Origin of the sequence: Amycolatopsis sp. NPDC005232, from assembly GCF_040607795.1 — a bacterium.
Taxonomy (GTDB): domain Bacteria; phylum Actinomycetota; class Actinomycetes; order Mycobacteriales; family Pseudonocardiaceae; genus Amycolatopsis.
Map to the genome: position 1 here is coordinate 223,160 of NZ_JBEXHL010000012.1, position 56,922 is coordinate 280,081.

Genomic DNA, 56,922 nt, shown 5'->3' on the forward strand with positions numbered 1-56,922 from the left:
TGGTGATCTACCACGCCGAGCCGGGCACGCGGTCGGCCGAGGCGCTCCGGAAGTTGTCTGAGGGCCTCAGCGGACCAGGTGGAACGCCCGAGCCGCAGGGGCGAACGTCACCGACTGCCCGCGCGTCACGGTGACCGCGTCGTTCTCGAGGCCGTCGCCGAACGCGCTGAGGTGATCGGACTCGACGTCGATCGTCAGTGCCGACGTCGTGAGCTCGCCCTCGGTGAGCGAGGTCCCGGTCGTGGGGGAGGGCCACGCTTCCCGGACGAACCACACGAGCCGGCGTTCGTCGGCGGCCGGCAGGCGCAGCGGGCTGTGCCGTTCCTGCCAGACCGACCGGCACCAGCCCGTGGCACCGGTGCCGGTGCCGACCAGCAGGCCCGAGGACGCCTGCCGCTCGGGGCCGAGGCGGTAACGCGCGGTCTGGTGGCTCGGGTGGCCGAAGTAGATCTCGTTGAGCGCCAAGAGCTTCTGGCCGTCGTCGGCGGTCAGTTCGACCATCGTGCGGGGATCGACGGAGTCCAGCGAGCGCAGCAGGTCCGCCGTGGCCTCGGCCGGGTGGCGCACCAGGACGCCCGGCTCACCGGGCGTGACGCCGACGACGGGCTGGCCCGCCAGGTACTTCGCGACGTTCGCGACGAGCCCGTCCTGCCCGACGACGAGCACCACGTCCTCCGGTGTGAACAGGAAGCGCGACAGGTCCGCTCGCTCGACGCTGCCGCGGCGCCAGTCGAGGGGGATGGCGGCCGACACCGCAGTCAGCGCCCGCCGCAGCGCCGCGTCCTGCTCCACCAGGTCACCCAGGGAACGGTCGTCGAGCGAACGGTCGCGCGTGGCCAGGAAGAACTTCGCCTGGCCGAGCGTGCCGTGGCGGGCGAGCAGCTCGTCGAGCTCGGTGCGCCGGTGCACCACCACGGCCCGCGGGGCGAGGCTCACGACCCGATCCCCAGCCGGGCCAGCAGCGGGGCGATCAGGTCCGGCGTGAGCACGAGGCTGTCGATCTTCGGCAGGTTGGCGGCCAGCTCCTTCACGGCCAACGCCCGCAGCACCGGCTCCGGCAGGTCGCGGTACGCGGCGAGCCTCGCGGCCTCGCCGGCCGCCTCCGCTTCGCCGAGCGTGCGCGTGGCCTCGGCCTTCACGTGCGCAAGCCGCGTCTCCCGGCTCGCGCGCGCCTCGGTCTCGATGTGGTCGGCCGCCGCGGCTTCTTCGGCCTGACGCCGGGTGTTGGCGCCTCGCTGGGCGAGCAGTTGCTCCTCGCGCCGGGCGAGCTCGATCTTGTTCTGCAGCTCGTTCTCGCCGATCGCGCGCTCGCGTTCCACGGCCAGCGCGCGCCGCTCGTAGGTCGCGCGGTCGGCTTCCTGCTGCACCTTCTCTCGCGCGGTCGTCTGCAGCGCCTTCTCGACCTCCGGCTCGGCTCGGATCGCGACGACACGCACGTCGAGCACGGCAGAACCCGTCTGCGCGAGCCGTGTGTCTTCCTCGGCCAGCCCCGCGCGGATGCGGTCGCGCACGGCGCCGACACCGTCCACAAGCGCCTCCGCGAGCGGCGTGCGGGTGAGCACGTCGAGGGCGTACTGCTGCACGTTTTCCGTGAGCAGCCCGCTGATCTGCGCCAGCGGGTCGCCGCGCCAACGGCCCGTGTCCGGGTCGACGGAGAAGTCGAGGCGCTGGGCGGCGAGCGCAGGGTCGACCACGCGGAACGTGAGCGCGAGCTGCACCGTCACGTCCTGGAAGTCGGCCGTGCGCGCGTGGAAGAGCAGCGGCAGCTCGCGGTCGTCCACCGGGATCTCCGACAGGGCCGCCGCCAGCGGCCGGTACCAGAACGACAGCCCGGTGCCGTCGTGCACGAGCTTGCCGCCGCGCAGGTGCCGGATGTGCGCGGTCGGCACACCCCGCAGGTGCCGGAACCCGAACCGGCGCTTGATGTCCACCATGGGGACTCCTTATCGTCGCTGTGACGATATTGGTTCGGCGGTCTTTTCGTCAAGCTGACGATTACGGTGTAGTGTGCGACACATGGAGGAGTTCCCGCCCAGCGCGGTCACCGTGGACCTCGTCGTGCTCACGATCACGGGGGAGCAGCTCTGCGTGCTGCTGGTGCGGCGGGGGATCGAGCCCTTCCGCGACGCCTGGGCGCTGCCCGGCGGCTTCGTCCTCGCCGACGAGGACCTCGACACCGCGGCGCGGCGCGAGCTGGCGGAGGAGACGGGCCTGGCTGCCGGCACCGTCCACATCGAACAGCTCGCGGGCTATGGCGACCCGGGCCGCGACCCGCGGCTGCGCGTGGTGACCATCGCCTACCTGGCGCTCGCGCCCGACCTGCCGGTGCCGCAGGCCGGCACGGACGCGGCCGAGGCGCGCTGGACCCCCGTCGCGAGCCTCGACCCGGCGACGCTCGCCTTCGACCACGCGAAGATCTTCACCGACGGCCTCGAACGGGCTCGTGCGAAACTCGAGTACACCCCGCTCGCCGCGGCGTTCTGCCCGCCCGAGTTCACGGTCGCCGAGCTGCGCCGCGTCTACGAGCTGGTGTGGGACGCGCGGCTGGACCCGCGCAACTTCCACCGCAAGGTCACGGGCGCCGAAGGACTGCTCGAACCCGTCGGCACCACCACGACCCGCGACGGCGGCCGCCCCGCCCGGCTGTACCGGAGGGGGCCGGCCGAGCTGCTGTCGCCGCCGATGCTGCGTACCCGCGGTTGAGGTTCAGGACAGGTGGAGTGTCGCGATTTCCCACGGTCGCAGGGAAAGCCGCAGCTCTCCGTCGGTCACCGGCACGGTTTCGCCGGGCTTGCCGAGCAGATCCACTCGCTGTGCCGAGGTGAAGGATCCGCGCACCACGGCGGCGGCCGCCTCAGGGGACTGGGCCACCAGTCGCACCTCCAGCGTGCCCTCGCGACGCCGCAAGCTGGTGAGCACCGCGCCCTCGGCCGTGAGCCCGTGCCGGGACGCGGGCGGCGCGTCGACCGGGCCCGTACCGAGGGTGGCGTGCAGAGGATGGCGGTAGCGCTCGGCGGCGTCGAGCAGGCTGCCGGCGCGCCAGTCGCCCTTGTGCGGGAGGACGGCGAGCTGCACGGTGGTGGTGCCGATCTGCTGGGCGAGCGGCGTCGGGATCTGCGGGCCGGCGGGCTCCTCGCGGTACGGGTGGACGTTGCGGCTGAGCCGGCCGCTCGTGCGCAGCACGGTGAGGGCGAGCGCGTCGTCGAGCAGTTCGTACTCGCACGCCTGCGTCAGCAGCAGTCCGGCGCCGCCGGCGTCGGCGAAGCCGTGGGCCGGGAACGTCGGGATCGGGTACTCGCTGAAGCCGCCCTCGGCTGTGCGCCCGCGTTCGACGACGGCGAACTGGCCCTCGGCGTGCGAGGTCTGTGCGGCGCGGGCGAGCGGGACGTGGAATCGCACGCGGTGGTCACGTGAGGCGTTGTCGATCGTGAGGTCGAGGCGGACGAATGGTTCACCCGCGCGCAGTTCGACGGCCATCGTCACCGTGCCACGAGAAGTCGACGGGCTGCGCCGATCGCCCGCCCAGTCCATCTCCGCCGGCCACGAGTACGTCCGCTCGACGGTGAACGTCGTGCGCAGCGGCCCCTCGACGCCCGGTGTCACCCGCACCGAGTCCGGCCGGGTGACCACGGTGTCCGTGCCGGGTGGGGCGTAGTTGTAGGAATCCCCGCGATCACCGCCGTCGACGATCCGGCCGACGCCGTCGAGGACAGTGCCGTCGGCCGCGGCGATCCGCAGTGTGCCGTCGTCGCGCACCTCGACCGTCACGAGGCCGTTGCTCAGCGACGGGCCGGCGACGACCGGCGCGGTGACCGAAACAGAGCCCGGCACCACGCGAGCGGTCGTCCAGCCGAGGGCCGGAACGTCGACCAACGCGGTCACCGTCCGCTGCTCTGCCTGAAGGATGCGGATCGTCCACGCACCCGTCGCGCCGGTCACCGCCGCTCGCACGGCTTCGACGTCGAACGGTTCCTCGCCGCCGTGGCACGCGACGGAGAACTCCAGCAGCCGCGCCGAAGGTTCGCACCGCCAGCCGGTGATCTCCTTGCCGAACAGCTCACGCCCGTGGATGCGCGGCAGGAACAGCGGCAGGTCGAGGCCCGCGGCTGCTTCCTCGTGCAGCAACTGTCCGCTGCGCGCCTCCACCTGCGCGGGCAGGCGCGTGCCGTCGGGCAGCTCCAGCGCGACCTCGGCCCACGGCGCTTCCACGTCCAGCGTCACCAGGTCGCGGCGCGCCGCGGGCGTCGGGTTGAGCACCAGCAGCGAATCCCGCGCCACGGAGCGCGCGAGCCGGCCGGCCACGCGGTCGCGCACGGCCTGCCCGAGGTGGCCCGCCTCGCTGATCCGGGCGAACACCTGCGTCGCCGTCTCGTCGACCCCGCAGCCGGTCACGGAGTCGTGCCCCGACGCGTCGACCAGCCGCCACCACGCCAGGTCCAGGAACCGCTGCGGCCACTCGGCCGAGAACAGTGCGGCGAACGGCTCTGCATAACGCTCCACGAGCCGCTCCGCCCGCGCCATCGCCTGCTTGAGCTGCGGGCGCACCGAAAGGACACCCGGCAGGATGTTGGCCGCCGCGTGGCTGCGCAGCTCACCCTGCACCACGGGCAGCGAAGGGTCCGTGGCGTCGCGCGCGCCGACGTACTCGGCCAGCGTGTTGATCCGCACGTCGACCGACGCCGGGTCGAGCCCGGCGACGAGCTTCACCAGCGAGCCGACGGGCGCGGAGTGGTCGGTGCCGTACATCGCGAGCACGGGGTCGGCGCCGAACGAGGGCCGCAGCCGCCGCCCGAGCTCGGCCATGCGGGAGGCGAAGAAGCCGGGGTCGGAGAACACGTAGGCCGCGTTGCCGTAACCGCCGGCCAGGTACTCCACGCGCACGGAGCTGCCGTCCGGCGCCGTCCAGCGGAACGCGTGACCTTCCACTCCGGACGGAACCCCGCGCCACACGCACGCGTGCTCGAACCCGGCGGCCGCCAGGATCTGCGGCATCTGCGCGCAGTGGCCGAACTCGTCGGGCAGGTAGCCCACCCGCATCGCGCCGCCGAGCTCGGTGGCGCGCGCCCAGCCGAGCTCCAGGTTGCGCACGATGTTCTCGCCCGAGACGAGGAACTCGTCGAGCAGGATCTGCCACGGCCCCACCGCGAGCTGCCCGGACGCGACCAGCGCGGCCACCCGGTCGCGGTTCTCGCCGCGCACCTCCAGGTAGTCGTCGACGGCCGCCATCTGCCCGTCGAGCGTGAACCGGAACCGCGGGTCGGCCTCGGCGCGATCGAGGACTTCGTCGAGCAGGTCGACCAGGCGCAGGCGGAACCGCTGGAACGGCTCGTACCACTCACGGTCCCAGTGCGTGTGCGGGACGAGGCGGACCTCGGGCGCACCGGTCATCGGGCGGCTCCTTCGGGCGTGATCGGGGAGAACGTGAGCGTGAGGCTCGCCTTCCGGGCGTGCAGGCGGTAGCGCGGAAGCACGCCTGGCCCGCAGGAAGCGGTGCCGAGTCCGTGCTGGGCCAAGTCGAGGTTGAGGTGCACGAGCTCACCCGGAACCAGGTCGACGGTGTGGCGAGCGGCGTCGAGGTCCTCCGAAGTCCAGCGCCGCGCGGTGAAGTCGAACACCGGCTCGCCCTCGATCCGGATCCCGGCGCCGCCCGCGGATGTCAGGCGCAGCCAGCGGGCGTCGGCGCGGTTGCCGTTCTCCTGCGGGTACACGTACGGCGTCTGCAAAGCGTCCACAGTGGAGGCGAACCGGCCGATCCGCGCCGCCTGGCGGCTGTCGGCGTAGGCCTCGCCCGGGCCGGCGCCGAACCACTCGACGCCGCCGAACGCGCCCGGCACCGCCATCCGCAGGCCGAGGCGGGGGAGCGTGCAGGGCCACTCGCCGTCCGGCTCCAGCTCGACGCGCAGGCGCAGGCGGTCGCCGTCGGCGGTCCAGTGGTACTCGGCGAGCATGCCGAACCCGAGCCCGGGCGGCGCGACCCGCGTCCGCACGACGAGAGCCGACGCTCGTCCGTCCACTTCGGTCACGCGGTGCTGCAGCCGGTGCAGGCCCGCGGCCCGCCACTGCGTGGCTTCGGGCTCGTCGGAACCCCGGTCGTTGTCGGTCGGCGCGCGCCACAGGTCCAGTCGCGGCCCCTCGACGCGGTGGCCGCCGAACGCGACGAGCCGGCCGGTGGCGGCGTCGAACGCGCCGGGCCCGAGCCGCAGGAGCCCCCGTTCACGCAGCAGCGGCACCCCCACCGCGGGAGGCACGGGGTCGGCCGCGGGTGTCACGGGCAGCTGTCCCCACGCCACGACGTGGCCCGCGGACGCCCAGCCGGTGTCGGCAGCCAGCACCGCTCGCATGGTGAGCACGCCTTCTCCCGAGGCGTCGGGCAGCCGGGGGAGCGGCACGTCGAGGCTCTGCCCGGGGTGGACCTCGGGCACGGCCAGCTCGCCGGCCGCCACCTCGACGCCGTCGTCCTCGAAACTCCAGCGGAACACCAGGTGCGCCGACCCGACCACGTCGTAGTGGTTCGAGATCCGCACCCCCTCGGCGCTCGCGTCGATCCGCACCGGCTCGAAGACCTTCGCGAACTCGGCCAGCGCGGGCGAGGGCGTGCGGTCGGGGCGGACCAGGCCGTCGATCACGAAGTTGCCGTCGTGGATCTGCTCGCCGAAGTCGCCGCCGTACGCGAAGTACTCGCGGCCTCCGGCGTCGCGCTGGGCAAGCCCGTGGTCGAGCCACTCCCACACGAACCCGCCTTGCACGTGCGGGTACCGCTCGAACAGCTCGCGGTACTCCAGCAGCCCGCCCGGCCCGTTGCCCATCGCGTGCGCGAACTCGCACAGCAGGAACGGCAGCGCCCGGCGGCGTTCGTTGGCGTCGTCGCGGCGGCCGATCCGGTCGACCTCCGCGTGGTCGGCGTACATGCGGCTGTATACGTCCACGTACTCGCACTCGAAGTCGCCTTCGTAGTGCACCGGCCGCGACGGATCGCGCTCCCGCGTCCACGCTGCCGTCGCGGCGAGGTTCCGGCCGGTGTGGGCCTCGTTGCCGAGCGACCACAGCACGATCGACGGGTGGTTCTTGTCGCGCTCGACGGTGCGGCGCATGCGGTCGAGGTAGGCCTCGCCCCAGCGCGGGTCGTCACTCGGGTTGCCCGCCCAGCCCAGGTCGCCGAAGCCGTGGGTCTCGAGGTCGCACTCGTCGATCACCCACAGGCCGTGGGTGTCGCACAGCTCGAGGAAGTACGGGTCCGGCGGGTAGTGGCTGGTGCGCACCGCGTTCACGTTGTGGCGCTTCATGAGCAGCACGTCGGCCAGCGCGAACTCGCGCGGCAGCGCGCGGCCGAACCGCGGGTGATGCTCGTGCCGGTTGACTCCGCGGAACAGCACCCGCCGGCCGTTCACCTTGAGCAGGCCGTCCTCGATCACCACGGTGCGGAACCCGATCCGCACCGGCACGCGTTCGGCCGCGGTGTGCACCTCACCGTGGTAGAGCCGCGGCGATTCGGCGCTCCACGGCTCCACGGCGATTTCCACCGGCGAGCCGGCCGGCAGGTTCTCGACGCCGAGCTCGGGCACGCTCAGCAGCACGCCCTCAACCGCGGTGACCGAGAGCGTGCCGAGGCCGCTGACGTGGTCGTAATCGGTGCGCAGTTGGTAGTCCTCGACGCCACCCGCCGGGCGCGAGAGCAGCGTGACCGCGCGGAAGATGCCCGAGAGCCACCACATGTCCTGGTCCTCGAGGTAGCTGCCCGAGGACCACTGGTGCACGCGCACGGCCAGCACGTTTCCGCGCGTACGCAGCAGGTGACTCACCGCGAACTCGGTCGGCAGCCGGCTGCCGCGCGTGACGCCGAGCTCCTCGCCGTTGAGCCACACCTTCGCGCACGAGTCGACGCCGTCGAAGCGCAGCACCGCCGGCTCGTCCGGCCAGCCGGCCGGCAGATCGAACGTGAGGCGGTGATCCCCCGTCGGGTTGCCCGAAGGCACCAGCGGCGGCTGCACCGGGAACGGGTAGTGCACGTTGGTGTAGGCCGGTTTCCCGTGGCCCTGCAGCTGCCAGTGACCCGGCACCGTGAGGGTGTCCCAGCCGCTGTCGTCGAAGTCGTCGCGCGCGATCCCTTCGGGCGCGGCCGCCGCAGAGGGCGAGAGGCGGAACCGCCACGTCCCGGCCAGGCTCACCGACCGCGCGTCCGAAGAGAACGCGGCGCGGGCCGGCAGCGAGCCGTGGCCGGGGGCGGGGTCTTCGACGTACGACGACATGGATTCCTTTCAGCCTTTGAGGGCGCCGGCGGCGATGTTGCGGATGAAGTGCCGGGCGCCGAAGAGGAACACGATGATCAGCGGCACGATCGCCACGAGCGTCCCGGCCATCACGACGCTGTAGTCCTTCACGTACACGCCCTGCAGCTGCGAGAGCGCCACCTGCAGCGTCACGTGGTTGGAGTCGATCAGCACGACCAGCGGCCACAGGTAGTCGTTCCAGGCGTTGACGAAGGTGAAGATGCCGAGGAACGCGAGCGCCGGGCGCAGCACCGGCAGCCCGACCGACAGGTACGTGCGGAAGAACCCCGCGCCGTCCATCCGGGCCGCTTCCAGCAGCTCGTCCGGGATGGCGCCGCGGGCGTACTGGCGCATCCAGAAGATGCCGAACGCGTTGGCGGCGGCCGGGATGATGAGCGCCTTGAGGTCGCCGACCCAGCCGAAGTTCGCCATCAAGGTGAACTGCGGGATCGCCGAGAGCTGCGTGGGCACCACGAACGTCGCGAGCAGGATGCCGAAGAGGACGCTGCTGCCCGGGAAGTCGTACTTGGCGAAGGTGAACGCCGCCAGCGAGTCGAAGAACAGCACGAGCAACGTGGTGACCACGGCGACGATCAGTGTGTTGAGCAGCGAGCCGAAGAAGTCGATCTTCGCGAACACCTCGCCGATGTTGGCGAACAGGTGCCCGCCGAACGTCAGCCGCGGCGGGGTCGCGTAGATGTCGGCCGTGGTGTTGGACGCCATCACGGCGAGCCAGTAGTAGGGGAAGAGGGTGATCAGGGCGCCGACGATCAGCGCCACCAGCGTCAGCACCCGTGCGCGCCTGCTCGTCATCGGCCGGCTCCCTTGGTCTGGACCTGGCCGCGCTCGGGCCGCATCACGAGCCGCCAGTTGAGGATCGAGAAGAGGACGACAACCACGAAGATGCCCCACGCGATCGCCGCGCCGTAACCGAAGTCGTTGTCCGCGAAGGCCGTGTTGTAGAAGTAGAGGACCATCGTCATGCCCGCGCCGCCGGGGCCGCCGCGGTTGCCGAGCAGCACCTGCGACTCGGTGAAGATCTGCAGCCCGTTGATCGCCGACATCACCACGGAGAACAGCAGCACCGGCCGCAGCAGCGGCAGCGTGATGCGGAAGAACGTCTGCACCGGGCCGGCGCCGTCGATGCGGGCGGCCTCGAACACGTCCGGTGGCAGCGCTTGCAGCCCGGCCAGGAAGATGATCGCGTTGTAGCCGGTCCAGCGCCAGATGATCATGATCGAGATCGCGCCGCGGATGGCCCACGGGTCGCTCAGCCAATCGACGTTGCCGATGCCGAACAGGCCCAGGAACCAGTTCAGGATCCCGAACTCGTCGGAGAAGATCGAGCCGAACACCAGCGACATCGCCACGATCGAGGTCACGTTCGGCAGGAAGTACGCGACGCGCAGCACACCCTTGTACCGCACCGAAGAGTTGAGGCCGACCGCGATGAGCAGCGCGAGCGCCGTCATCGGGACCGTCGACATCACCCAGATGATCAGGGTGTTGCCGATCGAGTCCCAGAACGTGGTGTCCGACAGCAGGAACGCGAAGTTCTCCAGCCCGACGAACTTCATCGGGCCGACGCCGTCCCAGCGCTGCAGCGCGAGGTAGAGCGAGTACAGCACCGGGTAGACGCCGAAGATCGCGAACAGCACGAAGAACGGCGCGACGGCGAGATACTGCGGTAAGTAGCGCCAGCGTTTGCGGCGGCCGTTGGCGGTGTGGCGGACCGGGGCACGGCGGGCGCCGGCCGTCTCGGCGGGCAGGATCGCGGTCACGAGAGCACCCCCTGGCGGCGCAGCAGGCGTTCTACCGAAGCGCGGGCGTCGCGCCACGCGTCCTCGGGGTCCTTGCCCGCACTCTCCACATTGGTCAGTTCGTCGGTGAACGTGTCGCTGATCGTGATGTCCCACGGGCTGAAGTACACGGGCTGGACCTCCCGCGCGATCTTCGAGAACACGTCCATCGTCACCTGCCCGCCGAAGAACGGCTCGGGTGCGAGCAGCCGCGGGTCGGTGTAGGCCGACGGACTGGGCGGGAAGAGCCCCAGGTCCAGGAACGTCTGCGGCTGGTTCTGCGGCGACTGCAGCCACTTCACGATCTCGAACGCGGCGTGCGGGTCGGGGCAGTACTTCGTGATCGCCAGGAACGAACCGCCCTGGTTGCCCGCGCCGCCAGGCGGCCGGCACACGCGCCACTTGCCCGAGGTGCCCGGCGCCGACTCCTTGAGCTCGCCGGTGATCCAGGAGGCGTTGACGAAGCTGAGCTCCTTGCCGCTGTTCCAGGCCGCGTGGCGGTCGATCGACTGGCCGTTGACGCTCTGCGAACCCGCGTACCCGGCGGTCAGGCCCATCCGGAACGCCTGCACGGCCCGGTCCCACGCGCGGCGCACCTGCGACTGGTCGTCGAGGTAGTGGTTGGCGCGGTCGAAGTACTTGCGCGGTTCCTGCGCGAGCGAGTACGTGAACACCGTCTTGGTGTCGGTGATCATGTAACGGCCGGGCAGCTTCTTCTGCACCTGGGCGCTGAACGTGAAGTAGTCGTCCCATGTGGACACGGCCGCGGCGACCTCGTCGGGTTCGCTCGGCAGGCCGGCCTGGGTGAACAGGTCGTGGCGGTAGTACAGCGCGGCCGGGCCGACGTCGACGGGAAACCCGAGCTGGAAGCCGTCGGGGCTGGTGCCCGCCTGCCACTTCCAGGGCAGGTACTCGTCGCGCACGCCGCCCGCGCCGAGGCTGTTCAGGTCGACGAAGTGGTCGGTGTCGGCGAAGTAGGTGGCGATGTCGTCGCCGAGCATGGTGATGTCGGGCAGGTAGGCCTCGCCGGCCAGCGCGGCGAGCAGCCGCTGTTTCAGCTCGCCGCTGACCTGCGAAGGGGTCAGCTTGTCGGCGGCGAACCGCTTCACGGCCTCGCCGAGCACGGCGTCGGACAGGCCGTTCGAGGTGTACCAGAGCGTGATCCGCCCTGGGTTGGCGGTCGTGGGACTGGTGCAGGCAACTGCCCCGAACGCCGCGGCGCCGAGTGCCGCCGCGCCGGTCAGGAACCGTCGTCGAGTCAACGTCATCGGGGACCCTCCGGAGAGCTCCGTGAACGCTCCCGTGAACGTTCACGAATTGCCCGGAAGTGTGCGCGAGGTGCCGTGAGGTGTCAAGCGGAGGGACTCAGGCGGATTCGCGGACCAGCAGCTCGGCCTGGATCACGAGCTCGTCGGCCGACAGGGGAGTCGCGCCGGTGAGCAGGCGCGCGGCCTGGTCGATCGCGAGGGCGCCCAGCCGGCGCGTGTCGAGGGCGACGCTGGTCAATGCCGGGTCCACGACGGTGCCGAGCTGGAGCCCGTCGAACCCGACCACGGCGAGGTCGTCCGGCACCCGGCGCCCGAGGCGGCGGGCGGCGCGCAGGGCGCCCATGGCGATGATGTCGTTGAACGTGAACACGGCCGTCACGTCGGGGTGCTCGGCCAGCAGCGCCTCCAGGGCCGCGGCCCCGCCGTCCACCGACTGGGCGGCCCGCTCGACGACCTCGGCTTCGAGCCCGTGCGCGGCGACCGCGGCGGCGAACCAGTCGCGCCGGACGCTCGGCTCGGCGCGACCCGCGTGGTCGAGCATGCCGATGCGCCGGTGACCGGCTCGCACGAGGTGCGTGATCGCGGCCTGCACGCCGTCCGCGCCCTCGACCCGGATCGAGCTGAACCGGGGCGTGTGGTGTTCGCGGCCGATGAGGACCACGGGGATGCCGCGGGTGAAGCGGTCGAGCTCGTCCTCGGGCCGGCTGAAGTAGCCGACGACGGCATCGACCTGCGAACCGATCACCTGCAGCGTGCCGAGCTCTTCCTCGGCGCTGTCGGAGGTGTCGTACACGACCACGTGCCAGCCGCGGGCGCGCGCGGCCTCGAGCGCGGCGGCCGCGACCTCGGTGAAGAACGGGTTGAGCAGATCGGGGATCACGAGCCCGATCGTGGTGGTGTCCTGGCGCACGAGGCCGCGGGCGAACCGGCTCGGCCGGTAGCCGAGCTCACGCGCCGCGTCGAGCACCCGCTGTTTCGTGGTGCCGTCGATCTCGGCCTTGTCGTTGAGCGCCCGCGACACGGTCTGGCGCGACACCCCCGCGCTGCGGGCGACGTCGTGGATCGTCACCTTCCGGGACGTTTCCGACGACACCATCACCGACCTCCCGCCGTGCGACGCGTCCGCGCCGCCGGATCCGAGTATGCCCGCACCGCACACGCCGGGCCGGGAACGGTGCCCGGCCGGGCGTGTGCGGTGCGGCCCGGTGCCGGGCTCAGGCGTTGTCGCCGACGCGTGCGCCGCGCCGGCGCGACACGATCCGCCAGCCGACCGCCAGGACGATCGCGAGCACGGGGATGGAGTAGAACGCGATCTTCTCGGCGCCGTCGGAGAAGCCCATCAGCACGACCACCAGCAGGAGGAATCCGAGCGTGGCCCAGCCGGTGTAGGGCGCGCCCGGCATGCGGTAGCTCGGCCGTTCGACCTCGCCGCGCAGCGCGGCCTGGCGCATCCGGATCTGCGAGTAGATGAGCGTGGCCCACGTGGCCACCACCCCGAGCGACGCCACCGCGATGGCGATGTCGAAGGCCTCCTGCGGCACGATGTAGTTCAGCACCACGCCGAGCACGTAGACGATCGACGTGAACAGGATGCCGCCGTAGGGCACGTGACGGCTGTTCATGCGGCCGACGAACTTCGGCGCCTCGCCGTGGTCGGCCAGCGCCCGCAGGATGCGCCCGGTCGAGTAGAGACCCGAGTTGCACGACGAGAGCGCGGCGGTGAGCACCACGGCGTTCATCACGTCGCCGATGCCGCCGATGCCCAGGCGCGAGAAGACGGTGACGAACGGGCTTTCGTCGCCGCTGTAGAACGACCACGGCATCAGCATCGCCAGCAGCAGCACCGAACCGACGTAGAACACGCCGATGCGCCAGACGACACCGTTGATGGCCTTCGGCAGCACCTTGCGCGCGTCCTTGGTCTCGCCGGCCGCGATGCCGACGACCTCGATCGCGGAGTAGGCGAAGATCACGGCCTGCAGGGTCATGAGCGCGATGCCGATGCCCGCGGGGAAGAAGCCGCCGTGGTCGGTCAGGTTGTGCACACCGGCCGGGGTCCCGCCGATGTCGGCGCCCGCGAACACGAGGCCGATCGCCGTGATGAGGAAGACGACGATCGCGAGCACCTTCACCACGGAGAACCAGAACTCCAGCTCACCGAACAGCTTGACGCTCACCAGGTTCACGCCGAGCAGCACGCCGAGGGCGATGAGCGCGGTGATCCACTGCGGCATGTCGGGCAGCCACTTGTGCACGTAGATCGCGACGGCGGTGATCTCGGCGATGCCGGTCATCGCCCAGTTCACCCAGTACATCCAGCCGGAGACGAAACCGGCCCACGGCCCGATGAACTTGCGGGCGTAGGTGACGAAACTTCCCGAACTCGGCTCGTGCAGGACTAGTTCACCGAGTGCACGCATGACGAAATACGCGGCGATGCCGCAGATGGCGTAGGAGAGCACCAGCGACGGGCCGACCTGCTGGAGCTTGCCGCCGGCCCCGAGGAAGAGGCCGACACCGATCGCGCCGCCGATCGCGATCATCTGCACCTGGCGGTTGCCCAGTGCTTTCGTGTAGCTGTCGCCTTCATTGGCGACCACTGTGGAATCCATGGTTGCGTGACGCTAGCGGTGCGGGCGCGCGTGACCAAGCACACCAAGGAAGACTTAAGGTGTGCGACACCTCACTCGGGCGAAATCCCGTGAAAACGCTCCCTCGATTTGACAGCGGGACCATTCTTCCGGCGACTTGATCATGGCTTGATTCGCGCGGGCCGGCGATTCCGGTGACCGGGATATCGGAATATCTCTCGGGTTCGCGGGGAAGTTCAGGAACACTTCCGTGGCCGGGAGGGTAATGCGGCGGGCGCGCACGCGCGACGGCCGTTACCTTCGCGACATGACCACCGAACTGCCCGCGTCCCAGCTCTCCGTGTCCATCGTGGACGAGATCGAGCAGCTGAAAGGCACCTACCCGGGTTACCGCCGGGCCCACGCCCGCGGCGTCTGCTACGACGCCACTTTCGTCCCGTCCGGCGTCGCCGCCGACCTCACCACGGCGGCGCACCTGCGGGGCGAGCCCGTGCGCGCGACCGTGCGGTTCTCGCACACCGACACCAACCCGCACCTGCCCGACGCCGGCACGGCCGTGCGCGGGCTCGCGGTGAAGTTCCACCTCCCGGGTGGCGGCAACACCGATATCGTCGGCGTGAACCTCGACCGGTTCATCGCCGCGACGCCAGAGGACTTCCTCGCGCTGCTGAAGTCGGCCGAGCCCGACCCGGCCACCGGCGCGCCCGACCTCGGCAAGGTGCAGGCCCACGTCGGCGCACACCCGAGCGCGGGCCCGGGCCTGTTCACCGCCTCGCAGCTGCCCACTCCGGTCAGCTACGGCACCACCACCTACTGGGCGATCCACGCGTTCTTCTGGCGCGCCGCCGACGGTTCCCTGCGCCCGGTGCGTTACCGCTGGGTGCCCGAGGCCGGCGACCACGTGCTCGCCGCCGGCGAGGGCGGCGACTGGTCGGCCGAGCACCTCACCGGTGAGCTCGGCGAGCGGCTGGCGCGCGGCCCGGTCGAGTTCACGCTCAAGGTGCAGCTCGGCGAGCCGGGCGACCCGACGAACGACGCCACGCTGGTCTGGCCCGAGGAACGCACGGAGATCACGGCCGGCCGGCTGGCGATCACCGCCGAGGTCACCGACCAGAAACACTGGAACTCCCAGGTCTTCGACCCCACGCTGCTCACCGAGGGCATCGAGCTGTCCGACGACCCGATCCTGGCCGCCCGCAGCGCGATCTACGCGGTCTCCTACGACCGGCGCAGTCACGACCGCTGACCGGGTGGGGGGTCAGATGAGCGTGCTCATCGTGGTGGCCGCCTTCAGCCCCGAGCCGGTGAGGATGACGGCGGTCCTCTCCCCGGGCGCGAGCACGCCGTCGGCGCGGAAGACGTCGACGGCGGCCGCCGCGGTGGCGCTGGTCGGCTCGGCGTAGAGGCCGATCCGCGGGAGCTCCCGCGCGGCGCGGGCGATCTCGTCCTCGGCGATCGCCACCGTCGCCCCGCCCGAGCGGCGGATCGCGGCGAGCACCTCGGGGAGGCGGACCGGTTCGCGGATGGCGGTGCCCTCGGCGATCGTCGGCGCGAACTGCGTCGGCACGGCACTGTCGGCACCGGCGCGGAAGGCGGCGTCGATCGGCGCGCAGTTCGCGGGCTGCGCGACGAGCAGGCGCGGCCGCTTCGCGATCGCGCCGGAGGCGAGCAGCTCGCCGAACCCCAGGTCGAGGCCGAGGACGATGCTGCCCGCGCCGGCCACGGTCACGACCGTGTCCGGCGCGGTGTACCCGAAGTCCTCCCACAGCTCGTACGCGAGGGTTTTGGTGCCCTGCAGGAAAAACGGGTGCCAGTTGTGGCTCGCGTACGTGGTTTCACCGGATCGGCGCAGGGCTTCGGCGGCGGTGTCGTCGCGGGTGCCCGGCACGAGGTCCACGGTCGCGCCGTACGCGCGGCTCTGCAGGATCTTCGCGGGCGACGTCGACTCCGGCGCGAGGATCGTGGCCGCGATGCCCGCGGCGGCCGCGTAGGCCGACACCGAGGAACCGCCGTTGCCGGAGCTGTCTTCGAGGACCTCGCGCACGCCGGCCTGGGCGAGTGCCGAGAGCATGACGCTGCTGCCGCGGTCCTTGAAGCTCCCCGTGGGGCTGAACCACTCGAGCTTGAACCGCGTGTCGTGCCCGCGCCACGGGCGCTCGACCAGCGGCGTGCAGCCCTCGCCGAGCGAGATCGGCCGCAGATCGCCCGGCAGCGCGGCGCGGTAGCGCCACAGCGACCGCGTGGTGGTGTCCACCTGCTCGCGCGTGATGCCCGGCAGCGCTTCCACGGTGAGCGGCGCGCCGTCGTCCCCGCACCAGCGCAGTGCGTCGAGCGGGTAGCGGCGGCCGGAGCGTTCGTCCACGTAGTCCACGAGGGACACTCTGGTCACGCTCACCCGTCCGGTCAATGTGACGGTCGTCGGAGCCTCGGACCTGCCCGGTGTCACCGGAACGAGTGGCTATCCACAGTGGACACCTCGCCCTACGGTGGACCCGCGGGAACGACCGCCGAGCGGGTGACGAGGAGGGCGCATGACGGCCACCGCCGAGGTGACGCAGGAGGAGCCGACCGCGCTGGGGGCCGGGTTGTCGCGGCGGAAGATCAACGCGGTGTTCGGCGCGGTGCTGCTCGGCATGCTGCTCGCGGCGCTGGACCAGACGATCGTGGGCACCGCGTTGCCCACGATCGTGGGTGACCTCGGCGGGGCGGGGCACCTGTCGTGGGTCGTCACCGCGTACCTGCTGGCCGAGACGATCATGACCGTGGTCGTCGGCAAGCTCGGCGACCTGTTCGGGCGCAAGCTGATGTTCCAGCTGTCCGTCGTCATCTTCGGGGTCGGGTCCTTCTTCTGCGGCTTCGCCGACAGCATGGTGTGGCTCATCGTGTGGCGGGCCGTGCAGGGACTGGGCGGCGGCGGCCTCATGGTGACCTCGACGGCGCTCATCGCCGACGTCGTGCCACTGCGCGAGCGCGGCAAGTACCAAGGCGCGCTCGGCTCGGTGTTCGGCGTGGTGACCGTGGCCGGGCCGATGCTCGGCGGCTTCTTCGTGGACCACCTGTCGTGGCGCTGGGCGTTCTACGTGAACATCCCGCTGGTCGTCGTGGTGCTCATCGTGGCCGCGTCCGCGATGCCCAACGCGCGAGCCGCTCTCAAGCCCGTGATCGACTACCTCGGCATCCTGCTCATCGGCCTCGCCGCCACCGGGCTGACGCTCGTCACGAGCTGGGGCGGCACCACCTACGCGTGGGGCTCACCGACGATCATCGGGATGGCGATCGGCTCGCTCGTGCTGCTCGGGCTCTTCGTGCTGGTGGAGCTCCGGGCGAAAGAACCGATGCTGCCGATGCGGCTGTTCCGGAACCCCGTGTTCACCGTGGCCGGGATCATGAGCTTCGTCGTCGGCTTCGCGATGCTCGGGGCGCTGTCCTACCTGCCCACTTACATGCAATACGTGCAAGGCGTCTCGGCGACCTCGTCCGGGGTGCGGCTGCTGCCGATGGTGCTGGCGCTGCTGTTCGCGTCGATCCTGTCCGGCAACCTCGTGAGCCGCACGGGCCGGTACAAGATCTTCCCGCTGGTGGGCTCCGCCCTGATGACGGCCGGGCTCTACCTGCTCTCGCGCCTCGACCCGGACACCGGGTTCTGGGAGTCGGCGCTGTACATGGCGGTGCTGGGTCTCGGGATCGGCCTCGGCATGCAGGTCCTCACCATCGCGGTGCAGAACACGGTCGACTACCGCGACCTCGGCGTCGCCACGTCCGGCGTCACGTTCCTGCGGTCGATCGGCAGCTCGTTCGGCGCGGCGATCTTCGGCACGGTCTACGCCAACCAGCTCGGCCCGAACCTGGCCGGCGCTCTCGCGGCGCACCCCCTGCCGCCGGGAGTCGATCCGCGGGCGACGCAGGTGCCGCAGGCGTTGCACCAGCTTCCCCCGGCGGTGTCACAGCCCGTGATCGCCGTCTACAGCGATTCACTGCATGTGGTGTTCTTGTCGGCGGCTCCGGTGGGCTTCGTCGCGCTGGCGCTGGCGTTCTTCCTCAAGGAAGTGCCGCTGCGTGACACGTCCAGGGCGGCCGCGCCCGACCTCGGCGACGGGTTCGCGATGCCCGAGGCGCGCGACCACGACCGCGAGCTGGAACGGGCCGTCGCCACGCTCTTCTTCCGCGAGCGGCGCAAGGTCGCGCCCGCAATCGCGGCGCGCTCCGGTTCCGAGCTCGACCACGGCGGCCTGTGGTGCCTCGTGCAGGTTCACCTGCGTGAACGCCGTGGCGAACCGGCGACGCTCACGGCGGTCGGGCAGCACTACGGCGTGCCTCCGCAGGTGCTGGAACCCGCGTTCGCGCGGCTGGAGCTCACCGGGTACCTCAGGTTTTCCGGCGGGAGCTGGGCGCTCACCGCGGCCGGGCGCGAGGAGTTCGGCAAGCTCGTGCGCGCCTGGCGCGACTGGCTGGCCGAGCGGCTCGCCGACTGGGGCACCGGCGACCGCGCCGAGCTCGACGCCGCGATCGGCCGCGTCGCCGCGCGCGTGCTCGACCAGAGCGCTGACGCTGAGCGCACGGGCCGCCACGCTCTGGTCTGAAAAAACGGGGACGTTAAGGGCGGGGCGTTAACATCGCCGGAACGAACACCCCCTACTGTTCCCGGACCATGTCGGTGGATGAGTCAGTGGTCACGATCCCGGAAGACGCGGACAGCCGTGTGGAGCCCCACACCAGCAGTGCCGTACGGTCACGCTCCGTGCGCTTCCGTTGGCTGCCCTGGGCCGCGGCTCTCCTGGGCCTGTTGTCGTTCCTCCTCGTGCGCGGGAGCCTGACCGACGACGGGTACATCACCCTCGCCTACGCGAAGAACCTCGCGCTCCACGGCGAATGGGCGCTGGTGCCGGGCATCACGGCGAACTCGGCGACCTCGCCGCTCGACGTGCTGCTGCTCGGGCTGCTCACGCTCGTCACGCGGGTCAGCGGTGCGGCTCACCCGGTGGTCGCGCTCGGCGCGCTCACCGTGCTCTCGTCCGCCGCCATCGGCTGGGCGTGGCAGCGCCTGGCGCGCTCGTTCGGGCTGGCGACGTGGGTCGGCCTGCTCGGGGTGGTGATCGTGGTCGTGAACCCGTTCCTGCTTTCGGCCACGGGCCTCGAGGTCCTGCTGGTGCCCGCGATCCTCCTGTGGCTCACGGTGTTCGCAGTCGAGGGCCGGCCGGTCCTGTTCGGGGTGTTCGCGGCGCTGACGGTGCTCACCCGCCTCGACCTGGTCGTGTTCGTCCTCATCATCACGTTCAGCACGCGCGCCATCCGGCGGCATTTCTGGCGCGCGTTCGGCACGGCCGTGCTGGTCGCCGCGCCGTGGTTCCTGTTCAGCTGGTTCGCGCTCGGCTCGTTCATCCCCGACACGCTGGTCATCAAGCAGGACCAGGAAGGCCTCTTCGGCGCCTGGGGCTACTTCAGCGGCCCGGTGATGTACTTCCTGTACCAGCCGCTGACGGTGATCTTCACGTTCGCCGCGGCGGTCGCGGGTGCCGTGGTCCTGTTGGCCTGGCTCGGGCTGCGCTTCGCGCGTCGCTGGGACGACTTCCCGGCTCTCGCGCCGGTCGTCGGGCTCGGCCTGGGCGGCGTCGTCTACTACATCGTGTACTCGACGCTCGGCGTCGGCCCGTACCACTGGTACTACGTGACGCCGACGGTGACGATCGGGTCGTTCGCCGTGCTCATGACCGGCATCTGGCTCACGGAGTCCGGCCGCAGGCCGGGGCTGCGCAAAGCCGCGCCGCTCACGGCGCTGGGCCTGGCCTGGGTGACCGCGCTCGGCATGGTGTCGATCGACCTCGCGCAGGGCGTGCCGTGGCCCTCGCCGGTCATCTTCGGCAACTGGGCGAGCTCGACCGACTACGCCCGGGTGGGCCGCGAGCTCGGGCAGCGGCTCAACGGCGCGTCGGTGGCGGGGCCGGGGGAGATCGGCACGCTCGCGTACTACTGCGACTGCCAGATCCTCGACGTGTTCTCCGACCGCAGCCAGGTCGCTTCGATCGTGCGCAAGCGGATCGCGGACGACGGGGCGGTCTCGCGGCTCGGCCTGCGCATCAACTACCACTGGTTCGACCGGAATCAGCCGCCGCGCCAGGTAGACTACCGGCTTCTTTACGGCAAGGGCCCGGCTTCGGGACCGGACTCGTGGACGGTGTACTCGGCCGCCAAGGGCATCGGGCACTTCACGTTGGAGCCCGCGCGCTGAGACCCTGCCCGACCCCTCACGACGAGGAGTCCGCGTGGCATCGACCAGCACCACCGCACCCGGCGACGTCGAGGACGCCGGACCGGCACCGCGCCGCCACGGCGTGCTCGCGCTCGTGGTCGCCGTGCTCTCGGCCGGCGCCTTCGCGTTGTTCCGCAACCACCTGATCGACGACACCTTCATCACGCTCGCCTACGCCCGCAACCTCGCGTTCCACGGGCACTGGGGCCTGATCGAGCTGGGCACGTCGAACACGGCGACCTCACCGTTGAGCGTGCTGGTGCTGGCCGGGCTGACGCTGGTGGTGCGCGACGCCATGGCGGCGGCGGCGATCCTGTACGTGCTGTGCCAGGTCGTGATCGCCGTCGGCCTGGCCCGTCTGGGTGACCGGTCGGGCCTGCCGCGGTGGTTCTCGCCGCTGGCGGTCGCGCTGCTCACCGTGAACCCGCTGCTGATCTCGTCGATCGGGCTCGAGGTCGAGTTCGGCGTGGCGGCGGTGGTGTGCCTGCTGGTGTTCTCGGCCGAGCGGCGGCCGGTACTCGTCGGCGTGGCCACGGGCGTGCTCGTGCTCATCCGGGTGGACCTGGTGCTGATCGCGATCGTGGTGGTCCTCCTGCGGGCGCGGTTCTGGGCCGGGCTCGGCAAGTCGCTGCTGACGGCGGTGGTCGTCGCGCTGCCGTGGTTCGTGTTCAGCTGGTTCGTGCTCGGGTCCGCGGTGCCGGACACGCTGATCATCAAAACGCTGCAGAAATCCTGGGGCGCCTACGGGTTCTCGAACGGCCCGGAGTTGTACGAGAGCGTTTTCCCTGGGGCGACGTGGCTTTCGTTCCTCCCGGCGGCGCTCGGCGTGGTCGCTTTCGCTGTCTGGCTCCTCACGCTGGTGCGGCGCGGCCCCGCGGCGAGGACGCTGCTGCCGTTCGTGGCGCTGGTGCCGGCCGGGGTCGTGCACTACCTGGCGTACTCGCGGCTGCACGTACCGCCTTATCACTGGTACTACGCGCCGAGCATTGCCGTGACCACGCTCTTCTTCGCCGCAGCGGTCGCCGCCGTGGCCGGTCGCGCACCGGCCGTGGCCCGCTGGACGGCCGGGGCGCCCGCGGTGCTGGCGTCGGTCGGGCTCGTGGTCGTGAGCGCGGCGTTCTACGCGTGGGGCGGGCTGCCACCGCCGTTCGCGCCGATCATGTCCAACCACACCACCACCGCCGAGTACGAGCGAATCGGGCCGGAGCTGGGCCGGCTCGTCGGTACCGGCACGGTGCGCAGCGGCGGGGAGATCGGGGTGCTCGCATACAGCTGCGGCTGCTCGATCGTGGACCTGTTCGACGACCGCGGCGCGGTCGGCCCGGCGATCGCGCAGCGCGAGGCGACCATGGGCTCGTTCGGTCGCAAGCTCGTCGACCTCAACTTCCACTACTTCGACTACGGCGCGGTGGCCGTGAAGCCCGAGTACGCGCTGGTCCCGACCTCGGTCGGCGCGACCGCGCCGGCGAACGTGCTGGCGCAGTGGCGGATCGCGTCGCCGTGGGCCGGCGAGCAGGTGCTCTACCTCGTGCGCGGCGACGGGACCTGACATGGGCAGGGCCGTGGCCCCTGGGCGCCTGCCGGCCGAGCCGGGGGAGCCCGCGAGACGCGGCCGTGGCCGGGCAGTGCTGTGGCCGGCCACGGTGGCCGCGGTCTCGGCCGTGGTGTTCCTCGGCGTCAAGGGAAGCCTGATCGACGACTCGTTCATCACGCTCGGGTACGCGCGCAACCTCGCCGAGCACTTCCGCTGGGGACTGGTCGAGGCCGAGACGGCGAACTCGGCGACCTCGCCGTTGAACGTCCTGCTGCTCGCGCTCGGCGGCACGCTCACGCGGGTCGCGGGCGGCCAGGTCCACCCGGTGGCCGGCGCGGGACTCGTGTTCGTGGCGGAGATGACGGCCGTGGGCTGGGGGTTCGCGCGCATCACCCAGGCGTTGCGGCTGCCGTTTTTCACGGCTGTGGCGGGGACGGCGGCGATCCTGGTCAACCCGTTCGTTCTGTCGGCGACGGGGCTGGAGGTGCACCTGATTTCGGCGGTGCTGGTCCTGCTCACGGCGTACGCGCTGGAGGGCCGGGCGATCGGGTTCGGCGTGGTGGCCGGGCTCGCGGTGCTGGTGCGGCTGGATCTGGTGGTCTTCGTGGTGCTGTTCGCGCTGGGGGTCGGCGCGCTGCGGGACCGGCTGCTGCCCGTCGTGGGCGTGGCGCTCGCGGTGTGCCTGCCGTGGTTCGTCTTCAGCTGGTTCGCGCTCGGCTCGGCGATCCCGGACACCTTCCTGATCAAGACGACGCAGGGCGCGTTCGGCGAGTACACCTACGGCAACGGGCCGGATTACTACCTCGATCCGAAGCGCTGGAAGGCGACGCTGGTGGCGTTCGCCCCGGCTGCCGCCGGACTGGTGGCGCTGCTCGGCTGGCTGGGGTGGCTCGTGGTGCGCCGGGAACAGGCCGCGCGGTTCGGGCCGGTGGGTGTGCTGGGTGCGGGAGGGTTGGCGTACTACGGCGCGTACTCGCTGCTCGGCGTGCCGCCCTACCAGTGGTACTACGTGGCGCCGATCGTCGCGCTCACCGTGGTGTTCGTGGTCGCGGTCGGGTGGCTGGCCCGCGGCGGCGCGTTCCGGGTGGGCGTGGCGATCCTGGCGTTGGCGCTCGCGGTGCTGCCGGCCGGATACCTCGACGTGGACCGCGGGGTGCCCTGGACGGCGCCGCCGATCTTCGGCAACTGGGCCACGGCGGCGGACTACGCCCGCGTCGGCCGGGAGATCGGCGCGCGGGTCGGCGACGACGCGACGGTGGCGGCCCCGCCCGAGATCGGCACCCTCGCGTACTTCTGCGAGTGCGCGATGGTGGACACGTTCGCCGACCAGGGCCGCGTCGTCCCGCTGGTGGCGCAGCGCATCGCGCAGGCGGGACCGATCGGCGGATTCCTGCTGCGGGTGGACTACCACTGGCTCGACCGCGCTCGCCGGCCCCGGCCCGTGGACTACCGCCTCGACTGGAGCTGGACGCCGATCTCCGGGCCGGATACGTGGCACCTGTCCTCACCGGCGACGGGCGACGGCTGGGTGCGGCTCGTGCGGATCTGATCGCGCCCGCGCCCCGCAGCGGTTACCGTCACGGCATGGCGAAAGACTCGGCGGTGGAGGTCGCGGTCGGGGACCGCATGGTGCGCATCTCCAACCCGGACCGGGTGTACTTCCCGGCCCGGGGCGAGACGAAGCTGGACCTGGTGAACTACTACCTCTCGGTGGGCGAGGGCATCGTGCGCGCCCTGCGGGAGCGCCCGTGCATGCTGCACCGGTTCCCTTCAGGCGTCGCGGGGGAGAAGGTGCACCAGAAGCGCGTGCCGAACGGTGCGCCGCCGTGGCTGGAGACCGTGCGGGTGCACTTCCCGCGCTACGGCCGCTACGCCGACGAGCTGTGCGTGACGGAGGCGGCGCACGTCGCGTGGGCGGTGCAGATGTCCACTGTGGAGTTCCACCCGTGGAACTCGCGTCGCGCGGACACCGAAAAGCCCGATGAGTGGCGGATCGACCTCGACCCGATGCCCGACTGTCCCTTCGACACGGTCCGCAGCGTCGCGCACGTCGTCCACGAGGTGCTGGACGAGCTCGGCGCCGTCGGCTGGCCGAAGACCTCCGGCGGGAGCGGGCTGCACGTGTACGTGCGCATCGAACCGCGCTGGGGCTTCGCCGACGTGCGCCGCGCGGCGCTGGCCTTCGCGCGCGAGGTGGAGCGGCGCGCGCCCGACGAGGTGACGACCACGTGGTGGCGCAAGGACCGCGATCCGAAGAAGCTTTTCGTGGACTACAACCAGAACGCGCGTGACCACACGATCGCCAGCGCGTACTCCGTGCGCGGCGTGCCGGAGGGCACCGTGTCGACGCCCATCCGCTGGGACGAGGTCGACGACGTCGAGCCGCGCGAGTGCACCATCGCCACGGTGCCCGCGCGCTTCGCCGAGCTGGGCGACCTCCACGCGGGCATCGACGACGCGGTGTTCTCCCTGGAGCCCCTGCTGGAGTGGGCCGACCGCGACGGCTTGGAAGCCGACGACTCTTGATGATCAGGCGATCCGGGCGGCTGCGGCTCCGTTGTGCAGGAAGCGGGCTCGGCCGTGCTCGTCCGAGCCGACCAGGGACAGGACCTGGTGGCCGTCGAACTTCGGCTCGAGCGTGATGATCGTGCTGTCGCCGAGGCGGACGACCTCGACGCGGTTCTCGCGCTTGCCGAGGAGGGACTCGGCGAGCTCGCTTCGAGGGTGGTAGGTGAGAAACGCGCGGTCGTTCTCGGCGGTGAGTGCGATGTCGTACAGCGTGGTGCGGTAGGTGCCGCACATGCGGTCCGCGTCGATCGGAGTGGGGTTCGCGGGCGGCACGGGGAGCGATGCCGTCCCGACGCCGGCGAGCTCCCCGAGCACCGCGCTGAAGATCTCGTGCGCCAGTGGCTCACCGCCCGCACTGTTGGTCAGCACCGCCACCGCGACGCCGGCCGAGGGGACGACGCGCAGGAACCCCTTCTGCCCTTTGGAGACGCCGGTGTGGCCGAGCACGCCGTCCTGGTAGAGCATCCAGCCGAGCCCCCAGCCGAGGATGCCGCCGCCGAAGTCCGGGACGGACTCGAGCTGGGGTTCGCGCAGTGCCGCGAGCGTCTCGTCGGTGAGGTGCAGGCGGACGAACTCCAGCAGGTCGCACGCACTCATCGCGAGGTGCGAGCCGCTGGGCACGCAGTGGTAGCGGACCGCCCACGACGTGGTGGGCACGAGCTCTCCGCGGGCCTCGACGTGGCCGACGGCGGCGCGGTGCAGGATCGCCTCGTACGGGTCGGTGGCGACGGTCCGCAGCCCCAGCGGTGCCACGAGGTGTTCGCGCAATGCGGCGTGGAAGGGCTTGCCGCGCAACACTTCCACGAGCCTGCCGAGGAGTGCGTACCCGCTGTTGGAGTAGGAGAAGAGCGTGCCCGGCGGGAGGAGCTGGTCCGCGTCGGCGAGGGTGGCGACGAACTTCTCGATGGCGTCGTCGTTGCGACCGGCGTCGACGTAGTGGTTGCCGTCGAGGCCGCCGGTGTGGGTGAGCAGGCGGCGGGAAGTCAGCGATGCGGTGGCGGCCGGGTCGCTCAGCCGGAAACCGGGCACGTAGTCGCGAACGGGCCGGTCGAGGTCGAGCACGCCCTCGTTCACCAGTTGCCGGACCAGGGTGGCGGTCCAGATCTTGGTGATCGAGCCGATCTTGAACACCGAGCCGGACGTGGTCTCGACTCCCGTGCCCAGGCTCAGCACACCCGCGGCCTCGTCCCGGATCTCCCCGTCGGCCAGCACAGCCAGCTGCGCACCCGGCACGTCGTACTTCGTGATGAGCTCGCCCAGGTTCCACCCCATCCCGTCAACCTAGCGGCGGTTCTGGGACAGGTGGTGCGGTCCCGGGACGCCGGGGGATGGCAGGCGTCCCGGGACTGGGTCACAACCGCTCGATGATGGTCGCGTTGGCTAGGCCGCCGGCTTCGCACATCGTCTGCAGGCCGTAGCGGCCGCCGGTCTGCTCCAGCACGGACAGCAGCGTCGTCATCAGACGCCCGCCGCTGGCACCGAGGGGGTGGCCGATCGAGATGGCGCCGCCGTTGACGTTGACCTTGGTCAGGTCCGCACCGAGCTCCGCCTGCCACGCCAGCACGACGCTGGCGAACGCTTCGTTGACCTCGAACGCGTCGATGTCCGACAGCTTCAGCCCCGCGCGGTCGAGCACCTTGCGGGTCGCCGGGATCACGCCGGTGAGCATGTAGAGCGGGTCGTCGCCGACTACCGAGAACGAGTGCAGGCGCGCCCTCGGCTTGAGGCCGAGCTTCTTCGCCGTGTCGCTGCTGGTGATGAGCACCGCGGAGGCGCCGTCGTTGATCGGCGAGGAGTTGCCCGCCGTCACGCGCCAGTCGATCTGCGGAAAGCGCTCCGACCACAGGTCGGCCTTGAACGCCGGCTTGAGGCCCGCGAGGACCTCGGGCGTGGTGCCCGGGCGCACCGACTCGTCGGTGGTCACGTCGACGAGCGTGCCGTCGGGGCCCGGCGCCTTGAGCGCGGCGACCTCGCCGGCGAACTTGCCGTCGTCCCAGGCCTGGGCCGCGCGGCGGTGGCTCTCGGCGGAGTACGCGTCGAGCTGCTCGCGCGAGAAGCCCCACTTGGCCACGATGAGCTCCGCGCTGATGCCCTGCGGCACGAGGCCTTCGGGGTAACGGGCGGCGACACCGGCGCCGAACGGGTCCTTGCCGGCCATCTGGCTGCCCATCGGCACGCGGCCCATGGACTCGATGCCCGAGGCGATGGCGATGTCGTAGGCGCCGCTCAGCACACCCTGCGCGGCGAAGTGGATGGCCTGCTGGCTGCTGCCGCACTGGCGGTCGACGGTCACGGCGGGCACCGACTCCGGCAGCCCCGCGGCGAGCGCGGCCCAGCGCGCGGTGTTCATGCTCTGCTCGCCGATCTGCCCGACCGCGCCGCTGATCACGTCGTCGATCAGCGCGGGGTCGATGCCGGTGCGTTCGACCAGCGACCGGATGGCGTGTGCGTGCAGATCGACCGGGTGGACCCCCGCCAGCTGCCCCGCGGGCTTGCCCTTGCCGATCGGTGTCCGCACCGCGTCGACGATGACCGCGTCCCTCATGACCTGCCTCCTTGCATAGCCGCTTGATCCCGTTGTACGCGTTGTGGGTTGGATAAAACAACTCACTCGGCGAGGGTTGTCGGCCACCTCACACCGTCCTGGTGACGTGCTAGGTTGGAAATTCCTGCTGGGGTGTAACGGAGGTGGGACGGATGGCAACGCGAGGCCGGGAGTGCTCGATCGCGGATGCACTCGAGGTGGTCGGCGAGCGGTGGAGCCTGCTCGCCCTGCGGGAGGTCCTGCTGGGCGAGCGGCGGTTCAACCAGATCGCCGAGAACACCGGGGCCAGCCGCGACATCCTGGCGGCGCGGCTGCGCAAGCTGGTTGACGCCGGCGTGCTCGAGAAGCGCCAGTACGAGGACCACCCGCCGCGCTTCGAGTACCTGCCGACGGAGTCCGCGAAGGCGCTCCAGCCGGTGCTGCTCGGCCTGATGCAGTGGGGCGACCGGTTCATCCGCCAGGGCCCGCCGCCGACGGTGTACGAGCACGACTGCGGTGAACAGCTGCACGTGAAGAGCGTGTGCGCGCATTGCGGTGAGCCGATCGCGTCGAAGGGCCTGCATGCGGTCCGCGTGGGCGCGGTGCGCTGATCTTCCGCTGAAGCGCACGGCTTCCGGGCCGGGCGGGCGCGTGCCAGGATGGCCGCGGAAGCCGTCCGGCCGGGCGGTGGTGCCGGGAAGGGGCGGCGTGCCGGAACGGATCCTGGTGACCGGCGGGACCGGTCAGCTCGGTAGGGCGGTCGTCGAACGCCTGGTGACGGCTGGCGAGCAGGTGCGCGCGCTGAGCCGCCGGCGCCGCGGTGGAGGCGGCGCCGAATGGGTCGTCGGGGACCTGCGCTCCGGGCGCGGGATCGACACCGCGCTGGCGGGCTGCGACGTCGTTCTGCACTGCGCCACCGACTACCGGCGCGAGGTCGCCACGATGCGCACGCTCGTCGAGGCCGCGCGCTGGACGGGCAACCCGCCGCACGTCGTGTACGTGTCCATCGTCGGCGTCGACCGCGTGCCGCTCGGCTACTACGCGGCGAAACTCGCCGCCGAAGAGGTGCTCGCGAGTTCCGGGCTGCCGCACACGATCCAGCGTGCGACGCAGTTCCACGCGCTCGTGCGCGCCGTGCTCGCGGGCGCGGCCAGGTTGCCGGTGGTCCCGGTGCCGCGCTGGCGGTTCCAGCCCGTGGACGTGCGCGACCTCGCGGTGCGCCTGGCCGAGCTGGCCAAGGCGGAGCCCGCGGGCCGGGCGCCGGACTTCGGCGGACCGGAGGTGCTGGCGGCGGCGGACCTGGCGAAGGCGGTGCTCGCCGCGAGCGGCCGGACCAAACGCGTGCTGCCGGTGCGGCTGCCCGGCGCGTTGTTCCGTGCCTACGCCGAGGGCGGCAACCTCGCGCCCGGTCACGCCGACGGGGTGATCACCTTCCGGCAGTACCTCGCGGAGCAGGAGAATCCGGTGGCTCTGCGGTACCGCTGACCGCACGTGGCGTGACCAGCAGCTTCAGCACGTCGGCGAAGAGCGAGTCCGGCACCGCCGACGCTTCGACGCCGCGCTCCACCGCGAGCCCGTTGGACAGCGCCAGCACCACCACGGCGAGCTGCTCCGGCGGCAGCGGCAGCTCGACGCCGTGCTGGGCCGCGGCCCGCGTGATGGCCGCGGTGATGGCGTCGCGCAGCTGCGCCCGGCGCAATGAGAGTCCTTTGTGGACGGCCGGGTTGCGCATCGCGATTCCCCAGTATTCCAGCAGAAGCCGGTGCCACGTCGCGTCCGTGTCGACGCCCGCGGCCAGCCGCGCGCCCGCCTCCGCGGTGGCCGCGCCGAGATCGCTCAGCTCGTCGAACGCCGTGGTGGCCGAACGCATGCGCTCCACGATGTGCTCTTCCATGATGGTGAGCACGAGGTCGTCGCGGCCCTCGAAGTTCGAGTAGACCGCGCCCTTGGTGAGGCCGGCCGCCGCGGCGATGTCGTTGAGCGACGTGGCCGCGATGCCTTGCCGGGCGAACACCTCGCTCGCGGCGTCGATGATCTTGCGCCGGGTCTCGGCGCGGCTCGGGCGACGGCGCGGGGTCCGCGAAGGGGCCATGAGCCGGAGACTACAGCTCCCTCACCTGGACGTTTTTCGTTGACTGTGATCCAGGTCATCTGGTAGGCATCTGACCCGATACCGCTCGGTATTGAGTTGGAGGTCCCGTGCCCACTGTCAGCGTCGACATCCGCCGAAAGCTCTCCGCCCTCGCCGTCGTCACCGCGATGGCCGCGACGGTCTTCACTGCCGCCACGCCGTCCGCCACCGCCGCGCCGTCGCCCGGAAATCCCGCGAGCGACCCGTTCTACGCCCAGCCCTCGCCGTTCCCGGAAGTCGCGCCGGGCACCGTGCTCGACTCGCGCCCGGTCACCATCCGGGCGCTGACTCTGCCCGTGCCGGTGCGCGCGTGGCAGGTGAAGTACCGCTCGACCGACACCGACGGTGCCGCCATCGCCGACGTCGCCACGATCATGCAGCCGGTGAACCCGCCGGCGGCCGGCGCGCGCAAGCTCGTGTCGTACCAGACCGCGCAGGACGGGCTGACCACCGACTGCGCGCCTTCTTACGTCCTCACCACGGGTACCGCGTTGCCGGCCGAGGAGCTCGCGCTGATGCTGCCGCTGGTCGCGGCCGGCTACACCGTGGTGACCGCCGACTACGAAGGCCCGGACTCCGAGTGGGCGGCCGCCGCCAACACCGCCCACGGTGTGCTGGACGGGATTCGCGCCGCGCAGTCGTTCCCACCCGCCGGGCTCGCCGGCCCGAGCACGCCGACGGGCCTGATCGGCTACTCGGGCGGCGCGCTCGCCAGTGAGTGGGCCAACGAGCTGCAGCCGCGGTACGCGCCGGAGCTGAAGTTCGCCGGGGTCGCCGCCGGCGGCGTGCCCGCGGACCTCGACTACATCGCCCGTCACATCGACGGCGGCCCGTTCGCGGGCATCTACGTGGGCGCCGCCGTCGGGCTGGCTCGCGCGTACCCGGAGATCGACACGGACACGCTGCTCAACGCGCGTGGCAAGCAGGCGTTCGCCGAGGTCGGCGACCAGTGCATCGCGCAGTTCACGGTCGGTCAGGCGTTCCGGCGCATGCGCGGCTACACGACCGTGCCGCAGCTGCTCGACGTGCCCGCGGTGAAGCGCGTGATCGCCGAGAACACCATGGGGCGCTTCAAGCCCGGCTCGCCGGTCTACGTCTACCAGGGCGTGTTCGACGAGCTGGCGTTCTCGCCGCCGGTGGACAAGCTCGTGCGCACGTACTGCGCGCAGGGCGCTGTGGTGCAGTACCACCGGATCCCGATCGGCGACCACGTGACGGTGGCGGTGCAGGGCGCGCCCGGCGCGCTGGCCTACCTCGCCGACCGGCTGGCGGGCAGGCCCGCGCCCAGCACCTGCTGAGCACGCTCGGGTGGCGGTCCTCGTCGGTGGGGACGCCGCCACCCGAGTCCTCCGAGGGGTTTGATCCGGCTCCGCCGGAAACCGATCCGTCTCCGTCGTTGGCGGGAAATAATTCCGAAGAATCTTGACCAGGTTCGGGCAGACATCCTATGTTTGGCGAGCTTCAGGCCTCGCTCACGGCCGGATTCCGCCTTCGACGACGAACGGACCTGTCATGTCGGACCTCTCCTCCCCACCCTCCCGTCGGACCTTTCTCAAGCTCGGTGGCGCCGTCGGCGCGGGCTTCGCTTTGAGCGGGTTTCGCCCGTTCACAGCGCAAGCGTCGCCCGCGCGACCGCCGGTCGCCGACCTCGTCGCGGACAACGCCGCGACCACGCTCTGGTACCCGGCGCCGGCCGTCGAGTCGCACGTGATCGAGCAGGCGCTGCCGATCGGCAATGGTCGGATCGGTGGCCTCGTCGGCGGTGACCCCGCGGCCGACTACGTGTACTTCACCGACTCGTCGCTCTGGACCGGCGGGCTCAACGACACGGTGCAGGACGACGGCCAGCTGCCCTACGGCAAGGACGACTTCGGCAGCTTCGGCCTCCTGGCCAAAGTGCGGCTGAAGTTGCCCGCCCACACCGGCGTCAGCGGCTACCGGCGAACCCTGGACCTCAGCAACGGCCTCGTCACGGCGACCTACGGCCTGCGTGGCGCGACCTACCGGCGCGAGGTCTACGCGAGCTACCCCGACGACGTCGTGGTGATCCGGCTGACGCAGCAGGGCGGCGGTTCCTACACCGGTTCGGTGACGCTGGAAGGCACTCGCGACGAGAAGCCGACGGCGGGCGGCGGCGCCGTCTCGCTCGGCGGCACGTTCGCGAACGGCCTGAAGTACAGCAGCGCCGTCACGGCCGCGTCGAAGGGCGGGCGAGTTGCCGTCTCGGGCACGGAGGTGACCTTCACCGGCTGCAGCGAAGTGGTGATCGTGGTCTGCGGCGGCACGAACTACGTGCCCGACGCCGCGCGGCGCTACCTCGACGCCGGGGCGGATCCGGCTTCCGTGGCCGTCGGCAAGGTGAAGGCCGCGGCCGCCGCGTCCGGCACCGCGCTGCTCGCGACCCACGTGCAGGACTACCGCAAGCTGTTCGACCGCATGAAGGTCGACCTCGGGCAGTCGCCGGCCAACCGGCGCACCCTAGACTCGTGGTCGCGCATCGCGGTGCGCTACACCGACCCGGGCACGCCGGACCCGGAGCTCGAGGCGAGCTACGTGCAGTTCGGCCGGTACCTGACGATCACCGGCTCCCGCAGCGGTCTCCCGATCAGCCTCCAGGGCCTGTGGCTCAACAACAACTCGCCCGACTGGTACAGCGACTATCACACCGACATCAACCTGGAGATGAACTACTGGCTCGCCGACCGCGCGGGCCTGAAAGAGTGCTTCACCGCCCTGGCGGACTACTGCCTCGCGCAGCTGCCCTCGTGGACCGACACCACGAAGCGGCTGTTCAACGACCCGCGCAACCGGTTCCGCAACAGCACCGGCAAGATCGCCGGCTGGGCGATCGCGTTCTCCACCAACATCTACGGCGGCTCCGGCTGGGTGTGGCACCCGGCGGGCAACGCGTGGCTGTGCAACAACTTGTGGGACCACTACGAGTTCACCCAGGACAAGGCCTACCTCGAGAAGGTCTACCCCGTGCTGAAGGGCGCGACGGAGTTCTGGGAGGCGCGCCTGGTCACGAAGAACATCGACGGCAAGGACTACCTGGTCAGCGACACCGACTGGTCGCCCGAGCAAGGCCCGGACGCGCAGGGCAACACCTACTCCCAGGAGCTCGTCCACGACCTGTTCGGGCACTTCACGCAGGCGACGCAGATCCTCGGGCGCGACGGCGACTACGGCAAGACGATCACGGGGATGCGCGACCGGCTGCATCTGCCGACCGTCAGTCCGGTCACCGGCTGGCTGCAGGAGTGGCTCTCGCCGGAGAACCTGGGGGAGACCACCCACCGGCACCTCTCGCCGCTCATCGGGTTCTTCCCCGGCGACCGCATCAACACCGACACCGCGTCGAAGGAACTGATCGACGGGGTGCGCAACCTGCTGATCGCCCGCGGGATGGACACCTTCGGCTGGGGCTGCGCGTGGCGCTCCGCGTGCTGGGCCCGGCTCAAGGACGCCGACCGCGCGTACCAGCTCTTCCTCACGGTGCTGCGGCCCTCGTTCAACAACGGCAACGGCACGGCGGCCAACTTCTTCGACATGTACAGCCAGGGCAGCTACACGATCTTCCAGATCGACGCGAACCTCGGCGGGCCGGCCGCGGTACTGGAGATGCTGCTGTACTCGCGCTCGGGTGTGATCGAGCTCCTGCCCGCGCTGCCGTCGGCCTGGGCGGAGTCCGGGAACGTGACCGGCATCGGCGCCCGCGGCGGGTTCGAGGTCGACCTCGAATGGCGGCGGGGCAAGGTCACGAAGGCGGTCGTGCGAAGCGTCGGCGGCACCGAGACCGAACTGCGCGCCGGCACCTGGAAGCAGCAGATCCGGCTGCGCCCGGGCCAGTCGATCACCGTCACCCCGCGGTGACCGGACGGGCGCCGGAAGGTTCCCGTGCGCACCTTCCGGCGCCCGTGCCGTTCGTCGGTTCGACCTCGAACAGTGTAGCGTTCAACTACATGAGTCGGACAGATCAGGAGCGGGCATGAACATCGCGTTGTGGATCGCGGCGGGGATTTCGGCAGTGCTGTACCTGGGGGCGGGCGGGATGAAGCTCGCTACGCCGCGGAAGAAGCTGCTCGAAAACCCCAACATGGGCTGGGTCGAGGACTTCTCGGACACCTCGGTGAAACTGATCGCGCTCGCGGAGGTGCTCGGCGCGATCGGCCTGATCCTGCCGTGGGCCCTCGACATCGCGCCCGTCCTGACGCCGATCGCGGCGGTGGGCCTGGCGATCGTGGCCCTCGGCGCGATCGTGGTGCACGCGCGGCGCAAGGAGGCGAAGGGCGTGCCGGTAAACGTGGTGCTGCTGGTGCTGACCGTGTTCGTCGCCGTGGGCCGCTTCGCCGGCTGAGCGCGGCCTCACCCGGGTGTCGGTCTCGACCCGTCCACGGAGCCGCGGCTGGCTTAGGCTGGGCGCGGCGACGGACGGAGGCGCGAGGTGGACGTTGATCTGCGGAAGGTGCGCTACTTCGTCGCCGTGGCCGAGGAACTGCATTTCGGCCGGGCGGCGGAGCGGTTGCACATCGCGCAGCCCGTGCTGTCGCGCCAGATCAGGGCGTTGGAAGAGGAGCTGCGCGCGCAGCTGTTCGTCCGCGACCGGCGCTCGACGGAGCTCACGGCCGCCGGCCGGCAGCTGCTCGAGGACAGCCGGCCGATCCTCGCCTCGGCCGACGCGTTGCGGCGGCGCGTGGCGCTGGCCGCGCGCGGCTCTTTGACCTTCACCATCGGGTTCATGCCCGGCATCACCGTGACCGAACCCGTGCGGGCGCTGACGGATCGGCATCCCGGCCTCGAGGTGGAGCTGGTCCGGACCACGTGGGACGACCAGACCCAGGTGCTGCACGACGGCCGGGCCGACGTCGGCATCGTCCGGTTGCCGGTGGACCCGCGCGGGCTCACCGTGCGGCCGATGTTCAGCGAGCCGCGCGTGGCCATTCTGCCGGTGTCGCACCGCCTGGCGGGCAAGGAATCCGTCGACGTGGCCGACCTCGCGGACGAGCACCTGCTCAACGACCCGGACGCGGTGCCGGAGTGGCGGGCCGTCGCGACCGAGCTGCGCGCCGGCGGCGCCGCGCGGGCCCGCGGGTTCCGCAGCATCGAGGAGAAGCTGGAGCACGTGGCCGCCGGTCTGGGCATCGCGATCGTGCCGCTGTCCACTTCGGAGTACTACACGCGCCCCGACGTCACCCACGTGCCGGTCGGCGACCTGGCGCCGGGCCAGGTCGCCTTGGCCTGGGTCGCCGCGCGACGCTCGCGGCTGATCTACGAGTTCGCGGAGCTCGTCACAGCCTGACCGCGGGTCGTGCGGTGGTGTGGTAGGCCAAGACCATGAACGCGTTGGATTCCTACGTCGAGTCGTGGTCTCCCGAACCGGTCACCGATACCGACGCGCTCCCGGCCGGACCGGCCGCCGCGCTGTCGGCGGCGCTGGACCTGCCGCGGCCGGCTGCCGTCGCGGGGCAGGCGCTACCGCCGCTGTGGCACTGGTTGTACTTCCTGGAGTGGCCGCGGCATTCGGAGATCGGCCCCGACGGCCATCCGGCGGACGGCCACTTCCTGCCGCCGTTGCCGGATCGGCGGCGGATGTTCGCCGGCGGAAGCCTGGAGGTCCGGGCGCCGCTCGTGCTGGGCACGCCTGCTGCACGGACGCGGTCGCTCGGCGAGGTCGCCGTGAAACACGGCAGGACCGGCGAGATGCTGTTCGTGACCGTGCGGTCGGAGATCAGCCAGGACGGGACCGTGCGCGTGGTCGAGGAGCAGGACATCGTCTACCGCTCCGGCGAGGACGCCGGGCGCACCGCGCTGGCGGCGCTTGACCTGACCGGCAAGCCGGAGTCGGCCGCCGAGTGGCAGCAGGCGTGGACGCCGGATCCCGTGCTGCTGTTCAGGTTCAGCGCGCTGACGGCCAACGCGCACCGCATCCACTACGACGAGCCGTACGTCACCGGCACCGAGGGGTACCCGGGACTCGTGGTGCACGGCCCGCTGCTCGTGCTGCTCCTGCTGGAGCTGGCGCGCACCCGGGCGCCGGAACGCGCGATCCCGTCGCTGTCCTACCGCTTGCGCCGCCCTGTCTTCGCGGGCGAGCACCTCCTCGCGACCGGCGTGCCCGGCGACGGCGGCGCGGCGCTGCAGGTCGACTCCGCGCGCACGGAAGCCTTGGCGACCGCGGACGTCGTGTTCGCCTGACGGCGGTTCAGGCTCGGCGGGCCTCGGCGGGGGACACCGGAGGGTCGGCCTCGACGCCGTGCAGCACGTGGGCCAGGACTTCCGCGCCGCGGACGACGCGCGGGCCGGGGCGGTTGAAGTAGGCCGGACCGTCGAGCAGCCACACCGCGTCGGCGCGCACCGCCGGCAGCTCGGCCCAGCCCGGCAACGAGGTGAGGACGTCGAACTCCGCCGCCGTGCGGTCGGGGCTGAAGCCGCACGGCAGGACGAGCAGCACGTCCGGGCGCGCGGCTGCCACGGCGTCCCACGGGATCGGGTGCGTGTGCTCGCCGGGCGCCGCGAGCAACGGTTCGCCGCCCGCCGCGGTGATCTGCTCGGGCACCCAGTGCCCGGCGGGCCACAGTGGGTCGAGCCATTCGAGGGCGACCACGCGCGGCCGCGGCTTGCCGGCGACGCGAGTGCGGACGGCGTCGAGTCGCGCGGTGAGTGAGCGGACGCGATCGGCGGCGAGGGCCGGCACTCCCAGCGCGTCGCCGACTGTCGTGACGCAGCCGAGGACCTCGGCGAGCCGCCGGGGCTCCAGGCTCAGGACTTTCGGCCCCGCATCGACCATCCCGAGCATCCGCACGGCTTCGGCGACGCGGGTGTAAGAGACCGCGCACACCTCGCACAGGTCCTGGGTGAGCACGAGATCCGGCGCGAGCCCGGCCAGCCGCGCGGTGTCCACCGAGTACAGCGAAGACCCGCGGTGGGCCGAACCGCCGACGGCGTCGGAGATCTCGCGGCTGGTCAGCACGGCGTCGTCCACCTCGGCCGCGGTGACGACGGGCACCGACTCGACCCCGGGCGGCCAGTCGCATTCGTGGGTGCGTCCGACCAGGTCATCAAGGCGGCCGAGCTCCGCGACGAGGTCGGTGGCGGCGGGCAGCAGAGACACGATCCGCATAGTTCGAACCTAGCCCGCGCCGGATCGCCCCGCGCGGGGGAGCGTTGGTCACCACCGTCAGCTCGCGCTCCGCGGGCAGAATGCCGGCCAGCTCGCCGACGGTGCTACCCACGTCGAGCAGGATGGCACCCTCGGCCGGCCCGAGGTCCACCGAAAGGGAGGCCCTCGGGTTACCGACAGGGGAGAGCGGGAGAATGTACGGGCCGCGCGAACCTCGTGCTGCTGGCCCGGCTGCTGGGTTCGACCCGCTCGCACGCCCGGGCGCGCACCGATGAGCTGCTCGTCCAAGCGCCGCCGTCGCGCGCAGGAACGGCCGGGTCGACGTGGCCGGGCTGGCGACGCAGTTCGACATCACCACCGAGACGGTGCGCCAGGACCCGACCGCGCTCGAACGCCGCGGGGTGCTGCGCGCGCCATGTCCAGATCGTCTGATGGCGCTCCTCGGCGAGTGAGCTCCTGGTCCACCGAGGCGAACTGGCCCGTGAGGCCGATCCGGGAACGGACCTCGCCGCCGTCGCGCGCGACGGCGAACCCGGCGACGCGCGCGGTGCCGGAACTGGCCGGTAGCGTGGTGGTGAGGATGTTGACCAAGGTGGTCTTGCCCGCGCCGTTGTGGCCCAGCAGGCCCAGCACGGTGCCGCGCTCGACGCTCAGGCTCACCGAGGACAACGCGTCGACCGACCCGAACGTCCTGGTGATGCCGGTGGCCTCGATCATCGGGTCGCCGGTGCTCATTCGTGCCCTCCGGGGCTCGCTTCGGGCCGGCAGCGAGCTTCTCGGTCCTTCCGGACAGCCGCCGGCGGTGCTTCGACGAAGCCGAGTCTCACCCGGAGGGCGCGGGCGGGTCCACCGTGCCGTAACAGCAAAACTCTCGGTGGACCGCTAGAGAAAGCCGCCGGTCAGGCGGCCTGGTGGAGGGCCGCCACCAGCGTCGCGGCGCGCGTGTCCACGTCCTCGGCCTGCAGTTCGTTGGTGGTGAAGGAGAACGAGACACCTCGGTTCGGCCACGCGCCGTGCCGGCCGCCGCCCGCGCCCGAGTGGCCGAAGGCGCCCGGGTCGGCGCCTTCCGGACCGTAGGTGCCGATCGGGTCGGCCAGCTCGAAGCCGAGACCGAAGCGCAGCGGCCGGTCGTTGATCGCGTCGACGCCCTCGCTCCACGTGCGGGCCGCCTGCGTCAGCACGGCCGACGGGACGAGGGAACCCGCCAGCAGCAGGTCGTAGAGGCGCGCCATGCTCGTGGCCGTGCCGACGCCGCTGCCGGCCGCGAGCTCGGCGCCGCGGTACCCGGGGGAGTTCATGGTGTCGGTGGAGTCCAGCAGGCCGCGGTACATGCGTTCGACGACGCGCCGGCGCTCCTCGTCCTGCAGGAACGTGCTGATCCGGTAGCCGGGCGCGCGTTGAAGCGTCGCGACCGGGATCGACGGTGGGGTGCCGAGCCGCAGATCCAGCCCGTGCGGGGCGGTGAGCAGCTCGTGCATCAGCTCGCCGACGCGCTGGCCGGTGACGCGGCGGATCAGCTCCGTGGCGAGGTAGCCGTAGGTCAGCGCGTGGTAGGCCACGCGCGTGCCGGGTGTCCACAGAGGACTTTGAGACGCTAGGGCGGCCGCGTTGGCCGCGTTGTCGGCCATCGGCACGTCGGCGTCCACGTAGGGCAGCCCGACGGTGTGCGCGAGCACCTGCGACACGGTCACGTCGGCCTTGCCCGCCGCCGCGAACTCCGGCCAGTAACGCGCCACGCGTTCGCTCGGGCCGAGCTGGCCGCGCGCGGTGAGCATCGCGACGAGCGTGGCCACGATCCCCTTGGTGCCGCTGAACAGCACCACGCGCGTGTCGCGGGTCCACGGGACCCCGGGCGCCGCCGATCCGGCACACAGCTCGACCACGAGGCGGCCACGCTGGAAGACGCTGAACGCGACCCCGCCCGAGGCCGCGGCGGCGACCTCGTCGAACGCTTCGCGCACCGCCTCGAACCCCGGCCGCACCTCGCCGTGGCCGGTCACAGGCGCGGCGTGGTGGCCAGCAGTTCGCCGGTGTAGGAGTGGGCGGGCGCGGTCAGCACGGCTTCGACCGTACCCTCTTCCACGATCTCCCCGCCGCGCAGAACGGCGATCCGGTCGGCCACCTCGGGCGCGAGCGCGATGTTGTGCGTCACGAACAGCACGGCCATCCCCAGCTCGCGGCGCAGCTCACCGAGCAGCTCCACGATGGTCGCCTGCACCGACACGTCGAGCGCGGAGGTCACCTCGTCGCACACCAGCACGTCGGGGGTCGTGACCAGCGCCCGCGCGATCGCCGCGCGCTGGCGTTCGCCGCCGCTGAGCTGGTCGGGCAGGCGGTTCGCGAGCGACCGGCCGAGCCGCACGCGGTCGAGCACCTCGGCCACGCGCTCGCGCCGCTGCGGACGCGACAGCGACGTCAGGTGCACCAGCGGCACCTCGATCGACTGCGCGATCGTGCGACGCGGGTTGAGCGAGGAAAACGGGCTCTGGAACACGTACTGGATCCGCCGCCGCTCGTCGTTGCTGCGCTGGCGCGTGCCGGGCGCGAGCGGGGTCCCGTCGAGCGCGACGGTGCCGGTGAAGCCGCGCGTGAGGCCCGCGACGCACTGCGACAGCGTGGTTTTGCCGGACCCGGATTCGCCCAGCAGCATCACGCACTCGCCGCGCATCACCTCCAAGTCCACCCCGCGCAGCACCTCGTGGCGGCCGTAGGCGACGTGGATGCCGCGCGCGGCCAGCACCGCGTCCGACGGCGGGGGAGCGACGCCGGGTTCCGCGCCCAGATCCGGCACGGCGGCCAGCAGTTCGCGGGTGTAGACGTGTTCCGGGCGCTTCAACACGTCCTCGGCCGGCCCGGTCTCGACCACGCGGCCCTGGTACATGACCGAGACGCGGTCGGCGAGCTGCGCGACCACGGCCAGGTCGTGGGTGATGTAGAGCGCGGCCACGCCGTGCTCGGCCGTCAGCCGCCGCACGGTCTCCAGCACGAGCGCCTGGGTCATCACGTCGAGCCCGGTCGTCGGCTCGTCGAGCACCACGACACTCGGCCGGCACGCGAACGCCATCGCGATCCCCACGCGCTGCTGCTGCCCGCCCGAGAGCTGGTGCGGGTACCGCCGGCGGTAGGCCGGATCGGCGGGCAGGCCCACCTCCGTGAGCACCTCGGCCACGCGCTCCTCGACCGGGCCGGGGTAGCCGTGCGTCTCCAGCACCTCGGCGATCTGCAGCCCGATCCGCAACGCGGGGTTCAGCGACAGCGCCGGGTCCTGCGGCACGTAGGAAACGGTCGTGCCACGCAGTTTCCGACGCTCAGGCGTGGCGAGTGAGAGCACATCGACGGGTTCGCCCTCACGCGGGTGCAGAGTCACCTCGCCGCCGTCCGCCACGAGCCCGCGGCGGAAGTGGCCGAGCGCGGCCAGGCCCGCCGTGGTCTTGCCCGACCCGGACTCGCCGACGAGCGCCAGCACCTCGCCCGGCGCGATGCGGTAGGCGATGTCGTGGAGCACCGGCCGGCCCGCGGCCGTCTTCACACGCAGGCCGGTCACTTCCAGTGCGAGCTGCGCGTTGTCCACGGCCGTCACGAGCGTTCCTCCCGGGTGCGCCCGGCCGCGGCCGAGGCGAACGAGTCGGCCACGAGGTTCGTGCCGACGGCGAGCAGCGCGATCGCCACCACCGGGAGCAGCACGCCCCACGGCTGCACGACCAGCGCGATCCGGTTCTCGTTGATCATCAGGCCCCAGTCGGCCGCGGGCGGCTGGATGCCGAGCCCGAGGAACGACAGCGACGCGATGTAGCCGATGGAGTAGGTCAGCCGCAGGCCGAGCTCCACCATGAGCGGGCCGGTGATGTTCGGCAGGATCTCGCGCAGCAGGATCCGGCTTCGCGGCACCGCGTACATCTCCGCGGCCCGGATGTAGTCCTCGCCGCGCACCGCCACCGTCGCCTGGCGCGCGACGCGAGCCGTGCGGGGCGCGTGGGTCAGGCCGATCACCAGCACGAGCAGCCAGCCTTTCGGCCCGATCACCGCGATGGCGAGCAGCGCGATCACCAGCTGCGGGAACGACAGCAGCACGTCGTTGCCGCGCATCAGCAGGCTGTCGAGCCGGCCGCCGCCGTAGCCCGCGATCATGCCGAGCAGCGCGCCCAGCACGATCCCGAGCACGGTGGCGAGCACCGCGTAGAGCAGCAGCGTGGTGCCGCCGGCGAGGAAACGCGTGAGCACGTCGCGGCCGAGGCCGTCGGTGCCCGCGAGCCCGTCCGGTTTGAACGGCTTGCCCGCGAAGTCCGTGGTGCTGTAGCCGGTGAGCACCGGCCCGAGCCACGGGCCGAGCAGCGCCACCAGCACCACGATCCCGGCCAGCACCGTGCCGACCTTCGCCTGCGGGAACCGCCACGCCGTACGGAGAAGTCCGCGGGCCTTGACGGGTGCGTCGTCGGTCGTGGTGGCCGGTGCGAGCTCGTCGTCGACGGCGGTCATCGGCTCGCCTCCGTCCGCAGTTTGGGGTTCGCGAGGATGCCGACCACGTCGGCGAGCAGGTTCACCACGATGTACACCGCGGCGATGATCAGCGTCACGGCCTGGACCACGGCGACGTCGCGTTTGCTCACCGCGTCGATCAGCGACTGCCCGATGCCGGGGTAGCGGAAGAGGAACTCGACCACCACGACCCCGCCTGCGAGCCACGCGAGCTGCAGTGCCACGACCTGCGCGACGGGACCCACGGCGTGCGGCAAGGCGTGCCGCAGCAGCACGGTCCGCTCGCGCACACCCTTGAGCCGGGCCATCTCGACGTAGCCGGAGTCGAGCACCTCGTTCATGGTCGCCCGCATCATCCGCGTGATGTACGGCGTCACCACCAGCACGAGCGTCGCCACCGGCAGCACGAGCTGGCTCGGCTGCCGCCACACGGGTTCACCGGGCGCGGTGAGCGTGACCGAGGGCAGGACCTTGAACACCGTGGTCGCGAACAGCACGATCAGCGCCACGCCGATCACGAATTCCGGCAGCGCGGCGATCACCAGGCTGATGCCGGACACGGTCTGGTCCGCGGCTCGGCCGCGCCGCATCGAGCTCCACGTGCCCAGCGCCAGCCCGAGCGGCGTCGCGATCACCGCGGCGAGCACGAGCAGCACGAGCGAGGCCACGATCCGGTCGCCGAGCAACGTCGTCACCGGGCCTTGCGTGGACGTCGAGGTGCCGAGGTCGCCGGTGAAGAGCCCGCCGAGCCAGGTGAGGTAGCGCTGCCAGACCGGCTCGTCGAGGTGCAGCTGGTGCTGCAGCGCGGCGATCCGCTCCGGTGTCGCTTGCTGGCCGAGGATGGCGCGCGCCGGGTCGCCCGGCAGCAACAGCGTCGCCACGAACACGAGCAGCGTGACCAGCCACAGCACCACGAGGCTCACGAGCAGCCGCTTCACGATCATCCGGGTCATGCCGCACCTCACTTTCCTGAATCGACGGGCGCGGTGCCCAGCCACGCTTCGCGGAACTGGTAGCCGGACAGCGAGATCCCCGTCCGGTCCGGCACGAGGCCCGCCACGTAGACCTGGTGGGCGTCCACCTGGTCCACGAAGCCCCACACGATGAGGCCGCCGCGTTCGTACTCGATCCGCTGCGCCTGGTGCAGCAAGTCCGTGCGGGCCGCAGTGTCCACAGTGGCGCTCGCGCGCGTGACGAGTTCGGTGAACTGCGGGTCCTGCCAATGGGTCTCGTTGTACGGCGACTTCGGCAGCGAACCATTCGCGACCTGCGGCAGGTAGTTGCGCGTGTACCAGAAGTCCTGCGCGAAGTCCCAGGACAGGTAGTTCTCGCCGTAGAACGTGGTGGTGTCGACCTTGCGGATGCGCACGTTGACGCCCGCGGCCTTGGCCTGCTGCTGGAACACCTGCGCCGCCTCGACCGCGCCGGCCTGGATGGGCGCGGTGACGAGCTCGATGTCGAGGTTCTCGTGTCCGGCTTCGGCCAGCAGTCGCTTCGCGGCCGGGATGTCCTGTTCGCGTTGCGGCAGCTGCGAGTCGTACGCCGGGTCGAACGGCGCGTAGAGGTCGTTGCCGGGCCGGCCCTGACCGCTCAGGACCTGGTTGATCATCTGGTCGCGGTCCACCACCAGCCGCAGCGCCTGCCGCACGCGCACGTCGTCGAACGGCGGACGGTCCACGCGCATCGTGAAGGGCAGCCAGGTGCCCGTGGCCGAGCGCAGCACGCGCATCCGCGGATCGCTGCGCAGCACGTCGACGAGCGCCACCGGCACCTGGTCGATCGCGTCCACCTGGGACGAGAGCAGCGCGTTGATCCGGGCGTCGTCCTCGGCGAAGTTGATCAGCACCAGCTCGTCGAGGTAGGGCTGGCCGGGCCGCCAGTAATGGTCGTTGCGCACGAACGTGCTCTGCAGACCCGCGGTGAACTCCTTCAGCCGGAACGGCCCGGTGCCGATCGGCCGCTTCACGTCGAAGTCCGCAGGCACGACACCGAGGGAGTACTGGCCGAGCAGGTCGTCGAAGCCGGCGTTGGGCTCGGTGAGCCGGAACTCGACGGTCCGCTCGCCCGTCGGCACCACCTGGCCGAGCATGGTCAGGCTGGCGGCTCCGCTCTTGGGGTCCTTCGGGTCCGTGATCCGCTTGAACGTCGCCACGACGTCGGCGGGGGTCACCGCGCGGCCGTCGTGGAATCGCACCCCGTCGCGCAACACGGCCGTCCACGTCCGCGCGTCCCGCGACGACGTGAGCGATTCGGCGACCAGCATCTGCAGCTTGTAGTCGTGGTCGCGCAGCAGCAGGGGTTCGTAGAGGTTGAGCACGCGGGCGATGTCCGGGTTCGCCACGGGGATGTGCGGGTCGAGCGTGTCGGACGCGCCGCCGCCGGTCACGCCGACGCGCAGGGTGCCGCCACGGCGTGGTGGCCCGCTCGGCGCCGCGGCCGCGACGCCGGAGCCGCCGCACGCGGCGAGCAGGGGCGTGGCGCCGAGCAGGGCGGCACCGCCGAGCGCCGCCGTGAGGAACCGGCGGCGCGAGAGGGAGTTCGGCTCACATCGTTCTTCCATGGGTGTCTTCCGGTGGGAGGCTGGCCGGGCAGGGTTCGGGAGAGCGTCAGGCGATGGCGCGCCCGGCGTGTTCGGGCAGTGGCGCGAGATGGGCGCCGAGTCGCTCGGCGACGGCTTCGGGAAACGGCGAGGCTCTGCCCTCGGCGACGTGCAGGCACAGCAGTTCCTCCGTGGCCACGAGCTCACCGCCCACGTGCAGCTCGTGCCACAGCCGCGCCTTCTTCACCCCGACGGCCAGCACGGAGGTCGTCACGATCAGCTCGGCGTCCGGCCCGACCTCTCGCAGGTAGCGGACGTGCGCCTCCACGGTGTACAGCGAAGCGCCGGTGGACTCGCGGTAGGCGGGATCGAGGCCGACGGCGTCCATCAACGCGGTGGTGGCGTCGCCGAACACCAGCACGTAGTAGGGCTCGGAGAGGTGCCCGTTGTAGTCGATCCACTCGGGACGGACGCGGTCGTGGTGGAGCAGGACCTCACCCACGGCGGGCCTCGCCGACGGCGCGCTGGACGGCGATGATCGCTCGGTCCCGCTCGGCCACGAGGTCGGCGATCGTGCGCGGCGCGGCCTCGTCCTCGCAGCCGTCGACCACGGCGTTGCGCAGTTCGGTCGTGAGCTCAGGCGCCTCGAGCCGCGTCCACGGCGCCTTCAGCGAGGGTCCGAAGTGGTCCAGCATGTGCGCCATGCCGCCTTCGCCGCCGGCGAGGTGGAACGTGAGCATCGGCCCCTGCACCGGCCAGCGCAGGCCCGGCCCGTCGGTGATCGCGGTGTCGATCTGCTCCACGGTGGCCTCGCCGTTCGCGACCATGTGCAGGGCCTCGCGCCACAGCGCCTCCTGCAGCCGGTTGGCGATGAACCCGGGCACCTCGTGGTCCATGGTGATCACGGTCTTGCCGACGTGCCGGTAGAACTCGCTCGCCCACGTCACGGCCCACGGCGCGGTGAGCTTCCCGCCCACGACCTCGACCAGCGGGATCAAGTACGGCGGGTTGAACGGGTGGCCCACCACGAGCCGTTCCGGTGTCTTCGCCGCCACCTGCATCTCGGTCATGCCGTAGCCCGAGGTCGAGGACGCGACCACGACACCGGCCGGCGTGACGGCGTCGATGTCGGCCAGCAGCTTCTGCTTGAGCGGTAGATCTTCGGGAGCGCTTTCCTGCACGAACCCGGCGCCCTCGACCGCCTCCGCGAGCGTGCCGGCGACGGTGAGCGCGTCGCGGCTCGCGCCCTCGGCCAGGCCCAGCGACGTGAGCGCGGGCCACGCGGCGTCGACGAGCCGGCCCAGCTTCGCCGCGGCGTCGGGCGCGGGGTCCCAGGCTCGGACGCGGTAGCCGCGCGCGAGGAAGTGCGCGACCCAGCCGCCGCCGATCACCCCCGCACCGACGCACGCGACGGTGTCCACAGTGGATACGTCAGGCACGGACACGCTCCTTGAGGCCGAGGATCTCGCGGGCACGGTCGGGAGTGGCGATGCCGGCGCCGAGGTCGGTGACGATCCGCACCGCCCGCTCCACCAGCTGCCCGTTGGTCGCCTTGACCCCGCGGGCGAGGTAGAGGTTGTCCTCGAGCCCGACGCGCACGTGCCCGCCGAGCAGCACCGACTGCGCCACCCACGGCATCTGGTCGCGCCCGATCGCGAACGACGCCCACTGCGCGCCCTCCGGCAGCAGCTTCACCATCGCCTGCAGCAGCCCGGGGTCGGCGGGCGCGCCGTAGGGGATGCCCATGCACAGCTGGAACAGCGGCGGCGCGTCGATCAGCCCTTCCTCCACCATCTTCGAGGCGAACCACAGGTGCCCGGTGTCGAAGATCTCCAGCTCCGGCTTCACGCCGAGCTCCTGGATCCGTTTCGCGCCGGTGCGCAGCATGTCCGGAGTGGACACGTAGAGCTGGCTGCCCTCGCCGAAGTTCAGCGAACCGCAGTCGAGCGTGCAGATGTCGGGCAACAGCTCCTCCACGTGCGGCAGCCGGGCAAGAGCGTTGACGAGGTCCGTGCCGTCGATCGGCTTGAGCGGATCCTCCTCGTCGAGCACGAGGTCACCGCCCATCCCCGCGGTCAGGTTCACGACCACGTCCACTCCGGACTCCCGGATCAGCCGCACGGCTTCGGTGTACAGCGCGACTTCGCGCGACGGAGCCCCGGTCTCGGGCTCGCGGACGTGGATGTGGACGACGGCCGCCCCGGCTTCCGCGGCTTCGATGGCGCTCGCGGCGATCTGCGCCGGCGTGACCGGCACGTGCGGACTCCGGCCGACAGTGTCGCCCGCGCCGGTGAGGGCGCAGGTGACGATGACCTCGTGGTTCATCGGGCTCCCTTGACGATCGACCTTTCGATGAAGTCGTGCAAATGCGCGCGCATGGTGGCCACGGTGCTGCCGGGCTTGCGGGTCAGCACCTGGATGCCGAGCCCGTCGATCAGGGCCGTGAGCTGCTCGGTGGCGGCCTCGGGATCGGCCACGCGGAACGCGTGCTGTTCCTGGCCGGTGCGGATGGTCATGAGGATCGTCCGGTACCAGCGGTCGTAGGAATCGGTGTAGAGCGACCGCAGCTCCGGGGCGAGGGACACCTCGTTCCACACCTGAAGCCAGACCGACCACTCGGCGCGCAGCACGCCGTCGGCCGGGAGTTGCAGTTCGACCAGCTTGAGCAGCCGGTCGTGGGCGCCGTCGACGGCGTGCAGCTCCGCGACCTGCCGGTCGAAGGCGAGCTTCACGTTGCGCCGCAACGCTTCGTTGAGCACTTCCGCCTTGCTGGGGAAGTGGTAGTGGATGGTGGCGGTGCTGGTGCCGCACGCCTTCGCGATGTCGGCGATGCGCACCCGGTGGTAGCCGCGCTCGGCGATGAGCAGCCACGCCGTCTCGAGGATCCGCCGCCGCGGCTCGGACTGCATGTGGTGCTCGGGATCGCTCTCCGGACGCGCGGCGAGCGCGGGGACCGCCGTCACGGTCTTCGCGTCGTCGCTGCCGTTGAGCAGCCAGTTGACCGTGACGCCGCAGTACTCCGCGACGCGGACGAGCTCGTGCGGCGAGAATCGGCGGGTGCCGGTCAGCGCCTTGGACAACTTCGTCTCGTCGAGCCCGATGGCGGCGGCGAACTCCCGCTGGGCTCCCGGCATGGACCGGATCAGCTCCCGGACCCTGGTCCGCAGCTCCTCCGACTCGTCCATGCCGGAGGACCGTAACCCCGCGTTGCGATTATCGCAATGGTCCGGACACGTTCACTGTCGCGTTCGCGTAGTTTTGGCGCAGTGTCAGGGAGTTGCGATGGGGTGCTGACTGTCGGATCAGTCAAGCCCCCGGTTTGACCGCGAGTGGCGCGGGCATTACCGTCCGAGCGTGACCGTCGCCCCGTCCTGTGCCGTGCACACCGAGGTGGTCGACGGCGTGCTCATCGCCACGCTGGACCGGCCCGGTGGCAACAAGATCGACTCTTCGATGAGCTTCGAGCTCTACACCGCGTGGGCGCGGCTGCGGGACGACCCGGCGCTGTTCGCCGGCGTGGTGACCGGCGCGGGATCGGTGTACTTCTCGGCCGGCTGGGACTTGGCGTCCGGTTCCGGCGGTTTCGCCGGCGTGGCCGACTTCTTCCGGCTCGGCAAACCCATGATCGCGGCCGTCAACGGGCTCGCCCGCGGTGGCGGGTTCGAGCTCGCGCTCATGACCGATCTCATCGTCGCCGCGGACCACGCCGAGTTCGCACTGCCCGACCCCCGCGGCGCGGTGCCGCTGCCCGAGCGGCTCTCCGAAGAGGCAGTGCACGGACTGTGCCGCACCGGACGGCTCACCGCGGCCGCCGCCGCGCGCTGCGGGGTCGTGCACCGGGTCGTGCCGGCGGGCACCGAACTCGCGGCGGCGGTGGACCTCGCACGCTCGCTCGGCAGCGCGCCCGGCGCGGCCGCGGCCGTGAAGGAGATCGGCCTCGGCGCGCACCGCGGCGACAGCTCGTTCGACTAGTTCTCCTTGGGCACCACGGAGAACCGGCGCAGCGCGAGCGCCGGGTTCGTGGTCCGGACCTGCTCGAGCCGGTCGGTCGAGATCTCCGCGACCGCCACCCCCGGCCGCTCACCGAGTGACGCCGTGACCACACCCATCGGATCGACGACGAGGCTCGACCCCGACCCCATCGGCGCGATCTGCCCGGCCGCGGCGACGTACACGGTGTTCTCGATCGCGCGTGCCTTCACCAGCGTCGTCCAGTGGTACTCCTTCAGCGGCCCCGGCACCCACTCCGCCGGCAGCAGCACGGCTTGCGCACCGGCGTCGACGAGCCGGCGCGTCACCTCCGGGAACCGCAGGTCGTAACAGGTCTGCAGGCCGAAGGTCAGGCCGGCGGCTTTGAACGTCGCGGGCTCGGTGATCTCGCCGGCGCGGATCACGTCGGACTCGCGGAAGCCGAACGCGTCGTAGAGGTGGATCTTGCGGTACAGCGCGGCGAAGTCGCCGTCCGGACCCGCGGCGACGAGCGTGTTCCAGATCCGCCCGCCCTCGGGCATGGCTTCGTTCATCCCGGCCACCACGGTGATCCCACGCTCGCGCGCGAGTTCGCGCAGCCCGGTGGCGAACGCGCCGTCGAGGGGCTCGGCCGACGCCACGAACCGCTCGTCGACCTTCGGCACGGTGAACATCGAGTACTCGGGCAGCACCACGACCTCGGCGCCGCGGTCGGCGGCCTCGCCCGCGAGCCGCGCGACTTCCGCCAGATTGGCCGGTTTGTCGTCGGTGGGCGCGAACTGCGCGACGGCGACGTGCACCATGACGAGTGTCCTTTCAGGAGGGACGGCGACCGTCACCGTTCTGTGTACTGCGTGTATACACGACGGATTAGAGGCGGTCCAGAGGTGTAGGCTCGCAGCGCGCCGAAGCGGGCGCGGGACGAGGGGAGACGCATGACCACCACCGCACCGGGACCGGTCCCGGTCGAGGGCGGCGGACCGGCTCGGGATCGGGTGTACGCCTGGCTGCGCGACGGGATCATCTCGGGCGCGCTGGAAGGCGGACGCTTCCTCGACGAGCTGTGGGTCTCCGGGGTGGTCGGCGTGTCGCGGACGCCGGTGCGCGAGGCGTTCCACCGGCTCGAGGCCGAGCGCTTCATCAGCCTGTTGCCGCGCAAGGGCGCGCAGGTCCGCACGGTGACCGCGCGCGAGATGGAAGAGGTCTACCAGAGCCGCCGCCTCATCGAGGGTCACGCGATCACCGAGGTTTGCGCGGCGGGCGCGGGTGCCCCCGCAGAGATGGCCGGCCTGATCGAGGACATGGGCCGCGCAGGCGCGGAACGTGACTGGTTCGCCGTGTCCGGGCTCGACCGCCGGTTCCACCGCGCGATCGTGAACGCCGCCGGCAACACCGTGCTCACCGAGCTGTACGACACACTCCGCTCGCGCCAGCAGCGCGTCGCCGTGCGGGCGCTGGAGGCGCGGCCGGAACGGCTGTCGATCATCGACACGGAGCACCGGCAGCTCGTGGAGGCGCTCGACGAGGGTGACACGGAAACGGCGCTGCGGATCCTGAACCAGCACTTGCGGCCGGTTTCCGAGGTGGTCTCGGCCCTTGACCGGACCTGAACGGGCGTGAGCGGCGCGGCACCGCGGGCGCTGATGATAGGAAGGTCGAGTGACCGAACCGAACTCGATCGACGCCGCCGCTGACGAGGCCGTCACGCTCACCAGCGACCTCATCCGCATCGACACCACCAACACCGGAGACCCCGACACCCTGATCGGCGAACGCGCCGCCGCCGAGTACGTCGCGGAGCAGCTCACCGACGCCGGCTACGAGATCACCTACGTCGAGTCCGGTGGCGAAGACCGCCACAACGTCATCGTCCGGCTGGCCGGAGCCGACCCGTCTCGCGGGGCGCTGCTGATCCACGGGCACCTCGACGTCGTGCCCGCCGACCCGGCCGAGTGGTCGGTGCACCCGTTCTCCGGCGCCGTGCAGGACGGCTACGTCTGGGGCCGCGGCGCGGTGGACATGAAGGGCATGGTCGGCATGACGCTGGCACTGGCCCGCCACTACAAGATCCACGGCATCGTGCCCCCACGCGACATCGTGTTCGCGTTCCTCGCCGACGAGGAGGCCGGCGGCAAGTACGGCGCGCAGTGGCTGGTGGAGAACCGGCCGGAGCTGTTCGAGGGCGTCACCGAGGCGATCAGCGAGGTCGGCGGGTTCTCGATCACGCTGAAGGACGACGTACGCGCGTACGTGATCGAGACGGCCGAGAAGGGCATCCGCTGGATGAAGCTGCGCGTGCGCGGCACGGCGGGTCACGGCTCGATGATCCACCGCGACAACGCGGTCACCAAGCTCGCCGAGGCCGTCGCGAAGCTCGGCAGCCACCAGTTCCCGCTCGTGCTCACCGACTCCGTGCGCGAGTTTCTCGCCGGGGTCACCGAGATCACCGGCTGGGACTTTCCCGAGGACGACCTCGAGGGCTCGGTCGCCAAGCTGGGCAACATCTCCCGCATGATCGGCGCGACGCTGCGCGACACCGCGAACCCGACGATGCTCACCGCCGGCTACAAGTCGAACGTGATCCCGTCGGTCGCCGAGGCCGCGGTCGACTGCCGCATCCTGCCCGGGCGCATCGAGGCGTTCGACCGCGAGCTCGACGAGCTGCTCGGCCCGGACATCGAGAAGGAGTGGATGGAGCTCCCGCCGGTCGAGACCACCTTCGACGGCGCGCTCGTCGACGCGATGACCGCCGCGGTGCTCGCCGAGGACCCGGGCGCGCGCACGCTGCCGTACATGCTTTCCGGCGGCACCGACGCGAAGTCGTTCCAGCAGCTCGGAATCCGCAACTTCGGCTTCGCGCCGCTGAAGCTGCCGGCCGACCTCGACTTCTCCGCGCTCTTCCACGGCGTGGACGAGCGCGTGCCGGTGGACGCGCTGAAGTTCGGTACGCGCGTGCTGGACCGGTTCGTGCGATCGTCCTGAGCGCCGGAAACCACCGAGTTGCCCGCGTTCACGCTCGCCGACGGGACACCCCTGCACCTCGTGCGCTGGGGTGACTCGTCGGCCGGCGTGACCGTGGTGCTCCTGCACGGCTACGCGCTCGACCGGCGCAGCTGGAGCCGGATCGCCCCGGTGCTGCCGGAGGCGGTGGACGAGCCGCTGTCGGTCGTCGGCTACGACCACCGCGGCCACGGCAAGTCCGGCCGTGCGGGGCGTGGCACGGCGACCATGGCCCAGCTGGGCGACGATCTCGCCGAAGTACTGGAACGCGCCGTGCCCGAAGGCCGGGTGGTGCTGGTGGGCCACGACATGGGCGGGCTCGCGATCATGTCGCTCACGCAACGCCACTCCGACCTGTTCGCCGCACGCGTGGCCGGGCTTGTGCTGCTCGCGACGTCGTCCGGGCGGCTCGCCACGGAGGCTTCGGCGGCGTGGCCGGGCGCGCTCGGGGTGCTGGCGCAGGACCTGGAAGCGGTACTGGGCGCCAAGTTGTTCGGGCTGGTGCGCGAGCACACGAGCCGCGCGGTGAGCGCGGGGCTGCGCTGGTGGCTCTTCGGTGACGACCCGGATCCGGAGCTCGTGGAGCTGACCGTGACGATGATCCGGCGCAACTGGCCGCACACCGTCGCCGTGTTCCGCCCGGCGCTCGACGCGTACGCGCGCGAAGCCGCGCTCGCACGCGTGGGTTCCTTGCCGGTCACGGCGATCGTGGGGGACCGGGACCGGATCGTGGCGGCCACGGACGTCGAGCACCTCGTCGGCGGCCTCGAACACGGGACGGCCGTGGTGCTGCCGGGCGTGGGGCACGTCGTGCCGCTGGAGGCCGCGGCGCAGGTCGTGCCACGGATCGTGGCGCAGGTGCGCGAGGCGTACCGACAACATTGTGGTTCTTGACAATTTCATTTTTCGGCCGCACGATGGGCGCATGTTTCCCGTTGCGGTGATCGAGGACGCGGCCGCGGCCGAGGTGTCGCTCGACCCGGTCCGCGCCCGGCTGCTGGCCGAGCTGGCGGAGCCGGCGTCGGCGACCATGCTCGCGGCCCGCGTCGACCTGCCCCGCCAGAAGGTCAACTACCACCTGCGCGCGCTGGAGAAGCACGGGCTCGTGGAGCTGGTGGAGGAGCGGCGCAAGGGCAACGTCACCGAGCGCATGATGCGTGCGACCGCGGCGTCGTACGTGATCTCGCCTTCCGCGCTGGCCGCGGTGCAGCCGGACCCGGCGCAGTCGCCCGACCGCTTGTCGGCGCGCTGGCTGCTCGCCGTGGCGGGCCGGCTGGTGCGCGACGTCGGGATCCTGATCACGGGCGCCGCCAAGGCGCGCAAGCGCGTCGCGACGTTCGCGCTCGACGGCGAGGTGCGCTTCGCCTCGGCGGCAGACCGGGCCGCGTTCGCCGAGGAGCTCGCGGTGGCCGTGACGACCTTGGTGGGGAAGTACCACGACGAGGGCGCGGCGAACGGGCGCGCGCACCGCGTGATTGTGGCCGTGCACCCGAGCGTGCCGGACGAGGAGGCCTGAGATGGCGGAGTTCACCGGGAAAGAGTTCGAGCTCCCCGGATCGGCCGAGGTGGCCGCCACGCCGGAGCAGATCTGGGCCGCGATCGCGACCGGGCCGGGCATCGACTCGTGGTACATGGGCCGCAACGAGGTCGAAGGCGGCCTCGGCGGCGTCGTGCGCGGCTCCTTCGCGGGCTACGAACCGGACATGGCCATCACCGCGTGGGACCCGCTGGAGCGGCTCGTCTACGGCACGGAGACCGAGCCCGACGGGCGCCGGATCGCCTACGCGTTCCTGATCGAGGGACGCGAAGGCGGCAGCTCGGCCGTCCGCTGCGTCACCAGCGGGTTCCTGCCCGGCGACGACTGGCAGGACGAGTTCGAGGCGATGACCGCCGGCGGCGCGCTGTTCTTCCGCAACCTCGCCGAGTACGTCACGTACTTCGGCGGCCGCACGGCCACGCCGGTCACGGCGTTCGGCCCGCCCGTGTCCGACTGGGACCGCTTGTGGGCGGCACTCGGGGTCGAACTGGGCCTGCCGGGCCGGCCCGAGGAGGGCGACCGCGTGCGCGTCGAGCTGGCGGGCCGGTCCGCCGAAGGCGTCGTCTACGCCGTGAACCCGCAGACAGTGGGCGTCCGCACGGCCGACGCGCTCTATTGCTTCCTGCAGGGCTTCCACGGCCCGCTCATCGCCTGCCACCACGTGTTCTCCACCGACGCCGGCGACGAGGAGAGCTGGCAGGAGTGGCTCGGGCGGCTCACCGCCTGAGCCGGGTCCCTGGCTCAGCAGGTCGGTCGATAGGTTCGCCGCCATGGTGATTCGCGCGGTGGTGTTCGACATCGGTGACGTGCTGGAGATCGCGCCCGACCTCGGCGTCGACAGGCGGTGGGAGGCCAGGCTCGGCCTCTCGGAAGGCGAGATCACCCGGCGGTTGGCCGACATCTGGGCAGCCGGCGCCGTCGGCGATGTCACCGAGGACGACGTGCGTGACACGATCAGCAGCAGGCTCGGCGTGGGCCAAGGACGGGCCGACGCGATCATGGCCGATATCTGGGAACAGTACCTCGGCACCGGCAACGCCGACCTGATCGACTACGTCCGCGGGCTGCGGCCACGCTGTCGAACCGGCATCTTGAGCAACAGCTTCGTCGGTGCCCGGGAACGGGAACAAGCCGCATACGGTTTCGAGGACCTGGTGGACGACATCGTCTACTCCCACGAGGTCGGGATGAGCAAGCCGGATCCGGAGATCTACCGGCTGAGCTGTACCCGGCTCGGTGTGGCCCCCGAAGAAATGATCTTCCTCGACGATCTCGACCCCAACATCGACGCCGCGCGTGCGGTCGGAATCCACGGAATCCGCTACCGGGACAACGCCCAAGCGATCACCGAGATCGAAGAGCTTCTGGCGTCCGCCGGCGCGTGAACGAGCGCCACCATCGTGGTGGCCAAGGTTTCACGGCGCCACGCACTGTCATCCGGGCGGTGGCGCTGCCGAGGCCCTCGCCCGCAAGATTCCGGCAGCCCGCACACGTCGGACGCACTTGGGCAGGGTCCCGGGCTCGGTCAGGTGGCGAGCTCGGGCAGGCGGTCGGCTGCGGTGCGCTTGCGCCGCAACCAGACTCGCCGTGTGCCGTCGGCGTAGAGCCGCACCGTGCGCAGCTCCCAGCCGGCGAACTCGGCGTGGATCGAGAGCTGGATCGCCGCCGCGCGCCGGGACACACCCGGGGGCAGGCGCAGGCGGCGGTACTCCCAATCCCCTTCGACCACCGCCTCGTCGACAGTCGTCATGGCTGGATCACCTGGGTCCCTTCTCCTGCGGCCGAGCCGACGAGCACTCGGCCGCTCCGGTCGTCGACGCTCACCGAGTTCGGCTGGCGCACGGTCGGGAATCGGTACTTCTCGGTGGGCTCGCCACCGCGGACGTCGAAGCCCACCACCTGGTTCTGCCCGGTCAAGGTGACCCAGGCCAGGTTGCGCTGGTGGTCGTAGGCGATGCCGTAGATCCCGCCCGGCACCGGGTAGCGCTGGCGCAGGATCAGCGGGCCGACGGAGAACGCGAGCAGCGCGCCCGCGCGGGCGTCGGTGACCAGCACGCGCCCGTAGGAGTCGCTGGTGGCGTTGGCGGCGCCGTCGCCGGCGCGCAGGCCCTCGCCCATCGTCCCCGCGTTCACGTCGACGCTGAACACCGCGGTGCGCAGGCGGTCGAGCACGACCACGCCCTGCCCGGTGTCCACGACGTCGTCGGCGCTGTAGAGCTGGCCGGTGATGGTCTTGGTGACCGCGCCGCCGGCCAGGACCTCGACGGCCTTGCGGTCGCGCACGGCCACGATCGTGTCCGGGCCGTCGGCCACACCGGCGGTCGGCTGGCCGGCGACCGGTTGCGTGGTCAGCTGCCCGCCGGGCAGCGCGATCTTGGCCAGCTCGCCCTTGGTCGGGATGCTCGCGATCGCCTGGCCGTCGGACGTCGTCAGCGATTCGGCCGGCCCGGGCAGGGGCACGGTGGCCTTGGGGGTGCTCAGCGAGTCGAGGTCGTAGACGAGCACCGATGGCGGCTGCGTGACCGCGACCGCGAGCGTGCGGGTCTTCTCGTCGGTCGCCATCGCCGACACGGCCGGCGTCGCGAGTACCTGGCCCGCGGGCTTCGTCGTGACGGCGGGGGAGACCGCCGGCTTCGCGGCCACCGGGTTCGCCACCACCTGCAGCGAGTCGGTGTTGTCCTGACCCGAAGCCGAGCATGCCGAAAGCGCGAGAGCACCGACCAGCGGAATCGCGATCCGCGACGCGGCGGTGAGCCGACGCACCTTGAAGCCTCCAGCTGTCCCTCGGCGAGGTGTCCTCACCAGCATCCCCCACGATTCCCGTGCCGTCACGTGTGCGTCATCCAACAGACACCTGCGCCTCATTTCGGACCCCGCTCGGGGTAGCCCACGTCGACGCAGCTCACGTCGTCGAGCGCGCTGCGGATCGCGGGCGGGAGCGTGAGCTCCTCCGCCGCCAGCGAACCCGTCAGCTGGCCGGTGTCGCGGGCGCCGACGACCGGCGCCACGACCCCCGGCCGGTCGCGCACCCAGGCCAGCGCGACGACCAGCGGCGAGGTGCCGAGCCCGTCGGCGGCGGTGGCCACGGCCTGCACGATCCGCGCCGCGCGGTCCGTGCGGTGGTGCTCCACGTACCCGGCGAACTCGCTGGACGCGCCGCGCGAGTCGGCCGGCGTGCCCGTGCGGTACTTGCCGGTCAGCACGCCGCGGCCCAGTGGCGCCCAGGGCAGCAGCCCGATGCCGTGGTGCAGCGCGGCCGGCGCGGCTTCGCGGTCGACTCCGCGCTCCAGCAGCGAGTACTCGTACTGGCAGGACACGATCGGTGCCACGGCGCCGGCGCGCGACGCGGTCGTGGCCAGCTGCCAGCCCGCGTAGTTGGAGACGCCGACGTAGCGGACCTTCCCGCTGGTCACGGCGTACTCGAGGGCCGAGAGGGTTTCCTCGATCGGCACGCCCGCGTCCCACGCGTGCAGCTGCCACAGGTCGACGTGGTCGGTGCCGAGCCGGCGCAGCGAGCCGTCGAGCGCGCTCAGCAAGGCGCCCCGGGAAGCCCCGCCGCCGAAGGGCCCGTCGGTGCGCCGCGCGACGGCCTTCGTGGCCACCACCACGTCGTCGCGGGGCACCAGGTCGCCCAGCAAGCTCCCGAGCACGCGCTCGGCCTCGCCTTCGGCGTAGATGTCCGCGGTGTCCACGAGGGTGCCACCGGCGTCGACGAACGCGACGAGCTGGCTGGCCGCCTCCTCGGCGTCGGTGTCGCCGCCCCACGTCATCGTGCCGAGCGCCAGGCGCGAGACCCGCAGTCCCGACCGGCCGAGCTGTCGCTTTTCCACGACCACCGAGCCTAGCCGTCGGCCCGGCCCGTAGTTGACCAAGGTGACGCCGTGTCGCGACCGGCCACCCCGTCGGTGCACCCAGGGCACGGCGCGAGTCGCGGCATCGGTACGTTTCCGGCCGTGCGAATGGGACTCAACCTCGGTTACTGGGGCACCGGGGACAACTCCACGAACCTGGCCCTGGCCAGGAGAGCGGACGAACTCGGGTATTCGGTGGTGTGGGCGGCCGAGGCCTACGGCTCCGATGCCGTGACGATGCTCACCTGGATCGCCGCGCGGACCGAGCGGATCGACGTCGGCAGCGCCGTGCTGCAGATCCCGGCGCGGACGCCGGCGATGACGGGCATGACCGCCGCCACGCTCGACACGCTCTCGGGCGGCCGGTTCCGGCTCGGCCTGGGTGTCTCGGGCCCGCAGGTGTCGGAGGGCTGGCACGGCGTGCGGTTCGCCGACCCGGTGGGCCGCACCCGCGAGTACGTGGAGATCGTGCGGGCCGTGCAGTCGAGGCGCCGCGTGCGCTTCAGCGGGGAGCACTTCGAGCTGCCGCTGCCCGACGGGCCCGGGCTGGCCCTGGGCCTGACCTTCCGGCCCGAGCGCAAGCAGGTGCCGGTGTACCTCGCCGCGATCGGGCCGAAGAACCTCGCGCTCACGGGTGAGGTCGCCGACGGCTGGCTGCCGGTGTTCTTCTCACCCGAGCACGCCGGTGAGCAGCTGGCCCACATTCGCGCCGGCGCCGAGGCGGCCGGGCGTTCGCTCGACGGCTTCGACGTCGCCCCGGCCGTGCCGCTCGTGGTCGGCGACGACTGGCGCGAGTGCGCCGACGCCGTGCGCCCCCACGCCGCTCTTTACGTGGGCGGGATGGGCAGCCGGAAGCAGAACTTCTACAACCGCCTCGCCGTGCGGATGGGGTTCGAGGCCGAGGCGGCCGAAGTTCAGGAGTGCTACCTCGCCCGCGACTACGAGGGGGCTCAAGCGGCCGTGCCGCTGGAGTTCCTCGACGCGACTTCGCTGATCGGCCCGCGCGAGCGGATCGCCGAGCGGATGGCGGAGTTCGCGAAGGCGGGCGTGACGACGTTGTCCGTGACTCCGTACGGGGAGTCCGCGGGATTCGAGGCGGCTCTGCGGACCGCTGTGGAAGCGATCGAGCTGGCGGGAGTGGCCTGATGGGGTGGTTCGAAGCACTGGTGCTGGGACTGGTGCAGGGGCTCACGGAGTTCCTGCCCATCTCCTCCAGCGCGCACCTGCGGATCGTGGCCGCGCTCGTCGGCTGGGACGACCCGGGCGCGGCGTTCACGGCCGTGACGCAGATCGGCACCGAGCTGGCGGTGATCCTGTACTTCGGGAAGAAGATCGGCCGGATCCTGCAGGCTTGGTTCTTCTCGCTCTACCGCCGCAGCTGGCGCCGAGACCCCGACGCGCGGCTGGGCTGGCTGATCATCGTCGGCTCGATCCCCATCGTCGTGCTCGGCCTGCTGCTGCAGGACCAGATCGACGAGACCTTCCGCGACCTGCGGATCAC

General features: G+C 71.5%; 51 protein-coding genes and 3 pseudogenes (2 of these 54 only partly in view). 25 read left to right on the forward strand and 29 right to left on the reverse strand.

What is annotated here, in order from left to right; translation table 11 throughout:
- On the forward strand, positions 1–134 hold the final stretch of the coding sequence (locus ABZU76_RS23965) for a helix-turn-helix transcriptional regulator (protein ID WP_354873226.1). The gene continues 739 nt to the left of window position 1, outside the view; only the last 134 of its 873 coding nucleotides appear in the window; its start codon lies beyond the left edge, outside the window; the stop codon is at positions 132–134.
- Here ABZU76_RS23965 and ABZU76_RS23970 read toward each other — a convergent pair.
- Together ABZU76_RS23970 and ABZU76_RS23975 are read right to left on the reverse strand one after the other, a co-directional pair.
- Positions 67–936, reverse strand: coding sequence for a hypothetical protein (locus ABZU76_RS23970; RefSeq protein ID WP_354873228.1), 870 nt, complete (start codon positions 934–936; stop codon positions 67–69). The genes ABZU76_RS23965 and ABZU76_RS23970 overlap by 68 nt on opposite strands.
- Entirely contained in the window at positions 933–1,934 is a 1,002-nt protein-coding gene (locus ABZU76_RS23975) for an SPFH domain-containing protein (RefSeq protein WP_354873230.1), read from the reverse strand. Before ABZU76_RS23975 ends, ABZU76_RS23970 begins: the two co-directional genes overlap by 4 nt.
- An 82-nt stretch (positions 1,935–2,016) precedes the next feature.
- On the opposite strand from ABZU76_RS23975, the gene ABZU76_RS23980 reads away from it, so the two are divergent.
- Entirely contained in the window at positions 2,017–2,703 is a 687-nt protein-coding gene (locus tag ABZU76_RS23980; RefSeq protein WP_354873232.1) for an NUDIX domain-containing protein, read from the forward strand.
- Positions 2,704–2,706: 3 nt separating this feature from the next.
- Here the strand turns inward: ABZU76_RS23980 and ABZU76_RS23985 are convergent, their stop codons facing one another.
- The 7 genes from ABZU76_RS23985 to ABZU76_RS24015 form a co-directional block, all read right to left on the reverse strand.
- A complete protein-coding gene (locus tag ABZU76_RS23985) occupies positions 2,707–5,388 on the reverse strand; it encodes a glycoside hydrolase family 38 C-terminal domain-containing protein (RefSeq protein ID WP_354873234.1) in 2,682 nt (893 codons plus the stop codon).
- On the reverse strand, positions 5,385–8,246 hold the full coding sequence (locus tag ABZU76_RS23990) for a glycoside hydrolase family 2 TIM barrel-domain containing protein (protein WP_354873236.1): 2,862 nt from the start codon (positions 8,244–8,246) through the stop codon (positions 5,385–5,387). Before ABZU76_RS23990 ends, ABZU76_RS23985 begins: the two co-directional genes overlap by 4 nt.
- A gap of 9 nt (positions 8,247–8,255) precedes the next feature.
- A complete protein-coding gene (locus ABZU76_RS23995) occupies positions 8,256–9,080 on the reverse strand; it encodes a carbohydrate ABC transporter permease (protein ID WP_354873238.1) in 825 nt (274 codons plus the stop codon).
- Entirely contained in the window at positions 9,077–10,048 is a 972-nt protein-coding gene (locus tag ABZU76_RS24000; protein ID WP_354873240.1) for a sugar ABC transporter permease, read from the reverse strand. The genes ABZU76_RS23995 and ABZU76_RS24000 overlap by 4 nt, the downstream gene beginning before the upstream one ends.
- Positions 10,045–11,334, reverse strand: coding sequence for an extracellular solute-binding protein (locus tag ABZU76_RS24005; RefSeq protein WP_354873242.1), 1,290 nt, complete (start codon positions 11,332–11,334; stop codon positions 10,045–10,047). Before ABZU76_RS24005 ends, ABZU76_RS24000 begins: the two co-directional genes overlap by 4 nt.
- 97 nt (positions 11,335–11,431) lie before the next feature.
- Positions 11,432–12,403, reverse strand: coding sequence for a LacI family DNA-binding transcriptional regulator (locus ABZU76_RS24010; RefSeq protein WP_220240616.1), 972 nt, complete (start codon positions 12,401–12,403; stop codon positions 11,432–11,434).
- Positions 12,404–12,548: 145 nt separating this feature from the next.
- Positions 12,549–13,946, reverse strand: coding sequence for an amino acid permease (locus tag ABZU76_RS24015; RefSeq protein WP_354873244.1), 1,398 nt, complete (start codon positions 13,944–13,946; stop codon positions 12,549–12,551).
- Positions 13,947–14,232: 286 nt separating this feature from the next.
- Here ABZU76_RS24015 and ABZU76_RS24020 point away from each other — a divergent pair, with 286 nt between their 5' ends.
- Positions 14,233–15,171, forward strand: a complete 939-nt coding sequence (locus ABZU76_RS24020; protein ID WP_220240618.1) for a catalase family peroxidase — start codon at positions 14,233–14,235, stop codon at positions 15,169–15,171.
- Between the two features lie 12 nt (positions 15,172–15,183).
- Here the strand turns inward: ABZU76_RS24020 and ABZU76_RS24025 are convergent, their stop codons facing one another.
- Positions 15,184–16,314, reverse strand: coding sequence for a pyridoxal-phosphate dependent enzyme (locus tag ABZU76_RS24025; RefSeq protein WP_354873246.1), 1,131 nt, complete (start codon positions 16,312–16,314; stop codon positions 15,184–15,186).
- Between the two features lie 142 nt (positions 16,315–16,456).
- On the opposite strand from ABZU76_RS24025, the gene ABZU76_RS24030 reads away from it, so the two are divergent.
- The 5 genes from ABZU76_RS24030 to ligD all read left to right on the forward strand — a co-directional run bounded on the left by ABZU76_RS24030 (position 16,457) and on the right by ligD (position 24,232).
- Entirely contained in the window at positions 16,457–18,505 is a 2,049-nt protein-coding gene (locus tag ABZU76_RS24030) for an MDR family MFS transporter (protein WP_354873248.1), read from the forward strand.
- A 158-nt stretch (positions 18,506–18,663) separates the two neighbouring features.
- Positions 18,664–20,151: a hypothetical protein gene (locus ABZU76_RS24035; protein WP_354873250.1), complete on the forward strand. Its 1,488-nt coding sequence runs from the start codon at positions 18,664–18,666 to the stop codon at positions 20,149–20,151.
- 34 nt (positions 20,152–20,185) lie between these two features.
- A complete protein-coding gene (locus ABZU76_RS24040) occupies positions 20,186–21,721 on the forward strand; it encodes a hypothetical protein (RefSeq protein WP_354873252.1) in 1,536 nt (511 codons plus the stop codon).
- A 1-nt stretch (position 21,722) separates the two neighbouring features.
- Positions 21,723–23,255 (forward strand): hypothetical protein, encoded by a 1,533-nt coding sequence (locus ABZU76_RS24045; protein WP_354873254.1) that lies wholly within the window; start codon positions 21,723–21,725, stop codon positions 23,253–23,255.
- A gap of 35 nt (positions 23,256–23,290) precedes the next feature.
- Positions 23,291–24,232, forward strand: a complete 942-nt coding sequence (gene ligD, locus ABZU76_RS24050; protein ID WP_220240621.1) for a non-homologous end-joining DNA ligase — start codon at positions 23,291–23,293, stop codon at positions 24,230–24,232.
- 3 nt (positions 24,233–24,235) lie between these two features.
- Here the strand turns inward: ligD and ABZU76_RS24055 are convergent, their stop codons facing one another.
- Both ABZU76_RS24055 and ABZU76_RS24060 read right to left on the reverse strand, forming a co-directional pair.
- A complete protein-coding gene (locus ABZU76_RS24055) occupies positions 24,236–25,546 on the reverse strand; it encodes a serine hydrolase domain-containing protein (RefSeq protein ID WP_354873256.1) in 1,311 nt (436 codons plus the stop codon).
- Between the two features lie 79 nt (positions 25,547–25,625).
- Positions 25,626–26,819 carry a thiolase family protein gene (locus ABZU76_RS24060; RefSeq protein ID WP_354873258.1) on the reverse strand — a complete coding sequence of 398 codons (1,194 nt, stop codon included), beginning with the start codon at positions 26,817–26,819 and terminating at the stop codon, positions 25,626–25,628.
- Between the two features lie 152 nt (positions 26,820–26,971).
- Between ABZU76_RS24060 and ABZU76_RS24065 the strand changes: the two genes are divergently transcribed.
- Positions 26,972–27,409 (forward strand): helix-turn-helix domain-containing protein, encoded by a 438-nt coding sequence (locus ABZU76_RS24065; RefSeq protein WP_220240624.1) that lies wholly within the window; start codon positions 26,972–26,974, stop codon positions 27,407–27,409.
- Between the two features lie 97 nt (positions 27,410–27,506).
- Positions 27,507–28,283, forward strand: coding sequence for an NAD(P)H-binding protein (locus ABZU76_RS24070; protein ID WP_354873260.1), 777 nt, complete (start codon positions 27,507–27,509; stop codon positions 28,281–28,283).
- Here ABZU76_RS24070 and ABZU76_RS24075 read toward each other — a convergent pair.
- On the reverse strand, positions 28,225–28,890 hold the full coding sequence (locus tag ABZU76_RS24075; protein ID WP_354873262.1) for a TetR family transcriptional regulator: 666 nt from the start codon (positions 28,888–28,890) through the stop codon (positions 28,225–28,227). The genes ABZU76_RS24070 and ABZU76_RS24075 overlap by 59 nt on opposite strands.
- Before the next feature lie 107 nt (positions 28,891–28,997).
- On the opposite strand from ABZU76_RS24075, the gene ABZU76_RS24080 reads away from it, so the two are divergent.
- The 5 genes from ABZU76_RS24080 to ABZU76_RS24100 all read left to right on the forward strand — a co-directional run bounded on the left by ABZU76_RS24080 (position 28,998) and on the right by ABZU76_RS24100 (position 35,124).
- Entirely contained in the window at positions 28,998–30,227 is a 1,230-nt protein-coding gene (locus tag ABZU76_RS24080) for a lipase family protein (protein WP_354873264.1), read from the forward strand.
- Between the two features lie 214 nt (positions 30,228–30,441).
- Positions 30,442–32,802: a glycoside hydrolase N-terminal domain-containing protein gene (locus ABZU76_RS24085; RefSeq protein WP_354873266.1), complete on the forward strand. Its 2,361-nt coding sequence runs from the start codon at positions 30,442–30,444 to the stop codon at positions 32,800–32,802.
- Positions 32,803–32,917: 115 nt separating this feature from the next.
- On the forward strand, positions 32,918–33,286 hold the full coding sequence (locus tag ABZU76_RS24090) for a DoxX family protein (RefSeq protein WP_354873268.1): 369 nt from the start codon (positions 32,918–32,920) through the stop codon (positions 33,284–33,286).
- An 87-nt stretch (positions 33,287–33,373) separates the two neighbouring features.
- Positions 33,374–34,228 (forward strand): LysR substrate-binding domain-containing protein, encoded by an 855-nt coding sequence (locus tag ABZU76_RS24095; RefSeq protein ID WP_354873270.1) that lies wholly within the window; start codon positions 33,374–33,376, stop codon positions 34,226–34,228.
- Positions 34,229–34,263: 35 nt separating this feature from the next.
- Positions 34,264–35,124: a hypothetical protein gene (locus ABZU76_RS24100; RefSeq protein ID WP_354873272.1), complete on the forward strand. Its 861-nt coding sequence runs from the start codon at positions 34,264–34,266 to the stop codon at positions 35,122–35,124.
- Positions 35,125–35,131: 7 nt separating this feature from the next.
- Here the strand turns inward: ABZU76_RS24100 and ABZU76_RS24105 are convergent, their stop codons facing one another.
- Both ABZU76_RS24105 and ABZU76_RS24110 read right to left on the reverse strand, forming a co-directional pair.
- Positions 35,132–36,049 carry a cobalamin-binding protein gene (locus tag ABZU76_RS24105; protein WP_354873274.1) on the reverse strand — a complete coding sequence of 306 codons (918 nt, stop codon included), beginning with the start codon at positions 36,047–36,049 and terminating at the stop codon, positions 35,132–35,134.
- 34 nt (positions 36,050–36,083) lie between these two features.
- A pseudogene (locus tag ABZU76_RS24110) lies at positions 36,084–36,188 on the reverse strand (D-beta-D-heptose 1-phosphate adenosyltransferase); the annotation flags it as partial.
- A 160-nt stretch (positions 36,189–36,348) separates the two neighbouring features.
- On the opposite strand from ABZU76_RS24110, the pseudogene ABZU76_RS24115 reads away from it, so the two are divergent.
- A pseudogene (locus tag ABZU76_RS24115) lies at positions 36,349–36,459 on the forward strand (DeoR family transcriptional regulator); the annotation flags it as partial.
- Between the two features lie 40 nt (positions 36,460–36,499).
- On the opposite strand, the pseudogene ABZU76_RS24120 reads toward ABZU76_RS24115, so the two are convergent.
- The 10 genes and pseudogenes from ABZU76_RS24120 to ABZU76_RS24165 form a co-directional block, all read right to left on the reverse strand.
- Positions 36,500–36,784 (reverse strand): annotated as a pseudogene (locus ABZU76_RS24120) (ATP-binding cassette domain-containing protein); the annotation flags it as partial.
- A 164-nt stretch (positions 36,785–36,948) separates the two neighbouring features.
- Entirely contained in the window at positions 36,949–38,049 is a 1,101-nt protein-coding gene (locus tag ABZU76_RS24125) for a serine hydrolase domain-containing protein (protein ID WP_354873276.1), read from the reverse strand.
- Entirely contained in the window at positions 38,046–39,629 is a 1,584-nt protein-coding gene (locus ABZU76_RS24130; protein ID WP_354873278.1) for an ABC transporter ATP-binding protein, read from the reverse strand. Before ABZU76_RS24130 ends, ABZU76_RS24125 begins: the two co-directional genes overlap by 4 nt.
- The gene (locus tag ABZU76_RS24135; protein WP_354873280.1) at positions 39,626–40,525 is read right to left on the reverse strand and encodes an ABC transporter permease; all 900 of its coding nucleotides are present in this window, start codon (positions 40,523–40,525) and stop codon (positions 39,626–39,628) included. The genes ABZU76_RS24130 and ABZU76_RS24135 overlap by 4 nt, the downstream gene beginning before the upstream one ends.
- Positions 40,522–41,478, reverse strand: a complete 957-nt coding sequence (locus tag ABZU76_RS24140; protein WP_220240637.1) for an ABC transporter permease — start codon at positions 41,476–41,478, stop codon at positions 40,522–40,524. The genes ABZU76_RS24135 and ABZU76_RS24140 overlap by 4 nt, the downstream gene beginning before the upstream one ends.
- An 8-nt stretch (positions 41,479–41,486) precedes the next feature.
- Positions 41,487–43,085: an ABC transporter substrate-binding protein gene (locus ABZU76_RS24145; protein WP_354873282.1), complete on the reverse strand. Its 1,599-nt coding sequence runs from the start codon at positions 43,083–43,085 to the stop codon at positions 41,487–41,489.
- A gap of 46 nt (positions 43,086–43,131) precedes the next feature.
- The gene (locus tag ABZU76_RS24150) at positions 43,132–43,566 is read right to left on the reverse strand and encodes a thioesterase family protein (protein WP_354873284.1); all 435 of its coding nucleotides are present in this window, start codon (positions 43,564–43,566) and stop codon (positions 43,132–43,134) included.
- Positions 43,559–44,503, reverse strand: a complete 945-nt coding sequence (locus tag ABZU76_RS24155) for a 3-hydroxyacyl-CoA dehydrogenase NAD-binding domain-containing protein (protein ID WP_354873286.1) — start codon at positions 44,501–44,503, stop codon at positions 43,559–43,561. Before ABZU76_RS24155 ends, ABZU76_RS24150 begins: the two co-directional genes overlap by 8 nt.
- Positions 44,496–45,389 (reverse strand): 3-keto-5-aminohexanoate cleavage protein, encoded by an 894-nt coding sequence (locus ABZU76_RS24160; RefSeq protein ID WP_354873288.1) that lies wholly within the window; start codon positions 45,387–45,389, stop codon positions 44,496–44,498. Before ABZU76_RS24160 ends, ABZU76_RS24155 begins: the two co-directional genes overlap by 8 nt.
- On the reverse strand, positions 45,386–46,249 hold the full coding sequence (locus ABZU76_RS24165) for a TetR/AcrR family transcriptional regulator (protein ID WP_354873290.1): 864 nt from the start codon (positions 46,247–46,249) through the stop codon (positions 45,386–45,388). The genes ABZU76_RS24160 and ABZU76_RS24165 overlap by 4 nt, the downstream gene beginning before the upstream one ends.
- A gap of 169 nt (positions 46,250–46,418) precedes the next feature.
- On the opposite strand from ABZU76_RS24165, the gene ABZU76_RS24170 reads away from it, so the two are divergent.
- Positions 46,419–47,036, forward strand: coding sequence for an enoyl-CoA hydratase-related protein (locus ABZU76_RS24170; RefSeq protein ID WP_354873292.1), 618 nt, complete (start codon positions 46,419–46,421; stop codon positions 47,034–47,036).
- Here ABZU76_RS24170 and ABZU76_RS24175 read toward each other — a convergent pair.
- Positions 47,033–47,836: a carbon-nitrogen hydrolase family protein gene (locus tag ABZU76_RS24175; protein ID WP_220240644.1), complete on the reverse strand. Its 804-nt coding sequence runs from the start codon at positions 47,834–47,836 to the stop codon at positions 47,033–47,035. The genes ABZU76_RS24170 and ABZU76_RS24175 overlap by 4 nt on opposite strands.
- Positions 47,837–47,968: 132 nt before the next feature.
- Between ABZU76_RS24175 and ABZU76_RS24180 the strand changes: the two genes are divergently transcribed.
- The 6 genes from ABZU76_RS24180 to ABZU76_RS24205 are packed head-to-tail and all read left to right on the forward strand — an operon-like array spanning position 47,969 to position 52,955.
- On the forward strand, positions 47,969–48,643 hold the full coding sequence (locus ABZU76_RS24180) for a GntR family transcriptional regulator (protein ID WP_354873294.1): 675 nt from the start codon (positions 47,969–47,971) through the stop codon (positions 48,641–48,643).
- A 49-nt stretch (positions 48,644–48,692) separates the two neighbouring features.
- Positions 48,693–50,015: a M20/M25/M40 family metallo-hydrolase gene (locus tag ABZU76_RS24185; protein ID WP_220240646.1), complete on the forward strand. Its 1,323-nt coding sequence runs from the start codon at positions 48,693–48,695 to the stop codon at positions 50,013–50,015.
- Between the two features lie 18 nt (positions 50,016–50,033).
- Positions 50,034–50,927 (forward strand): alpha/beta hydrolase, encoded by an 894-nt coding sequence (locus ABZU76_RS24190; RefSeq protein ID WP_354873296.1) that lies wholly within the window; start codon positions 50,034–50,036, stop codon positions 50,925–50,927.
- Positions 50,928–50,958: 31 nt separating this feature from the next.
- Complete coding sequence (locus ABZU76_RS24195) at positions 50,959–51,549, forward strand: helix-turn-helix domain-containing protein (protein ID WP_354873298.1); 591 nt, start codon at positions 50,959–50,961, stop codon at positions 51,547–51,549.
- A 1-nt stretch (position 51,550) separates the two neighbouring features.
- Complete coding sequence (locus ABZU76_RS24200) at positions 51,551–52,297, forward strand: SRPBCC domain-containing protein (RefSeq protein ID WP_354873300.1); 747 nt, start codon at positions 51,551–51,553, stop codon at positions 52,295–52,297.
- Positions 52,298–52,340: 43 nt separating this feature from the next.
- Positions 52,341–52,955 carry an HAD family phosphatase gene (locus ABZU76_RS24205; protein ID WP_354873302.1) on the forward strand — a complete coding sequence of 205 codons (615 nt, stop codon included), beginning with the start codon at positions 52,341–52,343 and terminating at the stop codon, positions 52,953–52,955.
- A 140-nt stretch (positions 52,956–53,095) separates the two neighbouring features.
- Here the strand turns inward: ABZU76_RS24205 and ABZU76_RS24210 are convergent, their stop codons facing one another.
- From ABZU76_RS24210 to ABZU76_RS24220, 3 genes are all read right to left on the reverse strand, one after another.
- On the reverse strand, positions 53,096–53,320 hold the full coding sequence (locus ABZU76_RS24210) for a DUF5703 family protein (RefSeq protein ID WP_354873304.1): 225 nt from the start codon (positions 53,318–53,320) through the stop codon (positions 53,096–53,098).
- On the reverse strand, positions 53,317–54,333 hold the full coding sequence (locus ABZU76_RS24215; protein ID WP_220240652.1) for a hypothetical protein: 1,017 nt from the start codon (positions 54,331–54,333) through the stop codon (positions 53,317–53,319). The genes ABZU76_RS24210 and ABZU76_RS24215 overlap by 4 nt, the downstream gene beginning before the upstream one ends.
- Positions 54,334–54,431: 98 nt before the next feature.
- The gene (locus tag ABZU76_RS24220; RefSeq protein ID WP_354873306.1) at positions 54,432–55,400 is read right to left on the reverse strand and encodes an aldo/keto reductase; all 969 of its coding nucleotides are present in this window, start codon (positions 55,398–55,400) and stop codon (positions 54,432–54,434) included.
- Positions 55,401–55,523: 123 nt separating this feature from the next.
- Between ABZU76_RS24220 and ABZU76_RS24225 the strand changes: the two genes are divergently transcribed.
- Positions 55,524–56,567: an LLM class F420-dependent oxidoreductase gene (locus tag ABZU76_RS24225; RefSeq protein ID WP_354873308.1), complete on the forward strand. Its 1,044-nt coding sequence runs from the start codon at positions 55,524–55,526 to the stop codon at positions 56,565–56,567.
- Positions 56,567–56,922, forward strand: partial view of an undecaprenyl-diphosphate phosphatase gene (locus tag ABZU76_RS24230; protein ID WP_354873310.1) — the start only. It continues 487 nt past the right edge of the window; 356 of the gene's 843 nt are visible here — the first part of the coding sequence; it begins with the start codon at positions 56,567–56,569; the stop codon falls past the right edge of the window. The genes ABZU76_RS24225 and ABZU76_RS24230 overlap by 1 nt, the downstream gene beginning before the upstream one ends.

Coding starts and splice junctions, on each gene's coding strand:
- ABZU76_RS24140 (WP_220240637.1), bottom strand. CDS start 41,478: ATGACCCGGATGATCGTGAAGCGGCTGCTCGTGAGCCTCGTGGTGCTG.
- ABZU76_RS24075 (WP_354873262.1), bottom strand. CDS start 28,890: ATGGCCCCTTCGCGGACCCCGCGCCGTCGCCCGAGCCGCGCCGAGACC.
- ABZU76_RS24085 (WP_354873266.1), top strand. CDS start 30,442: ATGTCGGACCTCTCCTCCCCACCCTCCCGTCGGACCTTTCTCAAGCTC.
- ABZU76_RS24045 (WP_354873254.1), top strand. CDS start 21,723: ATGGGCAGGGCCGTGGCCCCTGGGCGCCTGCCGGCCGAGCCGGGGGAG.
- ABZU76_RS24195 (WP_354873298.1), top strand. CDS start 50,959: ATGTTTCCCGTTGCGGTGATCGAGGACGCGGCCGCGGCCGAGGTGTCG.
- ABZU76_RS24175 (WP_220240644.1), bottom strand. CDS start 47,836: ATGGTGCACGTCGCCGTCGCGCAGTTCGCGCCCACCGACGACAAACCG.
- ABZU76_RS24030 (WP_354873248.1), top strand. CDS start 16,457: ATGACGGCCACCGCCGAGGTGACGCAGGAGGAGCCGACCGCGCTGGGG.
- ABZU76_RS24165 (WP_354873290.1), bottom strand. CDS start 46,249: ATGGACGAGTCGGAGGAGCTGCGGACCAGGGTCCGGGAGCTGATCCGG.
- ABZU76_RS24105 (WP_354873274.1), bottom strand. CDS start 36,049: ATGCGGATCGTGTCTCTGCTGCCCGCCGCCACCGACCTCGTCGCGGAG.
- ABZU76_RS23985 (WP_354873234.1), bottom strand. CDS start 5,388: ATGACCGGTGCGCCCGAGGTCCGCCTCGTCCCGCACACGCACTGGGAC.
- ABZU76_RS24055 (WP_354873256.1), bottom strand. CDS start 25,546: ATGGGGTGGAACCTGGGCGAGCTCATCACGAAGTACGACGTGCCGGGT.
- ABZU76_RS24160 (WP_354873288.1), bottom strand. CDS start 45,389: ATGAACCACGAGGTCATCGTCACCTGCGCCCTCACCGGCGCGGGCGAC.
- ABZU76_RS24020 (WP_220240618.1), top strand. CDS start 14,233: ATGACCACCGAACTGCCCGCGTCCCAGCTCTCCGTGTCCATCGTGGAC.
- ABZU76_RS24145 (WP_354873282.1), bottom strand. CDS start 43,085: ATGGAAGAACGATGTGAGCCGAACTCCCTCTCGCGCCGCCGGTTCCTC.
- ABZU76_RS24065 (WP_220240624.1), top strand. CDS start 26,972: ATGGCAACGCGAGGCCGGGAGTGCTCGATCGCGGATGCACTCGAGGTG.
- ABZU76_RS23995 (WP_354873238.1), bottom strand. CDS start 9,080: ATGACGAGCAGGCGCGCACGGGTGCTGACGCTGGTGGCGCTGATCGTC.
- ABZU76_RS24200 (WP_354873300.1), top strand. CDS start 51,551: ATGGCGGAGTTCACCGGGAAAGAGTTCGAGCTCCCCGGATCGGCCGAG.
- ABZU76_RS23980 (WP_354873232.1), top strand. CDS start 2,017: ATGGAGGAGTTCCCGCCCAGCGCGGTCACCGTGGACCTCGTCGTGCTC.
- ABZU76_RS24100 (WP_354873272.1), top strand. CDS start 34,264: ATGAACGCGTTGGATTCCTACGTCGAGTCGTGGTCTCCCGAACCGGTC.
- ABZU76_RS24135 (WP_354873280.1), bottom strand. CDS start 40,525: ATGACCGCCGTCGACGACGAGCTCGCACCGGCCACCACGACCGACGAC.
- ABZU76_RS23975 (WP_354873230.1), bottom strand. CDS start 1,934: ATGGTGGACATCAAGCGCCGGTTCGGGTTCCGGCACCTGCGGGGTGTG.
- ABZU76_RS24090 (WP_354873268.1), top strand. CDS start 32,918: ATGAACATCGCGTTGTGGATCGCGGCGGGGATTTCGGCAGTGCTGTAC.
- ligD (WP_220240621.1), top strand. CDS start 23,291: ATGGCGAAAGACTCGGCGGTGGAGGTCGCGGTCGGGGACCGCATGGTG.
- ABZU76_RS24205 (WP_354873302.1), top strand. CDS start 52,341: ATGGTGATTCGCGCGGTGGTGTTCGACATCGGTGACGTGCTGGAGATC.
- ABZU76_RS23990 (WP_354873236.1), bottom strand. CDS start 8,246: ATGTCGTCGTACGTCGAAGACCCCGCCCCCGGCCACGGCTCGCTGCCG.
- ABZU76_RS24005 (WP_354873242.1), bottom strand. CDS start 11,334: ATGACGTTGACTCGACGACGGTTCCTGACCGGCGCGGCGGCACTCGGC.
- ABZU76_RS24210 (WP_354873304.1), bottom strand. CDS start 53,320: ATGACGACTGTCGACGAGGCGGTGGTCGAAGGGGATTGGGAGTACCGC.
- ABZU76_RS24060 (WP_354873258.1), bottom strand. CDS start 26,819: ATGAGGGACGCGGTCATCGTCGACGCGGTGCGGACACCGATCGGCAAG.
- ABZU76_RS24180 (WP_354873294.1), top strand. CDS start 47,969: ATGACCACCACCGCACCGGGACCGGTCCCGGTCGAGGGCGGCGGACCG.
- ABZU76_RS24015 (WP_354873244.1), bottom strand. CDS start 13,946: ATGGATTCCACAGTGGTCGCCAATGAAGGCGACAGCTACACGAAAGCA.